Origin of the sequence: Saccharopolyspora montiporae, assembly GCF_015209505.1 — a bacterium.
In the GTDB taxonomy this organism is placed as follows: Bacteria; Actinomycetota; Actinomycetes; order Mycobacteriales; family Pseudonocardiaceae; genus Saccharopolyspora; species Saccharopolyspora montiporae.
This window is the reverse complement of sequence record NZ_JADEYC010000007.1, coordinates 56,346-113,182: the sequence shown is the minus strand read 5'-3', so window position 1 is coordinate 113,182 and position 56,837 is coordinate 56,346. Positions and strand designations below refer to the sequence as shown.

At 72.1% G+C, this 56,837-nt stretch carries 51 protein-coding genes and 1 pseudogene (1 of these 52 only partly in view); 30 read left to right on the top strand and 22 right to left on the bottom strand.

Annotated elements, in window-relative coordinates:
• A protein-coding gene (locus tag IQ251_RS04210) for a LysR family transcriptional regulator (protein WP_193927095.1) crosses the window boundary here: on the bottom strand, positions 1-280 show its beginning. The gene continues 614 nt to the left of window position 1, outside the view; the window shows 280 of its 894 coding nt (coding positions 1-280); its start codon is at positions 278-280; its stop codon lies beyond the left edge, outside the window.
• Between the two features lie 74 nt (positions 281-354).
• Here IQ251_RS04210 and IQ251_RS04205 point away from each other — a divergent pair, with 74 nt between their 5' ends.
• Positions 355-1,323: a DMT family transporter gene (locus IQ251_RS04205; protein ID WP_370591193.1), complete on the top strand. Its 969-nt coding sequence runs from the start codon at positions 355-357 to the stop codon at positions 1,321-1,323.
• A gap of 27 nt (positions 1,324-1,350) precedes the next feature.
• On the opposite strand, the gene IQ251_RS04200 is transcribed toward IQ251_RS04205, so the two are convergent.
• On the bottom strand, positions 1,351-1,953 hold the full coding sequence (locus IQ251_RS04200; protein ID WP_193927094.1) for a class I SAM-dependent methyltransferase: 603 nt from the start codon (positions 1,951-1,953) through the stop codon (positions 1,351-1,353).
• A 131-nt stretch (positions 1,954-2,084) separates the two neighbouring features.
• Entirely contained in the window at positions 2,085-2,447 is a 363-nt protein-coding gene (locus IQ251_RS04195; RefSeq protein WP_193927093.1) for an ArsR/SmtB family transcription factor, read from the bottom strand.
• A 92-nt stretch (positions 2,448-2,539) separates the two neighbouring features.
• On the opposite strand from IQ251_RS04195, the gene IQ251_RS04190 reads away from it, so the two are divergent.
• The gene (locus IQ251_RS04190; RefSeq protein WP_193927092.1) at positions 2,540-4,525 is read left to right on the top strand and encodes a heavy metal translocating P-type ATPase; all 1,986 of its coding nucleotides are present in this window, start codon (positions 2,540-2,542) and stop codon (positions 4,523-4,525) included.
• 13 nt (positions 4,526-4,538) lie between these two features.
• Here the strand turns inward: IQ251_RS04190 and IQ251_RS04185 are convergent, their stop codons facing one another.
• On the bottom strand, positions 4,539-5,150 hold the full coding sequence (locus IQ251_RS04185) for a dihydrofolate reductase family protein (protein ID WP_193927091.1): 612 nt from the start codon (positions 5,148-5,150) through the stop codon (positions 4,539-4,541).
• A gap of 113 nt (positions 5,151-5,263) precedes the next feature.
• Here IQ251_RS04185 and IQ251_RS04180 point away from each other — a divergent pair, with 113 nt between their 5' ends.
• Complete coding sequence (locus tag IQ251_RS04180) at positions 5,264-5,440, top strand: hypothetical protein (protein WP_193927090.1); 177 nt, start codon at positions 5,264-5,266, stop codon at positions 5,438-5,440.
• Positions 5,441-5,596: 156 nt separating this feature from the next.
• Positions 5,597-5,764: a 50S ribosomal protein L32 gene (gene rpmF, locus IQ251_RS04175; RefSeq protein ID WP_193927089.1), complete on the top strand. Its 168-nt coding sequence runs from the start codon at positions 5,597-5,599 to the stop codon at positions 5,762-5,764.
• Between the two features lie 61 nt (positions 5,765-5,825).
• Here the strand turns inward: rpmF and IQ251_RS04170 are convergent, their stop codons facing one another.
• Entirely contained in the window at positions 5,826-6,668 is an 843-nt protein-coding gene (locus IQ251_RS04170) for a LysR family transcriptional regulator (RefSeq protein ID WP_193927088.1), read from the bottom strand.
• Between the two features lie 69 nt (positions 6,669-6,737).
• Between IQ251_RS04170 and IQ251_RS04165 the strand changes: the two genes are divergently transcribed.
• From IQ251_RS04165 to IQ251_RS04155, 3 genes are all read left to right on the top strand, one after another.
• Positions 6,738-7,688 carry an EamA family transporter gene (locus IQ251_RS04165; RefSeq protein ID WP_193927087.1) on the top strand — a complete coding sequence of 317 codons (951 nt, stop codon included), beginning with the start codon at positions 6,738-6,740 and terminating at the stop codon, positions 7,686-7,688.
• Positions 7,689-7,806: 118 nt separating this feature from the next.
• Complete coding sequence (locus IQ251_RS04160; RefSeq protein WP_193927086.1) at positions 7,807-8,469, top strand: DUF4383 domain-containing protein; 663 nt, start codon at positions 7,807-7,809, stop codon at positions 8,467-8,469.
• A 313-nt stretch (positions 8,470-8,782) separates the two neighbouring features.
• On the top strand, positions 8,783-9,292 hold the full coding sequence (locus IQ251_RS04155) for a GNAT family N-acetyltransferase (RefSeq protein WP_193927085.1): 510 nt from the start codon (positions 8,783-8,785) through the stop codon (positions 9,290-9,292).
• A 10-nt stretch (positions 9,293-9,302) separates the two neighbouring features.
• Here IQ251_RS04155 and IQ251_RS04150 read toward each other — a convergent pair whose 3' ends face one another.
• The gene (locus IQ251_RS04150) at positions 9,303-9,497 is read right to left on the bottom strand and encodes a hypothetical protein (RefSeq protein ID WP_193927084.1); all 195 of its coding nucleotides are present in this window, start codon (positions 9,495-9,497) and stop codon (positions 9,303-9,305) included.
• A 40-nt stretch (positions 9,498-9,537) separates the two neighbouring features.
• Complete coding sequence (locus IQ251_RS04145) at positions 9,538-10,137, bottom strand: TetR family transcriptional regulator (RefSeq protein ID WP_193927083.1); 600 nt, start codon at positions 10,135-10,137, stop codon at positions 9,538-9,540.
• Between the two features lie 117 nt (positions 10,138-10,254).
• Here IQ251_RS04145 and IQ251_RS04140 point away from each other — a divergent pair, with 117 nt between their 5' ends.
• Positions 10,255-10,992, top strand: a complete 738-nt coding sequence (locus tag IQ251_RS04140; protein ID WP_193927082.1) for a class I SAM-dependent methyltransferase — start codon at positions 10,255-10,257, stop codon at positions 10,990-10,992.
• Between the two features lie 368 nt (positions 10,993-11,360).
• On the top strand, positions 11,361-12,188 hold the full coding sequence (locus IQ251_RS04135; RefSeq protein ID WP_193927279.1) for an MIP/aquaporin family protein: 828 nt from the start codon (positions 11,361-11,363) through the stop codon (positions 12,186-12,188).
• Between the two features lie 74 nt (positions 12,189-12,262).
• Here IQ251_RS04135 and IQ251_RS04130 read toward each other — a convergent pair whose 3' ends face one another.
• Complete coding sequence (locus tag IQ251_RS04130) at positions 12,263-13,411, bottom strand: glycerol dehydrogenase (protein WP_193927081.1); 1,149 nt, start codon at positions 13,409-13,411, stop codon at positions 12,263-12,265.
• A 277-nt stretch (positions 13,412-13,688) separates the two neighbouring features.
• Between IQ251_RS04130 and IQ251_RS04125 the strand changes: the two genes are divergently transcribed.
• From IQ251_RS04125 to IQ251_RS04115, 3 genes are all read left to right on the top strand, one after another.
• The gene (locus IQ251_RS04125; RefSeq protein ID WP_193927080.1) at positions 13,689-14,900 is read left to right on the top strand and encodes a GNAT family N-acetyltransferase; all 1,212 of its coding nucleotides are present in this window, start codon (positions 13,689-13,691) and stop codon (positions 14,898-14,900) included.
• A 526-nt stretch (positions 14,901-15,426) separates the two neighbouring features.
• Entirely contained in the window at positions 15,427-15,570 is a 144-nt protein-coding gene (locus IQ251_RS04120; RefSeq protein ID WP_193927079.1) for a hypothetical protein, read from the top strand.
• A 113-nt stretch (positions 15,571-15,683) separates the two neighbouring features.
• A complete protein-coding gene (locus IQ251_RS04115) occupies positions 15,684-17,177 on the top strand; it encodes an MDR family MFS transporter (RefSeq protein ID WP_193927078.1) in 1,494 nt (497 codons plus the stop codon).
• A gap of 49 nt (positions 17,178-17,226) precedes the next feature.
• Here IQ251_RS04115 and IQ251_RS04110 read toward each other — a convergent pair whose 3' ends face one another.
• A complete protein-coding gene (locus tag IQ251_RS04110; protein ID WP_193927077.1) occupies positions 17,227-18,756 on the bottom strand; it encodes an MFS transporter in 1,530 nt (509 codons plus the stop codon).
• On the bottom strand, positions 18,753-19,307 hold the full coding sequence (locus IQ251_RS04105) for a TetR/AcrR family transcriptional regulator (RefSeq protein WP_193927076.1): 555 nt from the start codon (positions 19,305-19,307) through the stop codon (positions 18,753-18,755). Before IQ251_RS04105 ends, IQ251_RS04110 begins: the two co-directional genes overlap by 4 nt.
• A gap of 168 nt (positions 19,308-19,475) precedes the next feature.
• Between IQ251_RS04105 and IQ251_RS04100 the strand changes: the two genes are divergently transcribed.
• The 4 genes and pseudogenes from IQ251_RS04100 to IQ251_RS04085 all read left to right on the top strand — a co-directional run bounded on the left by IQ251_RS04100 (position 19,476) and on the right by IQ251_RS04085 (position 24,859).
• Entirely contained in the window at positions 19,476-20,297 is an 822-nt protein-coding gene (locus IQ251_RS04100) for a hydroxypyruvate isomerase family protein (RefSeq protein ID WP_193927075.1), read from the top strand.
• Positions 20,298-20,307: 10 nt separating this feature from the next.
• Positions 20,308-21,213: pseudogene (locus tag IQ251_RS04095) on the top strand (NAD(P)-dependent oxidoreductase); the annotation flags it as partial.
• Between the two features lie 40 nt (positions 21,214-21,253).
• Complete coding sequence (gene gcl, locus IQ251_RS04090; protein WP_193927073.1) at positions 21,254-23,029, top strand: glyoxylate carboligase; 1,776 nt, start codon at positions 21,254-21,256, stop codon at positions 23,027-23,029.
• Positions 23,030-23,251: 222 nt separating this feature from the next.
• Positions 23,252-24,859 carry a GMC oxidoreductase gene (locus IQ251_RS04085; RefSeq protein WP_193927072.1) on the top strand — a complete coding sequence of 536 codons (1,608 nt, stop codon included), beginning with the start codon at positions 23,252-23,254 and terminating at the stop codon, positions 24,857-24,859.
• A gap of 59 nt (positions 24,860-24,918) precedes the next feature.
• On the opposite strand, the gene IQ251_RS04080 is transcribed toward IQ251_RS04085, so the two are convergent.
• Positions 24,919-25,737, bottom strand: a complete 819-nt coding sequence (locus IQ251_RS04080; RefSeq protein WP_193927071.1) for a bifunctional allantoicase/(S)-ureidoglycine aminohydrolase — start codon at positions 25,735-25,737, stop codon at positions 24,919-24,921.
• A 332-nt stretch (positions 25,738-26,069) separates the two neighbouring features.
• On the opposite strand from IQ251_RS04080, the gene IQ251_RS04075 reads away from it, so the two are divergent.
• On the top strand, positions 26,070-26,843 hold the full coding sequence (locus IQ251_RS04075; protein ID WP_193927070.1) for a dienelactone hydrolase family protein: 774 nt from the start codon (positions 26,070-26,072) through the stop codon (positions 26,841-26,843).
• A gap of 13 nt (positions 26,844-26,856) precedes the next feature.
• On the opposite strand, the gene fahA is transcribed toward IQ251_RS04075, so the two are convergent.
• The 6 genes from fahA to IQ251_RS04045 form a co-directional block, all read right to left on the bottom strand.
• Positions 26,857-28,041 (bottom strand): fumarylacetoacetase, encoded by a 1,185-nt coding sequence (gene fahA / locus IQ251_RS04070; RefSeq protein ID WP_193927069.1) that lies wholly within the window; start codon positions 28,039-28,041, stop codon positions 26,857-26,859.
• Positions 28,038-28,895, bottom strand: coding sequence for a hypothetical protein (locus IQ251_RS04065; protein ID WP_193927068.1), 858 nt, complete (start codon positions 28,893-28,895; stop codon positions 28,038-28,040). The genes fahA and IQ251_RS04065 overlap by 4 nt, the downstream gene beginning before the upstream one ends.
• The gene (locus IQ251_RS04060; protein ID WP_193927067.1) at positions 28,888-30,090 is read right to left on the bottom strand and encodes a homogentisate 1,2-dioxygenase; all 1,203 of its coding nucleotides are present in this window, start codon (positions 30,088-30,090) and stop codon (positions 28,888-28,890) included. The genes IQ251_RS04065 and IQ251_RS04060 overlap by 8 nt, the downstream gene beginning before the upstream one ends.
• Before the next feature lie 30 nt (positions 30,091-30,120).
• Complete coding sequence (locus tag IQ251_RS04055) at positions 30,121-32,028, bottom strand: FAD-dependent monooxygenase (RefSeq protein ID WP_193927066.1); 1,908 nt, start codon at positions 32,026-32,028, stop codon at positions 30,121-30,123.
• On the bottom strand, positions 32,025-33,326 hold the full coding sequence (locus tag IQ251_RS04050) for an MFS transporter (protein ID WP_193927065.1): 1,302 nt from the start codon (positions 33,324-33,326) through the stop codon (positions 32,025-32,027). Before IQ251_RS04050 ends, IQ251_RS04055 begins: the two co-directional genes overlap by 4 nt.
• 88 nt (positions 33,327-33,414) lie before the next feature.
• Positions 33,415-34,368 carry a LysR family transcriptional regulator gene (locus IQ251_RS04045; protein ID WP_193927064.1) on the bottom strand — a complete coding sequence of 318 codons (954 nt, stop codon included), beginning with the start codon at positions 34,366-34,368 and terminating at the stop codon, positions 33,415-33,417.
• A gap of 74 nt (positions 34,369-34,442) precedes the next feature.
• On the opposite strand from IQ251_RS04045, the gene IQ251_RS04040 reads away from it, so the two are divergent.
• The 4 genes from IQ251_RS04040 (at position 34,443) to IQ251_RS04025 (ending at position 39,659) form a co-directional block, all read left to right on the top strand.
• A complete protein-coding gene (locus IQ251_RS04040) occupies positions 34,443-35,102 on the top strand; it encodes a class I SAM-dependent methyltransferase (RefSeq protein ID WP_193927063.1) in 660 nt (219 codons plus the stop codon).
• Between the two features lie 425 nt (positions 35,103-35,527).
• Positions 35,528-36,229 carry a PIG-L deacetylase family protein gene (locus tag IQ251_RS04035; RefSeq protein WP_228046096.1) on the top strand — a complete coding sequence of 234 codons (702 nt, stop codon included), beginning with the start codon at positions 35,528-35,530 and terminating at the stop codon, positions 36,227-36,229.
• Between the two features lie 32 nt (positions 36,230-36,261).
• The gene (locus IQ251_RS04030) at positions 36,262-38,304 is read left to right on the top strand and encodes a heavy metal translocating P-type ATPase (RefSeq protein ID WP_193927062.1); all 2,043 of its coding nucleotides are present in this window, start codon (positions 36,262-36,264) and stop codon (positions 38,302-38,304) included.
• Between the two features lie 134 nt (positions 38,305-38,438).
• Entirely contained in the window at positions 38,439-39,659 is a 1,221-nt protein-coding gene (locus tag IQ251_RS04025; RefSeq protein WP_193927061.1) for a cytochrome P450, read from the top strand.
• Positions 39,660-39,699: 40 nt separating this feature from the next.
• Here IQ251_RS04025 and IQ251_RS04020 read toward each other — a convergent pair whose 3' ends face one another.
• Both IQ251_RS04020 and IQ251_RS04015 read right to left on the bottom strand, forming a co-directional pair.
• Positions 39,700-40,287, bottom strand: a complete 588-nt coding sequence (locus IQ251_RS04020; RefSeq protein ID WP_370591191.1) for a TetR/AcrR family transcriptional regulator — start codon at positions 40,285-40,287, stop codon at positions 39,700-39,702.
• Positions 40,288-40,338: 51 nt separating this feature from the next.
• Positions 40,339-40,983, bottom strand: a complete 645-nt coding sequence (locus IQ251_RS04015) for a TetR/AcrR family transcriptional regulator (RefSeq protein WP_193927060.1) — start codon at positions 40,981-40,983, stop codon at positions 40,339-40,341.
• Between the two features lie 330 nt (positions 40,984-41,313).
• On the opposite strand from IQ251_RS04015, the gene IQ251_RS04010 reads away from it, so the two are divergent.
• Positions 41,314-43,125 carry a flavin-containing monooxygenase gene (locus IQ251_RS04010; RefSeq protein WP_193927059.1) on the top strand — a complete coding sequence of 604 codons (1,812 nt, stop codon included), beginning with the start codon at positions 41,314-41,316 and terminating at the stop codon, positions 43,123-43,125.
• Between the two features lie 18 nt (positions 43,126-43,143).
• Positions 43,144-44,751 carry an NHL repeat-containing protein gene (locus IQ251_RS04005; RefSeq protein ID WP_193927058.1) on the top strand — a complete coding sequence of 536 codons (1,608 nt, stop codon included), beginning with the start codon at positions 43,144-43,146 and terminating at the stop codon, positions 44,749-44,751.
• Between the two features lie 45 nt (positions 44,752-44,796).
• On the opposite strand, the gene IQ251_RS04000 is transcribed toward IQ251_RS04005, so the two are convergent.
• A complete protein-coding gene (locus IQ251_RS04000) occupies positions 44,797-45,732 on the bottom strand; it encodes a dioxygenase family protein (protein WP_193927057.1) in 936 nt (311 codons plus the stop codon).
• Positions 45,733-45,941: 209 nt separating this feature from the next.
• The gene (locus IQ251_RS03995; RefSeq protein WP_193927056.1) at positions 45,942-46,343 is read right to left on the bottom strand and encodes a hypothetical protein; all 402 of its coding nucleotides are present in this window, start codon (positions 46,341-46,343) and stop codon (positions 45,942-45,944) included.
• Positions 46,344-46,707: 364 nt separating this feature from the next.
• Here IQ251_RS03995 and IQ251_RS03990 point away from each other — a divergent pair, with 364 nt between their 5' ends.
• Positions 46,708-46,941, top strand: coding sequence for a hypothetical protein (locus tag IQ251_RS03990; RefSeq protein ID WP_193927055.1), 234 nt, complete (start codon positions 46,708-46,710; stop codon positions 46,939-46,941).
• Between the two features lie 124 nt (positions 46,942-47,065).
• Complete coding sequence (locus tag IQ251_RS03985; protein ID WP_193927054.1) at positions 47,066-48,292, top strand: cytochrome P450; 1,227 nt, start codon at positions 47,066-47,068, stop codon at positions 48,290-48,292.
• A gap of 107 nt (positions 48,293-48,399) precedes the next feature.
• Here IQ251_RS03985 and acnA read toward each other — a convergent pair whose 3' ends face one another.
• Positions 48,400-51,216, bottom strand: coding sequence for an aconitate hydratase AcnA (gene acnA, locus IQ251_RS03980; protein WP_193927053.1), 2,817 nt, complete (start codon positions 51,214-51,216; stop codon positions 48,400-48,402).
• A 257-nt stretch (positions 51,217-51,473) separates the two neighbouring features.
• On the opposite strand from acnA, the gene IQ251_RS03975 reads away from it, so the two are divergent.
• The 5 genes from IQ251_RS03975 to IQ251_RS03955 all read left to right on the top strand — a co-directional run bounded on the left by IQ251_RS03975 (position 51,474) and on the right by IQ251_RS03955 (position 56,820).
• Positions 51,474-52,403 carry an EamA family transporter gene (locus tag IQ251_RS03975; protein ID WP_370591190.1) on the top strand — a complete coding sequence of 310 codons (930 nt, stop codon included), beginning with the start codon at positions 51,474-51,476 and terminating at the stop codon, positions 52,401-52,403.
• A 201-nt stretch (positions 52,404-52,604) separates the two neighbouring features.
• Entirely contained in the window at positions 52,605-53,462 is an 858-nt protein-coding gene (locus tag IQ251_RS03970) for an SIR2 family NAD-dependent protein deacylase (RefSeq protein WP_193927051.1), read from the top strand.
• 163 nt (positions 53,463-53,625) lie between these two features.
• Positions 53,626-54,813 (top strand): NlpC/P60 family protein, encoded by a 1,188-nt coding sequence (locus IQ251_RS03965; protein ID WP_193927050.1) that lies wholly within the window; start codon positions 53,626-53,628, stop codon positions 54,811-54,813.
• 43 nt (positions 54,814-54,856) lie between these two features.
• Positions 54,857-55,429, top strand: a complete 573-nt coding sequence (mobA, locus tag IQ251_RS03960) for a molybdenum cofactor guanylyltransferase (RefSeq protein ID WP_370591189.1) — start codon at positions 54,857-54,859, stop codon at positions 55,427-55,429.
• A 290-nt stretch (positions 55,430-55,719) separates the two neighbouring features.
• Positions 55,720-56,820 carry an AAA family ATPase gene (locus IQ251_RS03955; RefSeq protein WP_370591188.1) on the top strand — a complete coding sequence of 367 codons (1,101 nt, stop codon included), beginning with the start codon at positions 55,720-55,722 and terminating at the stop codon, positions 56,818-56,820.
• The last annotated feature ends 17 nt before the right edge of the window (positions 56,821-56,837 follow it).

Sequence of the window (56,837 nt, the reverse complement as noted above, 5' to 3'; positions counted from 1 at the left end):
GCGGACCGACGATGCGGTCCTGGATGTTGGCCAGATCGCGTTCGGCGTCGTTGATCGCGGCCGTCACGGAGTGTGCCGTGGCGGCCAGCACCTGCCCGGCGTTGGTGAGTCGGATTCCGCGGCCGTCCGGTTCGACGAGCGCGCTGCCGGTCTCGCGTTCCAGCTTGCGGAGGTGCTGGGAGACCGCCGGGCGGGTGAGGTGCAGCGCGTCGGCCGCCGCGGTGATCGAGGAGTGCTCGGCCACGGCTGCGAACACGCGGAGGCGCTCCCAGGTCAACATGTAAGTGAAACTATCAGCACCCCGTAAAAAAACGTCAATGGTGCTTTCCTGTTTCGGGTGGGACGGTGCAATGCGTGCCCACCTCGCCGTTGCAGGACAAGCTTCCCGGTACGCCAACCCCCGGTACGCCAACCCCCGGTACGCCCGCGCCCGGCGCACCGCCCGGGCTCGTGGTCATCGCCGCCGCCTGCTGCCTGTCGCTAACGGGGGTGCTGGTCAAGCTCGCCGCGGTCGACGCGGGCACCGTCGCCTTCCTGCGCTGCGCCATCGCGCTGCTCGCGCTGGGCCCGCTGGCGGTGCGCGAGTGCCGTCGGCACGGGATGCTGCCGCGGCCGCTGCTGGGGTGGGCCGTACTGGCCGGTGTGTTCCTGGGACTGGACTACGCGATGTACACGGCGGCCATCCTCGACGCCGGAGCAGGGGTGGCGACCGTGCTGAACAACGTGCAGGTGATCGTGTTCCCCGTCCTGGCGCGCGTGCTCAGCGCGACCCCGATCCGGCCGCGGTTCCTGCTCGCCTGCCCGATCATGCTCGCCGGCATGGCGCTGGTCGGCGGCGCGTTCGCGCACGACCCGCAGGTCACCCACCAGCTGCGCGGGACGGTCCTCGGCCTGCTGTCCGGCGCCGCCTACGCGGGATACCTGCACCTCAACCGGCAGTCCGGTCGGCACAGCCCCCGGCACCTGGTGACCCCGGTCTGCGCGGCGACCGGCTCGGCCGCGCTCGTCATCGGGCTGCTGGCGCCGGCCACCACCGGCATCGACCTGACGCTGCCCGGGAGCGCCTGGTTGTGGATCACGCTGCTGGCGCTGATCGGCCAGGTCGCGCCGTTCCTGCTGCTGGCCTCGGCCATCCCGCGGACGGCGCCGAACACCGCGGCGACGCTCCTGCTGCTGCAGCCGGTGCTGGCCGTGGTCTTCGGGATGCTCATCGTGGCCGAGGCGCCCGCGCCCAGCCAGCTCCTCGGCTGCCTGGTGGTGGTACTCGCGGTGTGGTTCGCCAACCACAGCCCCCGTTCCGCACCGGTCGGGCAGTCGGGGTGAGCGCGGTGCGGGTGCACGGGACGGAGCTCAGGCGCGCAGCAACGCCACCAGGAAGTCCGATTCCGGGGTGAACGGCCGCAGGTCCCAGGTGCCGAGCAGCTGGTCCGCGGTGAGCCCGACGGCGGCGACGTCGTCGAGGAACTCGTCGAACGCGTACCCGCGGCCTGCGCCGAACCCCGCCGCGATCCGCCCGCCGGGCGCCAGGTGGGCGCGCAGCCGGTCCAGCACCTGCCTGCGCGTGCCCGGCGCCAGGAACGGCAGCACGTTGCCCGCGGAGACGATCACGTCGAACGGTTCGATGACCGAGCGGGCCGGCAGGTCCAGCTCCGCCAGGTCGCCGACCAGCCAGGTCGGCCCCGGGTGGTCTTCCTCGGCGGCGGCGATGAGCACCGGATCGGCGTCGACGCCGACGACCTCGTGCCCCGCTTCCGCCAGCGCACCGCCGACCCGCCCGGGACCGCAGCCCGCGTCGAGGATGCGCGAGTGGCGGGCGGCCATGGCATCCACGAGGCGCGCTTCCCCGGCCAGGTCCTCGCCCTGGCGAGCCATGGAGCGGAACCGCTCGACGTACCAGGTGGAGTGCCCCGGGTCCGCGGTGACCTTCTGCATCCAGATGCTCTGCTCAGCCATGCCCCGATTGTCCCCGAACCCGCGGCCGGGTCCGACCGGGCCTGAGCGGCCGGTTACCGCCGCAGCGGGTTCCCGGGCCGCAGCGGGCTTTTCGGCGGGACCTCGCCGCGGGCGGCGCCGCTGCGGTGTGCTCAGCCGGTCTCGGAGGTCCGGTCGGCGATGCCGAGCCGGAGGTGCTCGCTGTGGTAGATCGCCTCGTCGAGCAGCTGCGCCACGTGGTCGTCGTAGAGGCTGTAGACGATGGTGCGCCCGGACCTGGTTCCGGTGACCAGACCGAGGTTCCGCAGCAGTCGGAGCTGGTGCGACACGGCCGACTGCTCCATTCCGACCGCCTCGGCCAGCGAGGTGACCTGCATCGGGTCGTGCCGCAGTTCGGTGAGGATGCGGAGCCGGCTGGGCGTGGCCAGGGCCTGCAGGGTCGATGCGACCTGCGTGGCGGCGGCCTCGTCCAGCCGTCCGACCGGTCTGTCCCGCCCGTGCACCCCGTGTCCCATGCGCAGCAGTCTAACGTCCGGCAAACACATGAAGACATGTTCAATCGTTCCTGCTACCGTGTGCGGCCGATTCCGTCTTCCTGGAGGTCGCAGTGGTTGCGCCAGAGACACCGGCCCCTCCGCAGCAGTCGCCGCCGCGCGGACCGGGCGCCGGTTCGCCGCGCACGCGCCGCACACCGCTGTTCGCGCTGCCCGAAGCGCGCTGGGCGGCCGCCGCGGTCGTGCTGTTCGCGCTCGGTGCGCTCCTGCAGGTGACCGGGGTGCCCGCGTGGACGTGGTGGGGCGCGTACCTGGTGTGCTACCTGGCGGGCGGCTGGCAGCCCGCGCTGGCGGGCCTGCAGGCGCTGCGAGACCGGACCCTCGACGTCGACCTGCTCATGGTCGTGGCCGCGCTCGGTGCGGCCTCGATCGGGCAGATCACCGACGGCGCACTGCTCATCATCATCTTCGCGACCTCCGGAGCGCTGGAATCGTTCGCCACCGCCCGCACCGAGGACTCGGTCCGCGGCCTGCTCGACCTCGCCCCGGAGTCGGCCACCCGGCTGCGCCCGGACGGGGCGGAGGAGCGCGTCGCCGTGGCCGAACTGGCCCCCGGGGACACCGTGCTCGTGCGCCCCGGCGAGCAGATCGGTGCCGACGGGGTCGTCGTGCGCGGGTCCAGCGAGGTCGACCAGGCCACGATCACCGGCGAACCGCTGCCCGCCGACAAGACCGGCGGTGACGAGGTGTTCGCGGGCACGCTCAACGGCACCGGCGCGCTGCAGATCCGGGTCGCCCAGCGCGCCGAGGGCACCGTGGTCGCCCGCATCGGGGCCCTCGTGGACCGGGCCACGCGCACCAAGGCCCGCACCCAGCTGTTCATCGACCGGATCGAGCAGCGCTACTCGATCGGCGTGGTCGTGGCGACCCTGGCGGTCTTCGCCGTGCCGCTGGCGCTGGGGGAGTCGCTGCAGGACTCGCTGCTGCGCGCGATGGTGCTGATGATCGTGGCGTCGCCGTGCGCGGTGGTGCTGGCCACGATGCCGCCCCTGCTGGCCGCGATCGCCAACGCCGGGCGGCACGGGGTGCTGGTGAAATCCGCTGTCGCCGTCGAGCAACTGGCCGGCACGAGCCGGGTCGTGTTCGACAAGACCGGCACGTTGACCGCGGGCACCCCGGAACTGGTCCGGATCAGCACCGTCGAGGGCGGGCCGATGTCCGCGGACCGGGTGCTGGCGCTGGCCGCGGCGGCCGAGCACGCCAGCGAACACCCGTTGGCGACGGCCGTCGTGCAGGCCGCCGCGCGCCGCGGGATCACCTACCCCGCGGCCACCGAGTTCACCGCGCAGCCGGGGCGGGGCGTGCGGGCCCGCGTCGACGGCCACCGCATCGCGGTCGGCTCCCCCGCGGTGCACGCGCCCGGTCCCCTCGGTGCGGCCGTGGCGGACCTGCAGGCCGAAGGCTGTAGCGCCGTGGTCGTGCTCCGCGACGGCGAACCGGTCGGCGCCCTGGGTATCGCGGACCGGGTGCGCCCGGAAGCCGCCGCGACCACCGCCGCCGTCGCGCACCGGACCGGCGGGAGCCCGATCCTGCTCACCGGGGACGATGCGGCCGCCGCGACCCGCGTCGCCGAGCGGGTCGGCATCCGCGACGTGCGGGCGGGTCTCCTGCCGGAGGACAAGGCCGAGGTCGTGGGGCGGCTGCAGGCGTCGGGAGCGTCGGTGACCGCGGTCGGCGACGGCATCAACGACGCACCGGCCCTGGCCGCCGCGGACGCGGGCGTGGCCATGGGCGGCACCCGCTCGGACCTGACCCTGCAGACCGCCGATGCCGTCATCGTGCGCGACGACCTCACGACCGTGCCGACGGTGATCGCCCTCGCGCGGCGCGCGCACCGCACCGTCGTGGCCAACCTCGTCCTCGCGGGCACCTGCATCGCGGTCCTCGTGCTCTGGGACCTGGTCGGCACCCTGCCGCTCCCGCTGGCGGTCGCCGGGCACGAGGGCTCCACGATCCTCGTCGCGCTCAACGGGCTGCGGCTGCTGCGCGGTGCCGCCTGGCGTCGAGCGGGCCGGGAAGCCCGAACCGGCAGCCGCTGAGGTCCGGGCCGTCCTACGCGCCGACGGTGCCGTACTCGGGGCGTCCCGTCGGGCGGTAGGTGTGGACGGCCACCCCGGAACCGGTCGTGCGGGCCTCCAACAGGCTGAGACCGGTTGCCACACCCCGCTCCGGGAACAGTCTGCGGCCCTGCCCGACCACCACCGGGAAGATCAGCAGCCGGTACTCGTCGACGAGGTCGTTCTCGTGCAGCGTGCGCACGAGCTCTCCGCTGCCGTGGACCTGCAGTTCCCGGCCCGGGAGGTTCTTCAGCGCGCCCACCTCGTCCACCAGGTCACCGCCCAGCACGGTCGTCGGGATCCACGAGCCCTCGCTGATCGTGCGCGAGGCGACGTACTTGGGCAGTGCGTTGAGCCGCGCGGCCACGGTGTCGCCGGGATCGGTCACCTGCGGCCACCAGCCGGCGAAGATCTCGTAGGTGTGCCGCCCGAGCAAGAACGCATCGGCCTGCCCGAACGCCGCCTGCACGTACTGCCCGGTCTCCTCGTCGAAGTGCGGGACCACCCAGCCGCCGCGCTCGAACCCGCCGCTGCGGTCCTCGTCCGGGCCGCCCGGACCCTGCACGACCCCGTCCGCGGACAGGAACATCATCACTGTCAGCTTCATCCCCGTCGCCTCCTCGTTCCTCGGTGCACCCGTGCTGACTCGCGCCGGGCGCGCAGGTCACCGCGGTGCCGCGGCCGCACGCCCGGGTACCCGCTGCGGGCGGTGCGCAGCGCATGGCACCGCGGTCGGCGGGCGGGCATGGGCTGGCCGGGTTCGAGGTCGCGGTCGGCGGTGCCGGCGACGTGGATCCGGATGCCTACCGGTGGGACTGGGCGACCTGGTGGCTGGTCCAGTTCCCCGAGGTCAGCACCGGCGATGAGGTCGCGGCGGCCATCGACCGGTCTGGCTGACCCGTCTTCGCGCTCGTTGCCGGGTGTTTCGGCACCTGCGACGGCGGCAGCTCCCGCGGGAACCGCGTGCGGTACGGTCTACTGTCGATAATGAAAACCATTGTCGAACTGCGGCCGTCCGCGCCGCGGTTCGCCGGTAGGCGGAGGTGACCACCGATGGCCGTACCCAAGCGCAAGAAGTCCCGCAGCCGGACGCGGACCCGTCGCGCGGAGTGGGCGGGCGCGCTCACCGCCCCCGCGCTCGTGGACGTGACCACACCCGACGGCCGCGCGCTGCGCGTGCCCCGGCGACTGGTCGCGGCGGCGCGCCGCGGTCTGCTCTGAGCCGCGGCCGGTCCGACCGGCCACTCGCGCGCACATCCCGTGCGGGCACCGGGATCGCCGATCACAGCTCGCCGAGCAGCGCCACCGCGGCGCGCGTCATCGGGTGCGGGTCGTGCCGGTGCCAGATCAGCCGGACCGGAACCGGCTCGGCGTCGCGCACCCGCCGGTAGGCGATCCCGTCCCTGCGGTACTGGGTGGTCGTGGCCTGCGGGGTCACCCCCAGGTACTGCCCGGTGGCGATCGCAGCGAGCCAGTCGTCGATGTCGGCGGTGTAGTCGACGCCGGGGCGCCGTCCCTCCGGCCACAGGTCCAGCGTGGTGGTGCCGGTGCGCCGGTCCACGACGACCGTCCGGCTGCGGATGTCCTCCAGCGGGATGCTGCGCCGCCGCGCCCAGGGATCGTCCGACGCCATGGCCACGTACCGGGATTCGTGCGCGACGGTCGCGTGCGCGTAGCGATGCAGGTCGACCGGGGTGCGCACCACCGCGAGATCGCAGGTGCCCTCGGCCAGGCCGCCGGTCGGGGTGTTGTTGCGCACCAGGATGAGCTCGACACCGGGATGGCGTTCGTGCCAGCGGCGCTGGAATTCCGCGGTGTGCCCGCCCAGCGCCGCCCAGGCGTGGCCGAGGCGTAGCCGGGTGTGCCCGGTCGTGGCCTCCCGCACGAGGTTGTCCGCCTCGGCCAGCAGGTTGCGCGCGCGGGAGAGCACCTGCACGCCCGCGGTCGTCGGTGCCACGGCGCGGCTGGTGCGGTGCAGCAGCCGCACGCCCAGCAGCCGTTCCAGCGACCGCAGCCCGCGGGAGACCGACGCTTGCGAGGTCCCGAGCTCGACCGCTGCGTCGGTGAAGCTGCCGGTGTCCACGACGGCGACGAGCAGGCGGAGGTGCCGTAGTTCGAGATCCATGCGCATAGCGTATCGATGCGGCGCCGCATGCATTTTGCGTATGGGCGGTGCGCAGCGATCCTCGTGCTCATGGCCACTTCGGATGCGCTCCCGTCGCCGACCGCACCGCGCAGTCGGCCGTCTCGTCGATCCAGCACGGCGACCGGGGTCGGGCTCCTGCTCGGCACCGGGCTGGCCAACCAGAGCGGTGCGGCCACGGCGTCGCTGGCCTTCCCGGTGCTCGGGCCCGTCGGGGTCGTGGCCCTGCGGCAATGCACGGCCGGGCTGGTGCTCCTGGTGGCCGGGCGGCCGGGGCTCCGCGCGCTCACCGGAGCCCAGTGGCGCACCGTGCTGGGCAGTGCCGCGGTGTTCGGCGGCATGAACCTGAGCCTGTACGCGGCCGTCGAGCGGATCGGACTCGGACTCGCGGTCACGCTGGAGTTCCTCGGCCCGCTGGCGGTGGCCCTGGCCTCGTCGCGGCGGCGCCTCGACGCCGGATGCGCGGTCGCCGCGGCCGCTGCCGTGTTGGTGCTGACCCGCCCGCAACCGAGCAGCGACCACCTCGGCATCGGCCTCGCGTTGCTGGCCGCGTGCTGCTGGGCCGGGCACATCCTGTTCAGCAGGGAATTGGGCCGCCGCGTCCCCGGAACGCAGGGTTCGATCGCGGCGGCCGCGGTGTCCGCGCTGGTCTGCCTGCCGGTCGCGGTGCTCGTGCTGGCGTTGCAGCGCCCGTCGATCAGCGTGTTGGCCTGCGCCCTGGCCGCCGGGGTGCTGTCCTCGGCGGTGCCGCTGCTGGCCGATCTCCTCGCGCTGCGCCGCGTTCCCGCCGGCCTGTTCGGCGTGTTCATGAGCGTCAACCCCGTGTACGCGGCGGTGATCGGCACGCTGTTCCTCGGGGAACGGCTGGATGGTCCGGGCTGGGCGGCGATCGCGGTCATCGTCACCGCCAACGCCGCGACCGCCGTGGCCACGCATCGGCGCGAAGCCGCCGGCCCCGCTGATCCGGTCGGACGCCGGGCGGCGAATCACGCGCCGCGGTAGAGATTTTCGGCCGGATGGGATCCGGTCGCGGTCGCGATGTTTGCCCGTTCGACGCACCGGGGACCACAGGGGCCGGGCCGGAAAGGCGCGCCACCGCTGGGATCCAGGAGTTGTGCAGATGACCTCGGCCGTCCGCGATCACCGGGTGCACCGGGTGCACCGCTTCGGCGCCGCGGCGCTCGGTGTCGTGCTGTGGATCTTCGCCGCGATCGGGTTCGCGGGCGCTCCGCAGTTGTTCGGCGAACAGGGTGCGACCGCGCTGGGCATGTCGACCAGCGGGGCGCTGTCGGCGATCTCGGTGCTGGCCGGGGCGGTGCTGGTGGGCACGGCCTGGCGGGGCGATCCCACGGCGTCCACGGCGGCCGCGCTGCTGGGGGTGCTGTTCACCGCCTCCGGCCTGGCGCACCTCGCGGTCCTGGGCACCGGGTGGAACCTGCTCGGATTCCGGATGCCGAACGTCGTGTTCAGCCTTAGCGTGGGCATCGCCCTGGGTGTCCTGGGCACCTACGGTCGGATCGCCGGCGGACTTCCCCCGGACAACCCCTTCCGCAGGGCGCGGCCGCTGCGCCGCGCCAGACCCAGCCCGGAGCAGCAAACCGGTGCCGGACACGGCGGCTCCCGCGAGCAGGAGCTCGTCGATGCGGAACTGGCGATGGGGGAGGGGCATCCGACCCCGCGGCAGGAAGCACTCGTCAAGGAGCAGCTGGCCGAGCACCAGCGTCGAGAACATCTCCGCGCCTGGCAGCGTTCCGGGCGCGACGAGCGAGGTGAGCGTGCATGAGAATCCGCCGGACCGGTCCGAAGCGGGCCCCTGGTACCACGACATCCAACAGGCAGCACTCGGCGTGCACCGCCGTCCACGGAGCCGGGATCGTGCTCCCGATCGGGCTGTGCGGGAGCACCTACCACTCGGGTCCCGCGGTGCCGGCACCGCGGACCGGTCCGGATATGCGTTCCGTGCGCTGAACGCCACCGGCGCGACGTCCCCGCTCCCGGGCGGGGGCGTTTCGCATGCCGGTCGGCGTGCGGGATCCGGCCGGCGGGGGCGGTGCTAGCGTGCCGGGCGACCACCGAGCAGAAACGGGAACACCGCCATGAGCCCTTGGAACACCCGGCCGGAGACGCCCGATGATCGCGCCGCCATCCGCGAGGTGTTGCTCGCCGCGTTCCCGACGGCGGAGGAAGCCGACCTGGTGGAGGCGCTGCGCGCCGATCCCGACGCGTGGATCGAGGGGCTGTCCCAGGTCGCCGAGACCGCGGACGGCGGCATCGTCGGGCACGCCCTGCTGACCCGGTGCCGCATCGACGAGCAGCCCGCGCTGGCGCTGGCCCCGTGCTCGGTGCTGCCGGCGCACCAGCGCCGCGGTGCCGGTTCGGCGGCCACCCGGGCAGCGTTGGCGGCGGCACGCGTTCTTCCGGAGAACACCGTGGTCGTGCTCGGGCACGCCGAGTACTACCCGCGGTTCGGGTTCGTACCGGCGTCGCGGTTGGGCATCCGCGCCGGTTTCGAGGTGCCCGACGAAGCGCTCATGGCGCTGGCGCTGGATCCGCAGCGCCCGGTGGCCACCGGCACCATCCGGTACCCGGCGGCGTTCGGGGTCTGAGCCCGCGAGGTTAGGCCGGCCCGTCCGGTCGAGCGCTGGTTCGGCGGTACCGGCGGAGCCGCAGGTAGACGATGCCCGCCGCCACACCCACCGCTCCGCCGAGGAGCGGGTGGTCGAGCAGCTCGCCGATGACCGTTCCGCCGAGCACACCCAGCAGGACGGGAAGGGGCTGGCTGCGCCGGAATCGTCTGTTCGTGCTGATCACCCGGGCATCGTGCCAGACCGCACCCCCTCGGCGGGGGTGTTTACCTGTTCTCGTCGGCGAGTAGCTGGTCCGGGAGCAAGGTATCCAGGTTGTCCGCGGCCAGCGCGGCCAGGTCCGGCTCGCCCGCGCGGTCCCGCCAGATCTCGGCGGCTACCCGGAACGACGTGGTCGCAGCAGCCGCGGCCAGCCGCACCCGGGGCTCGTCCCGCTCCCGGCCCGACCGGTCGGCGAGGAACCCGCCGAGCAGCAGTTCGAACTCGCCGAGCAGGTTCAGGAACGGTCCGGCCAGCGCGGGCACTTCGGTCAGCAGGCGCACCCGCTGGAGCTGGCCGGCGCGGTCCTCGGTGAACAGGGCTCCGGCTCGGGTGAACACCGCCCGCACCGCGTCGCGGTAGGGCTCGTCCGCCGGGCGCTGCGCCAGTTCGTCGACGGCCAGTGCGTAGGCCCGCCGGGAGCGGCTGAGCACGACGTCCTCCTTGGACGTGAAGTAGCGGAAGAACGTGCGGCGGGACACCAGCACCGCTTCGCAGATCGCTTCGATCGGCGTCGCCTCGTACCCGCGCTCGGTGAACAGGCGGATCGCGACGTGCTCGATCGCCTCCCGTGTGTGCTCCTTCTTGCGTTCCCGCAGACCGTCCACGGCTGTACCTCCGTCCGTTCCGGCCCTCGAATGCTACTGCATTGACAAATGGCACGGTGTGTCATTTTCTGGGGAGGTGTCCGCGCGACGATCGCGCCATGCTGAAGGAGGAGACCGATGACAACCGAGTTCACCGCCGAGGACATCGACTTCGAGTCCGTCTACCGGGGCGAGTCACCGCTGCCGGATTCCGCCATCACCTTCGACCGGGCTCCGTGGGACATCGGGGAGCCGCAGCCGGCCGTGGTGGCCGCGGCCGAATCCGGCCAGCTGGCCGGGTCCGTGCTCGACGCCGGGTGCGGTACCGGCGACAACGCGATCTTCCTCGCCGGGCGGGGGGTCTCGGTGCTCGGCGTGGACGGCGCCGCCACCGCTGTGGACACCGCCCGGGACCGCGCCGCGCAAGCCGGTGTGGAGGTGGAGTTCCGGCACACCGATGTGACCACGATGGACGGTGTCGACCGGCGCAGCGAGACGGTGCTGGACAGCGCGCTGTACCACTGCCTGACCGGGGAGCAGCGCTCCGCCTACGCCGCTGCGCTGCACGCGGTCACGGCTCCGGGGGCGCAACTGCACCTGTTCTGCTTCGCCGATGTGGACGACGCCGGGTTCCGGCTGCCCCCGTCGATGACCGTCAGCCGCGCGGACCTGCGCGCGCACCTGGCCGAGCACTGGAACATCACCGGGATCGAAGCCACCGACTACACCACGGTGCTCACCCGCGAACTCGTGGAGCGCGCGGGACCGCAGAACCTGCGCGATGCGGGCATGGTCATCGACCTGCCCGCGCTGCGCACCGATGAGCGGGGCAGGATCCTCGGCCGGGTCTGGCACCTGCGGGCCGAACGCCGCTGAGCCTACGCGGATCCGGCTCGGCCGGGCGAACGACCCGATCAACGCGGCGTTTTCGGCGCATCCCTTCGTCCTGCGCCCACCGGCACGGTCATGCACCGGTGACCCCGCTCGTGCACCACCAGTTCGAAACCGCTTGTGGCGCACCGGGCAGCGCGCGCGACACCGCCCGGAGCCCTACACTTCCGGTGACTCCGCGCGGTGCCGATGCGCGCACCGCGCGGGAATCCGCCGAACGCCGTCGGAGACGCGGTCGCCGCCCGGCCAGTCCGGGGCCTCGTCCAGCAGCCTCCGACCGATCGGATCGGGGAGGGGCGGTGGCTGAACACGGAAGCGCTCGCCGCGGCTATCGGACGGGCCTCGGCGGGGAGATGATCGCCGAGTTCCTCGGAACGTTCGTGCTGATCCTGTTCGGGTGCGCCTCGGTCGCGGTGGCGATCGTCGGGCTGTCCGGATCGGGCAGGCAGGTCGACGACTTCGGTCCGGCGAACTGGCTCATCATCATCCTCGGCTGGGGATTCGCCGTCACGTTCGGTGTGTACGTCGCGGGCGGCATCAGCGGTGCGCACATCAACCCGGCGGTGAGCCTGGCCTTCGCGGTGCGCCGGATCTTCCCGTGGCGCAAGGTCGCGCCGTACTGGCTGGCCCAGACGGTCGGCGCGTTCCTGGCCGCGGGACTGGTGTACTCGGTCTACGTCTGGGCGATCGACGCCTACAACGCCAAGGAAGGCCTGCCGCGCAGCGAATCCCTGGACACGTACGCGATATTCGCGACGTTCCCCGCGGAGTACTTCGCCGGCTCCTGGTGGGGACCGCTGCTCGACCAGATCGTGGGAACCGCGGTGCTGGTGCTGCTGATCTGCGCGCTCATCGACACGCGCAACACGGCCCCGTCCAGCAACATGGGCCCGTTCCTGATCGGCATGGTCGTCACCACCATCGGTCTCACGTTCGGCACCAACGCCGGATACGCGATCAATCCCGCCCGCGACTTCGGGCCGCGGTTGTGGACCTATCTGACCGGCTGGGGTGACATCGCGTTCCCGGGCAGCTACGAACAGTTCAGCTGGTACTTCTGGATCCCGATCGTCGGCCCGCTCGTCGGCGGGGTGATCGGTGCACTGGTCTACGACCTGCTCATCGCGCCGGTCGTCAACGCACGAGCGGAGATCGGGCCGGCAACACCGACCGACGAATGAGCCGCCATCCGGGCGGATCCGATGCCGTCCCGATGCAGCGACGACACGGCTCGGGACGGGTTCGCGCGGGCGGGTCAGTGCCCGGCGGGCGGGCGCGGGTCGGGCAGGCCGGCCTGCGCGCGCACGTGCCGCCCGACGAGCTCCACAGCGCGCAGCGCGCGGACCACGTCGTCGGCCCCGACGCGGAACCGCATGTTGTGGATCGTCTCCGCGGGATCGGTCGCGGCCTCGGCGACCGAGCGCAGCGCCTGGTCCTGCCCGGCCAGACCGGCCTCGGTCAGCGTGGTCGGCAACCCCAGCTGCGCGGTGAACCGCGCGAACTCGGCTACCTCCGCATCGGGCGTGCCCTCCAGCACGAGTTGGGCGATCGACCCGATGTTGACCTTCTGCCCGTGGCTGAGCCCGTGCGTCTGCGGGACGGCGGTGAGCCCGTCGTGGATCGCGTGCGCGGCGGCGAGCCCACCGGACTCGAACCCGAGTCCGGACAGCAGCGTGTTGGCTTCCACCACCGCCTCGACATCCGGGGTGACCAGATCGTGCGCGACCGCGCGCACCGCGGCGGGCGCGGATTCCCAGAGGATGTCCCAGGACAGCTTCGCCAGTGCCGTGCCCGCCTTGGTGGGCGAACCGCCGGCCATCGTGGTGCCGTTGCCGCCCACGACCGAACGCGCCTCGATCCAGGTGGCCAGCGCGTCCCCGACCCCGGAGACGAGGAAGCCCACCGGGGCGCCGGCGACCAGCCCGGTGTCCACGACGACCAGGTCCGGATTGCGCTCATAGAACCGGTATGCCTCGAACGAGCCCTCCGCCGTGTACACGACGGACAGTGCCGAGGTGGGCGCGTCGGTGGAGGCCACCGTGGGCACGGCGACGACCGGCAGCCCGAGGTCGTCACCGGCCGCCTTGGCCGTGTCGATCGGGGCGCCGCCGCCCACACCCACGACGACGTCCAGCCCCTTCTCGCGCAGCACCGAGGCCACCCGACTGCTCTCCGCCGCGGTCGGCGTACCGCCGAACCGCTCGAAAACCACCGGAACACCGGCCGCGTCGAACGACGAGCGCACGGTCGGCTCGACGATCTCGCGCACCACGTCGTCGGCGAGCAGCAGCGGGTTCGCGCCCAGCTTCTCGATCCTCTCGCCGAGGCGGGTCAGCACCCCGTTGCCCTGCACGTACCGACCCGGTGAGATCAGTGCACGCAGCGCCGACGACTCCGCGGCCATGGCAGGCACCTCCCGGTCACGGGGCCGGATCCGTCCGGTTGCTGTCCCGAGGACTGTCCGCGCCGGGCGGCGGGTAAACCCGCGACGCCCGCACCCGCGGCGCGCGCCGACCGATGTGAGGCACGCGATGCCGGGGGCGAGGCACGGGTGGGAGGACGACGACCAGGGACGAAGCGGTCGCGGCAGCGTCGAACGGTCGAATCGGAGTAACCAGGTGATCGAGTGCACGTCCGGACGGCATGGACGAAACGCACCGCCGATCCACATCATCATGCGCATGGCAAACCCCCAGGTCCGCGCGCTCGACGAGTCCTCCTTCCGCGCGGCGAACACGCTGTTCCTGCGCACCCTGCACGCGCCGCCGCCCACCGACCCGCAGTGGGAACGCGCCTCGCAGGTCCACCTGCCCGGCCGCGTGCTGGGCGGATACCTCGACGGGGAGGAACTCGTCGGCACCGCGCGGTCCATGCCGGTCGAGCTGTCCGTGCCTGGTGGCCACCTGCCGGCAGCAGCCGTCACGGGCATCGGGGTTCGTGCCGACAAGACCCGGCAGGGGTTGATGACCGAGCTGCTGGGCCGCCAGTTCGCCGGCGCGCGGGCCGCTGGTGAGCCGGTCGCGATCCTGCACGCCTCCGAAGCGGTCATCTACGAGCGGTTCGGCTACGGGCTGGCCAGCCGCAGCAGGCGGATCCGGCTGGAACCCGGGCGCGCGGCCATCCGCTCCGACGCGCCGTCCGGCGGCAGCGTCGAGATCCTGGACAGCGCCGCCGGGGCCGAACTCCTGCCCGAGGTGTACCGCAGTTTCGGTCTGCACCGGCCCGGGATGATCTCCCGATCGGACGCGTGGTGGGGCCTGGGGCTCATGCCGCCGCCGGCCGGTGAGCGCGTGGTGCTCGTGCACCGCGACGGATCCGGCGTCGCCGACGGTTTCGCGCACTACCTGCCCGCTAAGCGGGACTACCGGTTCGACGACGCGCACGTGACGCTGCGCATCGGCGACTTCCAAGCTCGGACCGCGGCGGCCGCCGCAGATCTGTGGCGCTTCCTGCTGGAGACGGACCTCGCCGACACCGTGGTGGCCGCCAACCGGCCGGTGGACGAACCCCTGGAATGGTGGCTGACCGACCGCCGCCGGGTGCACGTCGAATCGCTCGACGACGACCTCTGGGTGCGGCTGGTCGACGTGCACAGCGCGCTCAACGCCCGGACTTTCGGCGAGGGCGAGCCGGTGGTGGTGGCCGTGTCCGACGCGCACATCCCGGACAACCGGGGCTGCTACCGGATCGGACCCGACGGGGCCGAGCGCACCGATGCGCAGCCGGACCTGAGCCTGGACGTGTCCACGCTCGGCGCGATCTACCTCGGTGATCACCCGGTATCGCGCATGGTGGACGCGGGCCGGGTCCAGGTGCGCGACCCGGCCGCGGTCCCGCGGTTCGGCCGCCTGTTCGCGCAGGAACAGCTGCCCTGGTGCGGCACCGGGTTCTGATCCGCCGGGTCACGGTAGACGAGCCGGCGCAGCACGGCGTCGACGGCATGGTCCAGCGGTGCGGAGCCCGAAGGTCGCGCCTGGAACCCGGGCGGCTGGTGGAACAGGAGCATCGGGGCGTGCAACAGCGCGATGAGCAGCAGCATGAACCCGCGCGCGAGCACGCGCTGTCCGGCTGACATCCCGCTGGACGCGGTCGGTTTCGGCGCGTCGACCGACATGGTTCCCAGCGCATCCTGTGCTCCGCGGAGAATAGTGGGTGGGGCCAACCGGTTTTCCGCCCTCCGGAGAACCTCGCCGCGTGTAGCAGGAACGGTCGTCGCCGGCGTGCGGAATCGGAACCGCGTGAGCAGCGCCACCGGAAGTGGCCCGATCGTGCGGGGCGCGGTACCGTCGTCGGTTGTCGTCGTGCAGCCGGGAACGCTGCGCTGCCCGCGCGGTCGCGCGATCGCCGCCGGGGCCGCGCGCGCATCTCGGCGCGGTCCGGTCGCACCCGCCCGGGCTGCTGGGAACCAGGAGGTCCGCGGTGGAGGTGCGTGATCCGGACATCGACGCTACCGCCGCGCTCCGCGTCCGGTGCGGCGTGAGCACCGCGGCCGCCGGCTCCGCGGCCCTCGCGCGCAGCAGCTCGCTGCGGGCGGCACCGCCGATCGGCCGGTTCCACGGCTGAGCCGGATCGCCGGCCGCGCGATTCCCGAAAGTCCTCCCGCCGCTCGTTTGCCGGCCCTTCGGCCGGGGTGAGCGGGCGGGCTCGTCCGACCCACGTGTGAGGTGTGCCCGACCATGACCGAATCCGCCAGACCCGCTGCGGCGGGAGCGGACAACGCCCCCGCGCCGCCGCGCGCAGGCGTGCTGATCGCCGTGCTGGTCGTCTCGGCGTTCGTGATGATCCTCAACGAGACGATCCTGAGCGTGGCGCTGCGCGACCTCAGCGTCGACCTCGGCGTGCCGACCACCACGGTGCAGTGGTTGACCAGCGGATTCCTGCTGACCATGGCGGTGATCATCCCGATCACTGGGTTCCTGCTGGAGCGGTTCACCCCGCGCCAGGTGTTCCTGGCGTCGCTGACCCTGTTCGGCACCGGGACGCTCATCAGCGGCCTCGCCCCGGGGTTCGCGGTGCTGCTGGCCGGACGCGTGGTGCAGGCCTGCGGGACGGCCGTGATGATCCCGCTGCTGATGACCTCGGTGATGCGGCTGGTTCCCGCCACCAAGCGCGGCGCCACGATGGGCACGATCAGCATCGTGATCGCGGTCGCGCCAGCCGTGGGACCGACGGTCGGCGGCGCGATCCTGTCCTCGCTGGGGTGGCGCTGGATGTTCTGGCTGGTGCTGCCGCTGGCGGTGCTGGCGCTGGTGATCGGCGCGGTGTGGATGCGGTTGGACAGCGAAACCCGCCGCGTGCCGCTGGATCTGCTGTCGGTGCTGCTGTCCGCGGTCGGTTTCGGCGGTGTGCTCTACGGCTTGTCCAGCATCGGCGAGTCCGCGGACGGCCAGAGCGCCCAGGCCTGGATCTCGGTCGTCGTCGGTGTGTTGTCGCTGGCGGCCTTCGCCGTGCGGCAGGTGCGGCTGCAGCGCGATGACCGCGCGCTGCTGGACCTGCGTCCGTTGACGGTGCGCTCGTTCGTGGTCGCGCTGATCCTGACCGCGCTGCTGTTCATGTGCCTGCTCGGCGCGTCCTCGATCCTGCTGCCGCTGTACCTGCAGACGGTGCTCGGCACCACCACGTTCGTCAGCGGGCTGGCCGTGCTGCCCGGTGGTCTGCTGCTCGGGCTGCTGGGACGTCCGGTGGGGCGGCTGTTCGACCGGTTCGGCGCCCGGCCCCTGGTGATCCCCGGTGCCGGTGCCATGGCCGTGTCGCTGTGCCTGTTCGCGACGCTGGGCGAGGACTCGTCGGTGGGCGCGGTCGTCGGCATCCACGTGCTGCTCATGGGCGGGCTGGCGCTGATGATGACCCCGCTGATGACCGAGTCGTTGAGCTCGCTGCCGGACCACCTGTACTCGCACGGCAGCGCCATCCTGGCGACGCTGCAGCAGGTCGCGGGTGCGTTCGGCACGGCGGTGTTCGTCACCGCGGCTTCGCTGGGCACCGCCGATCCGTCTGGCGCCCCCGACGCGTCCGGGCTGAGCATCGCGTTCCTCGTCGCGGCCGGGATCGGTGTGCTGGCGTTCGGCACGTCGCTGTTCATGCGCCGGCGTCCGCAGCAGGACGCGGTCGGTGCGACCGGATCCGGCGCGGACGAGGCGGCCGGGGAGCCGACGCGCACCGCGGGCTGATCCGCCCGCAGCGCTGACCGAGGGGGAGGGCGGAGTGCCCTCCCCCTCGTCATGTCCGGGTCGCGTCCGCGGTGTCCGCGGTGTCTGCGGAGTCCGCGGTCGTCGGACGCGGGGCGCGGCGCTGGTGCAGGGCGCTGAACGCGGCCGCGGCGAGCAGCACCAGCACGGCGACGAGCAGCGTGGCCCGGTAGGCGTTGTCGAACGCGGTCCCCGCCTCGCGCAGCAGGATCCCCGCCTGCTCGGCGGGCAGCTGCTCGGCCAGCAGCCGTGCCCGGTCCATGCTGTCGGCGGCACCGGCCGGTAAGCCGTCCGGAACGGCGAACGTGCCGGTGTACACGGCCGTGATCAGGCTGCCCAGCACCGCCACCCCGCAGAGGCTGCCGAACTCGTAGGAGACCTCTTCCACCGAGGAGGCCATGCCCGCGCGGTGGGCCGGAGCGTTGCCCACGATCGCCGCCGAGGCAGCGGTCATCGCGGCACCCGCCCCCGCGCCCGCCAGGGCGAGGAACACGACCGTCCACAGCAGAGCCGCCGAGCTGACCAGCAGGACCCCGAGCGAGGCCACGGCCGCGACCAGCAGGCCGAGCACGATCACCGGGCGCGTGCCGGTGCGGTGCAGCACGGCGCCCGCACCGATGCCCACCGGCATCGCCCCGACGGCCATCGACGCCGCCACCAATCCCGCCTGCAGCGGACTCATCTCCAGCACCAGCTGCAGCCGCTGGGTCAGCACCAGTTCCGCGCCCGCGGTCACGAACGTCGCCATGCCCGCCGCGAGCACCCCGATGAGGATCAGCGGATTGCGGAACAGCCCGAAGTCGATGAGCGGATGGGGCTGCGCGCGCTGCCTGCGCACGAACGTCCAGAAGCCGCCCGCCGCCGCCAGCAGTGCCAGCCCGGTGCCGAACGCGGACGGTGCCGGGCTCGTGACATCCTTGATCGCGTACACCAGGCCGACCAGTCCGACCATGACCTGCAGCGATCCCACCAGATCCCACGGCTTGCCGGGATCGCCGGTGCTGCGCGGAGCCACGGACAGCGCCAGCAGCAGCGCGGCCAGCACGATGGGCACGTTGATGAGGAAGACCGAGCCCCACCAGAAGTGCTCCAGCAGCAGGCCGCCCACGACCGGCCCCAGTGCCGCACCGACCATGGCGATGGTGCCCCACACCCCGATCGCGATACCGCGTTCGCGCTCGTCGGTGAACGTGATGCGGATGAGCGACAGGGTCGCGGGCATCATGGCCGCGGCGCCCACCGCGAGGAAGGCGCGCGCACCGATGAGCACTCCGGCGGCCGGGGCGTATGCGGCCAGCAGCGAGGCCGCGCCGAACAGCACCAGTCCGATCAGGTACATCCGGCGGTGCCCGACGCGATCGCCCAGCGTGCCGGCGCCGAGCAGCAGCCCGGCCATGACCAGCGGGTAGGCGTTGATGATCCACAGCTTCTGCGTGGCGGTCGTCTGCAGATCGTGGGCCAGTGTGGGCAGCGCCGTGTAGAGCACCGTCATGTCGATCGAGATCAGCAGTAGTCCTGCGGAGACGGCCACCAGCACCAGCCAGCGTTGCACCTCGCTCACTTCTCCCTCCGTCGTGCCCGGCCGGTGGCCAGGGCGGTGATCCGGTCGCGCAGCACCTCGCGGGTGCCGTCGTCCAGTGGTGTCGGGCTGGTGGCCTGGTGCAGCCAGAGCCCGTCGGCGGCCATCCGGGCCAGGAACAGGTCCACCGCAGCGGAATCGGCCGCATCGGCCTCCGGCGCCCAGCGCCGCAGCAGCTGCTCCCAGACCTCGCTGTAGGCGGGGTGCGCCGCCGCGTGGACCATGAAGATCAGCTCCGCCGGTCGGGAGCGTCCGCGCGTTCCCTCCTGGACGTAGGCGGTGCTGCGCTCGGTGGCGGTGGCCTCGGCCCAGGGCTTGCCGAGTTCGGCGAGCAGGTCCTGCTCCCAGATCTCGACGAGGTGCTGGTGGATGGCCAGCATCAGATCGTCGCGGTTGCGGAAGTGGTAGAGCAGGCCGGCCCGGGTCACGCCCGCTTCGCCCGCGGCGGAATCCAGCGTCAGCGCGGTGATGCCGTCGCGCTCGGCGACGCGGATCGCCGCGTCGAGGATCTGCGTTCGGGAGCTCGGTCGCATGCCCGCACTGTACCTACAGGATTGTCAAGAAACTCCGGCCGCCGGCATGCCGTTCCGCGGTTTCAACAAACTGTTGACATATGCGGGTGACCGGTGTCACTATCACTGTATTCCGATCAACGAAACTATGATTCCGACATGCGAAAGTAACTGGAGGAAGCCGAGGACATGCGCCACGCACTGCCCTACGCGGTGAACTGCTCGCTGCTGTTCACCGAGCTGCCCCTGCTGGAACGCCCGGCTGCGGCGAAGGCGGCCGGATTCGACGCGGTCGAGTTCTGGTGGCCGTTCGACACCGCCGTGCCCGAGCAGCGCGCGGCGGACGCCTTCGTGCAAGCCGTCCGGGACGCGGGCGTCCGGCTCACCGGGCTGAACTTCTTCGCCGGGGACATGCCCGCAGGCGACCGCGGCCTGGTGTCCTGGCCCGCCCGCTCCGGGGAGTTCCGGGACAACATCGACGTCACGATCGGCATCGGTGACCAGCTCGGCTGCCGGGCGTTCAACGCGCTCTACGGCAACCGCCTCGACGGCGTCGACCCCGCCGAGCAGGACGAACTCGCCGCCGACAACCTGGCCCGCGCCGCGCGGTCCGCCTACCGCATCGGCGGGACCGTGCTCCTGGAGCCGGTCAGCGGCCCGCAGCCCTACCCGCTGCGCACCGCCGCCGACGCGCTCGCCGTCCTCGACCGGGTGGAAGCGGCCTCCGGGCTGACCAATCTCGGGCTGCTGGCCGACCTGTACCACCTCGCGGTCAACGGCGACGACGTCGACGCGGTGCTCGCCGAGCACGCCCCGCGCATCGCGCACGTGCAGATCGCCGACCATCCCGGGCGCGGCGAACCGGGCAGCGGATCGCTCCCGCTGGCCCAGCAGCTGGCCGCCCTGGAGCGCAGCGGCTACCGCGGGCACGTCGGCCTGGAGTACAAACCCACCGGAACCACCGCGGACAGCTTCGCCTGGCTGCCGGACGCGGACCGGGCCGCGGGCTGACCAGCGCAACCACCGAGGAGGAACTCGACACATGACCTCGATCGCTTTCATCGGCCTGGGCGTGATGGGCAGCCCGATGGCCGCGCACCTCGCCACCGCCGGCCACGACGTCACCGGTTACAACCGCTCACCGGGCAAGGACGAGCCGCTGCGCAGCGCGGGCGGGAGTGCGGCCGATTCGGTGGCCGCGGCCGTGACCGGCGCCGAGATCGTCTGCACCATGCTGCCGGACACCCCGGACGTCGACCAGGTGCTGACCGGTCCGGGCGGCGTGTTCGCCCACGCCAAGCCGAACGCGTTGATCATCGACTTCTCCACCATCCGCCCGGACAGCACGCAGGAGTTCGCCGAACAGGCCGCGCAGCGCGGATTCCGGTACCTGGACGCACCGGTGTCCGGGGGACAGGCCGGGGCGGCGGGTGCGGCACTGTCCATCATGGTCGGAGGCGCCGCCGAAGATTTCGCCGCAGCGGGCGAGATTTTCGACCACGTCGGCAAGACCGTCGTGCACGTGGGGCCCACCGGGGCCGGGCAGACGGTCAAGGCTGCCAACCAGCTCGTGGTGGCCGCCAACATCCAGGCGCTGTCCGAAGCGGTCGTGTTCCTCGACGCCTACGGGGTCTCGCTGCCGGAGGCGCTCGACGTGCTCGGCGGCGGGCTGGCCGGTTCGAAGGTGCTCGACCAGAAGCGGGAGAACCTGCTGTCCGGCACGTTCGACCCCGGATTCCGCATCGACCTGCACCACAAGGACCTGGGCATCGTCTCCGCCGCCGCGCGCGAAGCCGGCGTGGTCACCCCGGTCGGCGCGCTGGTCGCGCAGCTGATGGCCGCCGCACGTGCGTGCGGCGACGGCGGGCTGGACCACTCCGGCCTGCTGCGCGGTGTGCAGCGGCTCTCCGGGCGCACCGACACCTGACCACCGAAAACCCCGCCACAGCAGAACGAGGAAGAACGACATGACGCGAATGCGCACCGTCGACGCCGCGGCGCTGATCCTGGAGAAGGAGGGCGCCACCCAGACCTTCGGCCTGCCCGGCGCCGCGATCAACCCGTTCTACAACGCCCTGGAACAGCACGGCGCCATCGGCCACGTGCTCGCCAGGCACGTCGAAGCGGCCTCGCACATGGCCGAGGGCTACACCCGCGCCGCCGCGGGCAACATCGGCGTCTGCGTCGGGACCTCCGGTCCGGCGGGCACCGACATGATCACCGGCCTGTACTCCGCAGCGGCCGACTCGATCCCCATCCTGGCCATCACCGGCCAGGCCCCGGTGGCCAAACTGCACAAGGAGGACTTCCAGGCCGTCGACATCGAATCGATCGCCCGGCCGGTGACCAAGTGGGCGGTCACCGTGCTGGAGCCGGCCCAGGTGCCGGGCGCGTTCCAGAAGGCGTTCCAGCTGATGCGCTCCGGCAGGCCCGGCCCGGTGCTGCTGGACCTGCCCATCGACGTGCAGCAGGCCGAGATCGAATTCGACGTCGAGACCTACGAGCCGCTGCCGGTCACCCCGCCCGCGGCCACCCGCGCCCAGGCCGAGCACGCGCTGCGGATGCTCTGCCGGGCGCGGCGGCCGCTCATCGTCGCCGGCGGCGGGGTCATCAACGCCGACGCCTCCCCACTGCTCGTGGAACTCGCCGAGCTGCTCGGGGTCCCGGTCGTGCCGACCCTGATGGGCTGGGGATCCATCCCGGACGACCACCCGCTGATGGCCGGAATGGTCGGGCTGCAAACCGCGCACCGCTACGGCAACGCCACCATGCTGGAGTCCGACTTCGTGCTCGGCATCGGCAACCGCTGGGCCAACCGGCACACCGGCGGTGTCGAGACCTACGTGCAGGGGCGAACATTCGTGCACGTGGACATCGAACCGACCCAGATCGGTCGGGTTTTCGCGCCGGACTACGGCATCGTTTCCGATGCCCGAGCGGCGCTGGAGCGGTTCGTCGAGGTGGCGCGGGAGTGGCGGGACCGGGACGTGCTGCCGGACCGCGGTGCGTGGGCCGAGTCCTGCGGGCAGCGCAAGGCGACCCTGCACCGGCGGACCGACTTCGACGCGGTGCCGATCAAGCCGCAGCGCGTCTACCAGGAGATGAACCGCGCTTTCGGGTCCGACGCGCGCTACGTCTCCACCATCGGGCTCTCGCAGATCCAGGCCGCGCAGCTGCTGCACGTCTACCGGCCGCGGCACTGGATCAACGCGGGCCAGGCCGGACCGCTGGGCTGGACCGTGCCCGCCGCGATCGGGGTGGCCACCGCCGACCCGGACGCCACCGTGGTCGCGATCTCCGGCGACTACGACTTCCAGTTCCTCGTCGAAGAGCTCGCGGTCGGCGCGCAGTTCAACATCGGATTCATCCACGTGCTGGTGAACAACGCCTACCTGGGCCTCATCCGGCAGGCGCAGCGGGGTTTCGACATGGACTACTGCGTGCAGCTGTCCTTCGACAACCGCAATTCGCCGGAGACCGGCGGCTACGGCGTCGATCACGTCAAGGTCGCCGAGGGATTGGGCTGTACGGCGCTGCGGGTGACCGATCCGGGCGGCATCTTCGACGCGCTGGAGGAGGCCAAGAAGCTGGTGGCCGAGCACCGGGTCCCGGTGGTGGTCGAGGTGGTCCTGGAGCGGGTGACGAACGTGTCGATGGGCACCGAGATCGACGCGGTCACCGAGTTCGAGGAGCTGTCCGCCGGGCCCGACGGTCGGTCGACGGCGATCGCGGGACCGGGCTGAGCGCACGGCGCGGTGGCCGTCCGGCGGGATGCTCCGCGGTGGGACGCCCGCTTCCCGATCCGCGGGATCGGGAAGCGGGCAATGATCGGATATTGTGATATGTCGGGCGCGGCGGGGTTGCGCGGAAGATGCTGGTGTGCCGGACTTGGACTGCTCCGTAAGAGTGAAACGCTCTCATCTTTTGTTGGCGTGTCGCGATTCGTGAACGCATGATCACCCGTTATGAGCAACACTCACTCCCGCAGGCGGTTCCTGGGCCTGGCGGCCATGCAGACGGCCGCCGCTGTCGGCCTGACCACCATCGCCACCCAACCCGCTGCGGCGGCGCACCGCCGGCAACGCGACTTCGTCCCCGCCCTCGTGATCGGCTCCGGATACGGGTCGGCAGCCACCGCGCTGCGCCTCGGCGAAGCCGGGATTCGCACGCAGGTGCTGGAAATGGGACGTCTGTGGGACACGGCGGGCGCCGACGGCAAGATCTTCTGCTCGATGCTGCAACCGGACCACCGCTCGACGTGGTTTCAGGACCGCACCGAAGCGCCGCTGTCCTCGGTGTTGTGGGCCGACGTGATCAACCGGGACATCGAACCGTACGCCGGGGTGCTCGACCGGGTGCGCCACGGCGACATGTCGGTCTACGTCGGTCGCGGTGTCGGCGGCGGATCCCTGGTCAACGGCGGCATGGCGGTGACGCCCCAGCGCGACTACTTCGAGGAGATCCTGCCGTCGGTCGACGCGGGCCGGATGTACGGCAAGTACTTCCCGCTGGCCAACCGGATGCTCGGGGTCAACACCCCCGATCCCGAATGGCTCGAGACCTGCGATTCCTACCAGTACGCGCGCGTGTCCCGCGGCCACGCCCACGACGCGGGCCTGCACACCACGGTGGTGCCCAACGTCTACGACTTCGACTACATGCGCCGCGAGGAAGCCGGCGAGGTGCCGCAGTCCGCGCTGGCCTCCGAGGTGATCTACGGCAACAACCACGGCAAACGCAGCCTCGACCGAAGCTATCTGCCCGAAGCCATCGGCACCGGGAACGTGACCGTGCACGCCCTGCACCGCGTGCGGACGTTCCGGCAGGAGCAGGACGGGACCTACGTCGTCACCGTCGAGCAGATCGACGAACTCGGCAACGTGCTCGGGACCCGGGAGATCGGTTGCCGGTGGCTGTTCCTCGGCGCGGGCAGCCTGGGCACCACCGAACTGCTCGTGCGGGCGCGCGACACCGGGGTGCTGCCGCGGCTCGGCGCGGCGGTCGGCGAGGGCTGGGGCACGAACGGCAACGTGATGCTGGGCCGTGCGCTCGCCGAGCCGACCGGTCAGATCCAGTCGGGGATGCCGGCGCTGGGCATCAACAACTGGCGAGACCCGAAGTACCCGGTCTTCGCCGAGATCGCGCCGGTGCCGGCCGGTCTCGACCTGCTGATGACCTTGTACCTGGCCATCACCCGCAACCCCGAGCGCGGTCGGTTCCGCTACCTGCCGGAGAACGACTCGGTGCGGCTGGACTGGGACATCGACCAGGGCGCGCCGTCGGTGGAGGCCGCGGACGCGGTGTTCCGCCGGATCAACCGGGCAGCCGGGACCGAGCTGCGGAACGACCTGTTCGGCGACGACCGGGCGTTCGAGAACCGGTTCACCTACCACCCGCTCGGCGGCTGCGTGCTGGGCGAGGCGACCGACCTGCACGGCCGGGTGCGCGGTTACCGCAACCTGTACGTCACCGACGGCTCGCTGATCCCGGGCTCGACAGGGGTGAACCCGTTCGTCACCATCACCGCGCTGGCCGAGCGCAACATCGAACGGGTGCTGGCCGAGGACTTCTGAGCCGGACTCGGGTCGCCGCGGGGGAGGGGGTCCGTCCCGCCGCCCCCGCTGGGCACCCGTCAGGTCAGCGTGATCTGGCGGTTGACGTCCTTGTACAGCAGGTAGCGGAACTTGCCCGGACCGCCCGCGTAACAGGCCTGCGGGCAGAAGGCGCGCAGCCACAGGAAGTCGCCCTCCTGCACCTCCACCCAGTCGCCGTTGAGCCGGTACACGGCCTTGCCCTCCAGCACGTAGAGGCCGTGTTCCATCACGTGCGTCTCGGCGAACGGGATGACCGCGCCCGGCTCGAAGGTGACGATGTTGACGTGCATGTCGTGCGCGAGGTCGTCCGGGTCGACGAACCGGGTCGTGGACCAGGTTCCGCCGGTGCCGGGCATGGGAGTGGGTTCGATGTCCTGCTCCTGGACCGCGAACGCCTCGGGCACGTACCCGTCGAGCGGTTCGTACGCCTTGCGGACCCACTGGAAGGTCGCGGTGCGCTCCCCGTCATTGGCGACCGACCAGTCGGCGCCGGCCGGCAGGTAAGCGTAGCCGCCCGGGGTCAACTCGTGGTGGGCGCCGCCGATGGTCACCCGCAGGTCGCCGGTGAGCACGAACAGCACCGATTCGACGCCGCGCTCCGGTTCCGGCCGGGTGCTCCCGCCGCCGGGGGCGACCTCGACGGCGTACTGTGCGAACGTCGTGGCGAAGCCCGGGATCGGCTTGGCCAGGATCCAGGACCGGGTGCCGTGCCAACCGGGGAGGTTGCTGGTCACGATATCGCGCAGCACGCCGCGCGGGATGACCGTGTAGGCCTCGGTCACCACGGCGCGGTCGGTCAGCAGGGCGGTCTGCGGGGGGAGTCCCCCTTCGGGAGCGAAGTAGCTCGGCTGGTTCAACTCGGACCCTTCTCCTCGGCGCTCGTCCGGGCGCGGCGGCGACCCGCAGCCATTCAACAAAGTGTTGAACGCAACGACGAGGGTAGGCAGTTGCCGCCGCCGGCGGAAGACATTCCCTCGGAAAGCCCCGCGGTGCGAGCCCGGAGTGTTGCAGCTCACCACCCGCCGCGCAGGGCCGGCGCAGCCGCCGCGTGCGGAAAGAAGCCGCTCCGGCGGGTTTCCGGCGCCAGCCTCCGCGCCGCCCACTGATCCGCGCGGGTGGTGGCGCCGCGTACGGTCGGGTTCCCGCGCGGATGCGCGGCCGGTTCCGTGTCGAGCGAGGAGCAGCGCCCATGACTGCCGTGCAGGCGACCACCGTGCACACCCCCACCGCGGACGGTGCGGCCGACGCGTACTTCACCCATCCGTCCGACGGCCGCCCGCACCCCGCGGTGCTGCTGTACATGGACGCCTTCGGAGTGCGCCCGCAACTGACCGCCATGGCCGATCGGCTCGCCGCGAACGGCTACACCGTGCTGGTGCCGAACGTCTTCTACCGGGAAGCGGCAGCGCCCGTGGTGGAGCTGCCGGAGATCATCGACCCGCAGTCGCGCCCGGAGATCTTCGAGAAGATCGGGCCGATGATGCAGGCGCTGACCCCCGAGCTCGCGATGCGCGACGCCGGGGCCTACCTGGACTGGCTGCAGGCCCGCCCGGAAGCGGCCGGCGGGCCGGTCGGACTGACCGGGTACTGCCTGGGCGCCGGTCTGGCGCTGCGCACCGCGGGCACCTACCCGCACCGCGTGGCCGCTGCCGCGGGCTTCCACGGTGCGCAGCTGGCCACCGACGCGCCGGACAGCCCGCACCGGCTCGCGGAGCACATCACCGCCGAGCTCTACTTCGGGCACGCCGACCAGGACCACGCGCTGCCCGAGGAGCAGATCCAGCTGCTGGACTCGACGCTGACCGAGGCGGGCGTCCGGTTCCGCGCCGAGGTCTACCGCGGCGCCCCGCACGGCTACACCCAGGCCGACACCGCCGCGCACGACGAGCAGGCCACCGAACGGCACTGGTCGGAGCTGCTCGACCTGTTCGAGCGGGCGCTGCGCCCGGCCGTGCGGGACTGACCCGCGGCCGCGCTCACACCCCGGTGTCGCGCGGCGGCACGATCCGCCCGGTCACCTCGCCGAAACCGATCCGACCGCCGTCGACCGCGGGGGCCGAGGCCGTGATCGCCACCTCGTCGCCGTCCTCCAGGAACGTGCGCTGCTGGCCGGCGACCTCCAGCGGCTGCTGGCCGCCCCAGGTGACCTCGATGAACGCGCCGCGCTGCTCGCGCTGCGGACCGGAGATCGTGCCGGAGGCGTAGAGGTCCCCGGTGCGGCACGCGGCCCCGTTCGCGGTCAGGTGCGCCAGCATCTGCGCCGGGGACCAGTACATGTCCCGGTACGGCGGGCGCGAGACGACCTGGCCGTTCCAGGACACCTCCAGCGCGATGTCCAGGCCCCACTGTTCGGTCTCGCGCAGGTAGGGCAGCACCGCCGGGTCCTGTTCGGGACCGGGGATCCGTGCGGCCTGCAGCGCCTGCAGCGGCACCACCCAGGCCGAGGTGGACGTGGCGAAGCTCTTGCCCAGGTGCGGGCCCAGCGGCTGGTACTCCCAGCCCTGGATGTCCCGCGCCGACCAGTCGTTGACCAGTACCGCGCCGAAGACGTGCTCGGCGAAGTCCGCGGTGCGCACCGGATCGCCGAGCGCCGAGCCGGTGCCGACGATGAACCCGAGTTCGGCCTCGATGTCCAGCCGCCGCGTCGGCCCGAAGGTCGGTGCGGATTCGTCCGGGGCCTTGCGCTGCCCGCAGGGGCGGACGATGTCCGTCCCGGAGGCCACCACCGTGCCCGCGCGACCGTGGTAGCCGACCGGGAGGTGCTTCCAGTTCGGCAGCAGCGGCTCGGAATCCGGGCGCAGGATCCGGCCCAGGTTCGATGCGTGCTGCTCGGAGGCGTAGAAGTCGACGTAGTCGGCGACCTCGATCGGCAGGTGCATGGTGACCGCGGCCGCGGGATGCACCGCGTGGTCCGGGATCTCGCCGGTCACCAGATCGGCCACCCGCGCCCGGACCTCGTCCCAGCGCGCCCGGCCCTGGGCCAGGAATGCGTTCAGCGACGGCCGGGCGAACACCTCGTCGCCGAGCGCGGCCGCGAGGTCGACGACCGAGTCGCCCGCGCGCACGCCCACCCGCGGTGCGGTCCCGGGCGTGGAGAACACGCCGTAGGGCAGGTTGCTGAGCCCGAACGGCGAGTCGTCCGGGATGGTGATCGTGGTCAAGCTGTGCCTCCTCGTCCGTTCGCCAGCTCGGCGGGGATCAGGTCCAGTTCTGCGAGTTCGGTCAGCGGATCGGCGATGCTGCAGGTGCCGAAGGAGGTGAAACTCCGCCGCACACCGGCGATCTGCTCCGCATCCAGCGCGCGCAGCTTCGCGGCCAGTCGGGGCCCTTCCCGGTCGGCCAGCAGACCGGCCACGGCCTCGTGCTCGGCGCCATCCAGGGCCGCGCGGGTGGCCAGCAGCAGGTTGACGAACCCGTGCTGCTGGAAACCGGTGTCCGGGTCGGTGTTGCGCACCGCGTGGTGCAGCCCGGCGGTGGCCTTGAACGACACCTGCTCGTCCACCGCCGCCCGGACCGCACCGGCCAGTTCGTCCTCGTCGGGGTAGAGCTCGGCGCGCACCCCGCCGGTGCGGAACTTCGCGTGGTGCCCGTCGGCGGCGCACCCGCGCAGCACCGGGTCGCGGCGCTCGTCCCGCGGCACCTCGACCGATACGGCCACATCCGGCGCGGTCACCCCGGCGAGCTCGGCGAAGAACGTCGCCGGGTCGCCGGGCACGGCCACCTCCGCGGCCACGACCTCCACGGGCATCCGCGTCGCGGCGCGCAGTCCTTCGGCCAGCTGCTGCGGGCCGTGCGGGGCGGTCAGCGCCAGCTGCAGGCCGTCATCGGCGGTCAGCAGCGCCTCCAGCTCGGCCAGCGCCGGGACGGAGAGCACCAGCGGTCCGACCAGGTCCCGGTAGATCGCGCTCCGGTGCCGGCGGTGCCCGGCGACCGCCGCGGGCAGCGGGGCGAGTCCGGGCGGGAACACTGCCGCGTCGTCGCACAACCCGCGGGCGAAGGCGGGCAGGTCAGCCATCTGCGGGCCCCCGTCCCGCCCACGTCCAGGCGTATCCGGTGTCCTCGCAGGCCAGTCCGCCCTCACCGAGTTCCAGCGGGCGGAAGGTGTCGACCATGACGGCCAGTTCGTCGAACCGCTCGGCGCCGATGCTCTTCTCCGTGGCGCCGGGCTGCGGGCCGTGCGAGTGCCCGCCGGGGTGCACCGAGATCGACCCCTGCCCGATGCCGGATCCCTTGCGCGCCTCGTAGTCGCCGCCGCAGTAGAACATGATCTCGTCGCTGTCCACATTGGAGTGGTAATAGGGCACCGGGATGGACAGCGGGTGGTAGTCCACCTTGCGCGGGACGAAGTTGCAGATGACGAAGTTGCCGCCCTCGAAAGCCTGGTGCGCGGGCGGCGGTTGGTGGATCCGCCCGGTGATCGGCTCGAAGTCGTGGATGCTGAAGGTGAACGGGTACAGGCAGCCGTCCCAGCCCACCACGTCGAACGGGTGCTCCGGGTAGACCATGATCGTGCCCGCGATCGCCGATCCGGCGCGGTGCTTGACGCGCACCTCGACATCGGTCCCCTCGGCCAGCAGCGGCTCGCCGGGACCGTGCAGGTCGCGCTCGCAGTACGGCGAGTGTTCCAGCAGCTGGCCGTAGCGGGACAGGTAGCGCTTCGGCGGAGCGATGTGGCTGTTCGCCTCGATCGCGTACACCCGCAGCGGCTCCTCACCGCTCGGGCGCCAGCGGTGCGTGGTCGACATCGGCAGGAACACGTAGTCGCCGGGGCCGGCCTGCAGGCTGCCGAACACCGTGTCCACCGTCGCACGGCCGGATTCGACGTAGACCATCTCGTCGCCGACGGCGTTGCGGTACAGCGGGGAGTCCGCGGTGGACACCGCATAGCTGATCCGCACGTCGGCGTTGCCGAGCACCAGCCTGCGCCCGGTCACCACGTCGGTCTGCGTCCAGGTGCTCGGCGGGAACAACTCGTGCAGCTTGAGGTGCCGCGGCTTGAGCGGGTGGTTGGGCGCGGTGGTCTGGTCGGGCAGCTCCCAGACCCGCGAGTCCACGATCGCCGACGGGATGTTGCGGTGGTAGAGCAGCGAGGAATCCGCGGAGAAGCCCTCCTCGCCCATCAGTTCCTCGTAGTACAGGTTTCCGTCCGGGGTGCGGTGCTGGGTGTGCCGCTTGGGCGGCACGCTGCCGACGCTGCGGTAGTAGGCCACGACCGGCTCCTTTCTCGATCCTCGATGCGGTCAGGACACCGGGGCGGCCGGTGCCGGAGCTGCCGGTTCCGGGGTGGCCGCCTCGGCGGTGGTGCAGGCGCGCTGGAACTCCTCCGGACCGGCCGCGCGACCCAGCAGCAGGGCCAGCCGGGTCAGCAGCCCCTCGCGGTCGGACTCGGCCGCCCCGTCCAGGGCCCGGGACAACGTCAGCCAGGTGCGTTCCAGCGCGGTTTCCTCGACGGTGCCGGACTCCGCGCGCGGGCCGGCGGGCGCGGTTCCGACGGGCAGGTGCTCGGCGACCTCACGCAACCGCCGCGGGCCGGGCAGGCGCGCCAGCAGCAGCCCGTCCGGGCGGATCACGAGCACCTCGCCCGGTCGGGCGTGCAGCGCCGCGGCCAGCGCACCGTCGTCCACGACGGGCACCGCGCCGGGCGGCACCCGTCCGCCGACCGCGAGCGCGCGCACCTCGTCCGGTGCGAGCACCTCGGCGAGGCGTTCGCGTTCGGCCGCCAACGCGTGCGCTGCGGCGTCGTCGAGCCCGAACGCCAGCAGCGACCAGCCGGAACCCCGGGCCGTGCCCAACGACCGCTCGACCTCGCCGGAGCTCGTCCGCACTCGGATGCGCCGGTCCTGCAACGGGGCGCCCGGTTGCCCATCACCGGCGGTCGGTACCGCGGGCCAGGTCAGCGGCGAACCGTGCGCATGGGTGGCGCTGGACTGCCGCGGATCGACGAGCGCGGAGAACTCAGCGTCCTCGCCGGCCAGCGCGAGCACCGCATCGCGGGTGGTGCGGTAGCCGTGCCCGCCCGGGGACATGATCAGCGTGGACTTGGCCGCGTTGTCCACGTTGTGCTGCCAGGCCGCGCGCCGCTCCTGCGAGTACGCGCCGAGCAGTTCGGTCGAGGCGTTCCCGGCCAGCACCGCGGCCAGCTGCCAGGTCAGCGTCTCGGCGTCCTCCAGCCCGGAGTTCAGGCCGCGCACCCCGAAGATGGGCACCAGGTGCGCTGCGTCCCCGGCGAACACCGTCCGCTGGTGCACGAACTCGTCCAGCGCCAGCGCGTGCGCGCGGTAGAACCCGTGCCACTCCAGCGTCCAGGGCGTGTCGTCGTCCAGCCACGCCAGGTGCCGGGTGATCCGCGCGCGGATGCGCTCCTCGGTGGTCTCCACCGCGGGATCGTCGGCCGCGTCGAGCTGGTAGTCGATGCGCCAGATATCGCCGGGCTGGCGGTGCATGATGATCGTCGAGCCCGGATTGCTCGGCGCGTCGAACCACACCATGCGTTCGGTGGGCAGCCCGGAGGGCCAGTGGATGTCCGCGATCACGTAGCTGCCCTGGTAGCTCGTGCCGGACATCCGCAACCCGCTCAGCGCGCGCAGTTGGCTGCGGCCGCCGTCGGCGGCCACCACCCAGCGCGCCCGCAGGTGACGGATCCCCTCCGCGGTGTCCACGTCCAACCGCACGTCCTCGCTGGTCTGCGCGCACCCGGACACCTCGGTGCGCCAGTGCAACGTCACCAGCGGATGTTCCTGCAGCGCGTCGACCATGACCTGCTCCAGCTCGGACTGGGACAGGTTGACCATCGGCGCGCGCACCGCGTCCGGGCTGTGCGGCATCTCGAAGCGCAGCACCGGGCGGTCGCGGTAGAAGCTGCGCCCGCCGACCCAGGGCAGCGCCACCTGCTCCAGCCGCTCGGCCAGGCCGAGCCGTTCGGCGATCTCCATGCTGTGCCGGGACAGGCAGATCGCCCGGGACCCGAAGGACACCTGGTCTGCGGCCTCCAGCACGGTCACCGGGATGCCGCGCCGCGCCAGACCCAGCGCCACCGCCATGCCGACCGGTCCCGCACCGGCGACCACCACCGGCAGCGGCTCGTCCTGCGCGGTCATCGAGACGACCTGCGCGGCCGGGTATTTCCGCGGGAGGTGGTAGTTGCTCATCCGTCGGCCCCCTTGCGGGTCTCGGGCAGCAGCATGATCGCCACGAGGCTGATCAGCGCCAGCAGGACGAAGTATCCGGTCACGGCCCACGACGTGCCGAACGCGGCCAGCAACGAGGTCGCCGCGATCGGGGCGAACCCGCCGCCGAGGATCGAACCGATCTGGTAGCCCAGCGACGCGCCGCTGTAGCGCAGCCGCGCGGGGAACAACTCGGCGAACAGCGCCGACTGCGGACCGGCGGTGCAGCCCAGCGCCGCCCCGAGCACCAGCATGGCCAGCAGCATCAGCACCGGGGAACCGGTGTCCAGCAACGGGAAGAACAGCGCCGAGACGACCAGCAGCACGACCGAAGCGCGCACGTAGACCCGCCGGCGGCCGACCAGGTCGGAAAGCCAAGCGCTGAACGCCATCCCGGCCATCCACACCGGACAGGCGGCGATGAGCAGCCACAGCATCGCCGGCCTGCTGAACCCGAGCTGCTCGGTGCCGTAGGTGAGCACCCAGACCATGAACACGTAGGCGATGCCGTTGGTGGCCACGAAGGTGCCCGCCGCCAGCAGCACGGTGCGCCACTGCCTGCGCAGCACCTGCACGATCGGCATCCGCTCGACCTCGGCGGAATCCTTGACCTCGGCGAAGTCCGGGCTTTCCAGCACGCCCATCCGGATCCACAGCGCCACCAAGACCAGCACCGCGCTGACCAGGAACGGCACCCGCCAGCCCCAGGACTGGAACTGCTCATCGGTCAGCAACTGGGTGATCAGCAGGAACGCCAGGTTCGCGCCGAGCACGCCCGCCGGGACGCCCAGCTGCGGCGCCGCGCCGTACAGGCCGCGTTTGCCGGGGGCCGCCGATTCGGTGGCGATCAGCGCCGCACCGCCCCATTCGCCGCCGACCCCGATGCCCTGCGCGAACCGCAGCAGCACCAGCAGCACCGGTGCGGCGACGCCGATCGTGGCGTAGGTGGGCAGCAGGCCGATGCCGACCGTGGCCAGGCCCATCATGGTCAACGACAGCACGAGCATCGACTTGCGCCCGATGCGGTCGCCGAAATGGCCCATCACCACCCCGCCGAAGGGGCGGGCCAGGAAGCCCACTGCGAACGTGGTGAACGCGGCCAGCGTGCTGGCCAGCGATGAACTGGCCGGGAAGAACTGCGGCCCGATGACCAGGGCCGCGGCCGTCCCGTAGATGAAGAAGTCGTACCACTCGATGGCGGTGCCGACGAAGCTGGACAGCACCGCCCTGCGGGCCTGCTTCGGTGGCACGGCGGATCTGTGGACGTCGGTGGCCGTCATAGCTCCACTCGCTTTCCGGTCGGCGCGAGCCGCGCTGCTCGCGTCGCGGCTGATCCTGTCCAGCGAGCGGGGTCGGGGAAAAGCGGGACTATCGGGGGTGGTTCCCCGGAAAATCCGCGGAATCCTCCGGCTCGGACGTCGCGAACCGGATGAATGCCCGCGCAGCCCGGCTGAGCATGGAGCCGCGGTGCCAGGCCACGACCACCCCGACCGGGTCCGGCCGCGGATCGTGCAACTCCTTGACGACCACCGGCAGCCCTTCGTAGGTGACCTCCGGTGCCGGGCGCTGCACGAGCAGCGTCCAGCCGAGATCGCGGCCCACGAAGGCGCGCGCGGTCTCGTAGTTCTGCGTCCGGTAGGCCACCCGCGGTTCGAACCCGGCCTGCCGGCAGACCTCCAGCGCGTGGTACGAGCTGGGCGGCGCGTCGAGCAGGATCATCGGGTCCTCGGCGAGCTCGGCCAGCCGCACCGGCCCGTCGGCCCCGGTCAGCGGGTGCTCCGGGCCGACCAGGACGTGCGGGCGGCGGGTGCCCAGCACGGCGGTCCGCCACTCGTCGGGCAGGTCCAGCGCGTAGGCGATGACCAGGTCGACCTCGCCGTCGACGAGCTGCTTGCGCAGCCGGTTCTGCGTGTCCTCGTGCAGCTCGACCCGGGTCTGCGGGTAGCGCACGGTGTAGGAGCGCAGCAGCGAGGGCAGCACCGTGGGGCCCAGCGAGGTGTAGCAGCCGAGCGCCAGCGGACCGGACACCCCACCGCCCGGCCCGCCCGCATCGGCCTGCAGTTCGGTGGCCTGGTGCAGCAGCGCCCGCGCCCGGATCAGCACGGTCTCCCCGGTGGGCGTCAACCGCACGCCGTGCGCCCGGCGCCGCACGGTCAGCTGCACGTTCAGCGCCCGCTCCAGGTCGGTGACCGCCGCGGCCAGTGCCGAGTGCGATGCGTGCAGCCGCTCCGCTGCGGCGCTGATCGTGCCGGTCTCGGCCACCGCCACGAACGCCGCCAACTGCCGCATCGTGTAGCGCGGCACGCTCTCCCCGTTGGACATGCGCTGACCGTAACGCCGCCCGGATGGTCCCCGATCCCGGCGACACCGCACCGGGGTTGCTCTAGGCTGCCCCGGTGAGCGAACCGGACCCCGCGGAGCGCACCCGGCGCTCCTACGACGCCGCGGCCGAGGACTACGCCGCGTGGATCGGTGCGGAGCTGGCGGCGAAACCGCTGGACCGCGCCCTGCTGGGCGGATTCGCCGAGCTGGTGCGCAGCGCCAAAACCGGCCCGGTCGCCGACATCGGGTGCGGGACCGGGCGGATCAGCGCCCACCTGGCCGGGCTGGGCCTGCCGGTGTTCGGCATCGATCTCGCCCCGCGCATGGTCGCGCTCGCACGCCGTGCCCATCCCGAGCTGCGCTTCGAGGTGGGCACGATGACCGACCTCGCGCTGGACGACGCCGGTCTGGCCGGGATCGTGGCCTGGTACTCGACCATCCACGTCCCGGACGAGCAGCTGCCGCGGGCGTTCGCCGAATTCGCCCGCACCCTCGCGCCGGGTGGCTATCTGCAGCTCGGGTTCCAGGCCGGGGAGGGCGTCGTGCACTACGAGTCCTTCGGCGAGCACGCGGTCGCGCTGGACTTCCACCGGCGCCACCCGGAGGACGTGGTCGCGATGCTGCGGCGGGCGGGCCTGCAGCCGTGCGCGCGCACCGTCCGGGAAGCCGATGTCGGCGGCGATTTCCCGGAGCGCACCCCGCAAGCCTTCGTGCTGGCCCGCAAACCGGGATGATCGGGCGGTCCGCTCAGCTCGCACCACCCGGCGGGTCCAGTGCCGTTGCGGAGGAAGCCCAGCTGGGCGGCGTTGTCGGCGACCGGGTTGTTCTGCGCGCGGTCATCCAACGCTGATCGGCGAGCTCGGATAGGTCCGCAGTGGACTCGTCCAGGAGTGCGGAGTCGGCCGCAACGACGAGCACCGTCGGATCGTCCGGCGGGTGGGACTGATGGCGGTGCCGGCGATCTCGGCGACCCTCGTGGACACCCGGCCGTTCTCCGGGAAGGGTGCGCTGGTGCTCGACTCGCCCGGCAGCGGCAAGGCCGGTTCCACCGGCAGCTGCTGGGGTACACCGCGAGCATCGTCGCGTTCGGGCCGGTGCCGGCGTGGTGCCCGCCTCGCTGTGGCCTCCCGCCCGGCGCGCGGGGAAGCGAGGTGGCGCGATGAGCGGTGCGGAACCGGAACTGCGGGCCATGCCCGAGGATTGGCGCACAGCGGTGTGCGTCGTGGCGCACCCGGACGACGTGGAGTACGGGCCGGCCGCGGCCGTCGCGCGCTGGACCGGGCAGGGCAAGGCGGTGAGCTACCTGCTGCTCACCAGCGGGGAACAGGGCATCGAAGGCATGCCCGCTGCGCAGGCCGGGCCGCTGCGCGAGCAGGAGGAACGTGCGGGCGCGCAGCGCACCGGCGTGCACGACCTCGCCTTCCTGCGCTACCCGGACGGTGCGCTGGTCGACACGGCCGAGCTGCGCGCGAACATCGCCCGCGAGCTGCACCGCCGCGATCCGGAACTGGTCGTGCTGCTCAACCACCACGCGCAGTGGGCCTTCGGCGGTGCGAACTCCGACGACCACCGCGCCGCGGGGCAGGCCGCGCTGGGCGCACTGCGCGCGGAACCGCTCCCGTCGCTGCGCTGGGTCGCGGTCGCGGACGCACCCGGCATCGACCATGCGGTCGACGTCACGCAACAGCTGGAGACCGGTCTGGCGGCGCTGCGCGAGCACCGCGCCTACCTCGACGCGCTCGGCGGCGAGCAGTGGTCGGTGGACCACGTGGTCGGCAACGCCCGCCGGGCGGGTGAGCTATTGGGCACGCAGTACGCGGTCGCCTTCGAGCTGGTCACCGACCTCGCCGCGGCCGGATAGTCGGCGGCGGCCGGCTCGCGGACAATCCCGGGATGAGCACTTCCGATCGCGCCTCCGCGACGGACGCGGACGAGCACAGTGGCAACGGCGAGCACGGGCACCACGACCACGGGGACCACGTCGCCGCGTTCCGGCGCCTGTTCTGGCTGATGCTCGTTCTCGCGGTGCCGGTCGTGCTGCTCTCGGACATGTTCGCGATGATCATCGGCTATCGGCTGCCGGACGCGCCCGGGATCGGCTGGGTCTCGCCGGTGCTGGGCACGGTCATGTACGCCTGGGGCGGCCGGCCGTTCCTGACCGGCGCCGCCGGCGAGATCCGGTCCCGCAAGCCCGGGATGATGCTGCTGGTCGCGCTGGCGATCACGGTGGCCTTCCTCGCCTCGTGGGCCGCCGTGCTCGGCCTGGCCGACCACCAGCTCGACTTCTGGTGGGAACTGGCGCTGCTCATCGTCATCATGCTGCTGGGGCACTGGATCGAGATGCGCTCGCTGGCGCGCACGACCTCGGCGCTCGACTCGCTGGCGGCGCTGCTGCCCGATCAGGCCGAACGGGTCGAGGACGATGCGCTCGTCGCGGTGCCCCCGGACCGGCTGCAGGTCGGCGACGTGGTCGTGGTGCGGCCCGGCGGCAGCATCCCGGCCGACGGGTGCGTGCTGGACGGGGCCGCCGACATCGACGAATCCATGGTCACCGGGGAATCCCGCGCCGTGCCGCGCGGGATCGGCGAGCAGGTCACCGCGGGCACGGTGGCCACCGATTCGGGACTGCGCATCGAGGTGACCGCCACCGGGCAGGACACCGCGCTGGCCGGGATCCAGCGGCTGGTGTCCCAGGCGCAGAACTCGTCGTCGCGGGCGCAGCGCATCGCCGACACCGCGGCGGCGTGGTTGTTCTGGTTCGCCCTGGGCGCCGCGGTGCTCACCGCCGCGGTCTGGACGCTGCTGGGCCTGCCCGACGTCTCGGTGGTGCGCACGATCACGGTGCTGGTGATCGCCTGCCCGCACGCGCTGGGCCTGGCGATCCCGCTGGTCGTGTCCATCGCCACCGAACGCGCCGCCCGCGGCGGTGTCCTCGTCAAGGACCGGCTGGCCCTGGAGACGATGCGCCGGATCGACGTCGTGCTCTTCGACAAGACCGGGACCCTCACGCGCGGCGCCCCCGGCCTCGCCGCGGTGCACGCGGTCGCCGGAACCGACGAGGACACTGTGCTGCGCTTGGCCGCCGCGGCCGAGTCCGGCAGCGAGCACCCGCTGGCCCGGGCGGTCCTGCAAGCGTGCGCGGACCGCGGACTGGCCGTGCCGGCCGCCACCGGGTTCGGTTCCGAACCCGGGACCGGTGTGCGCGCGCAGGTCGAGGGCGGCGAGGTCCGGGTGGGCGGTCCGCGGCTGCTGGCGCAGCTCGGTGCCGCCGAAGTTCCGGTCGCCGCGCAGTGGCGGGAGCACGGCGCGACCACGTTGCACGTGCTGCGGGACGGGCAGGTGCTCGGCGCGCTGGAGCTCACCGACGAGATCCGTCCGGAGTCGCGGCAGGCCGTGACCGCGCTGCACCGCCGCGGGATCCGGGTCGCGATGATCACCGGCGACGCCGAGGCGGTGGCGCGCTCGGTGGCCGGTCAGCTGGGCATCGACCGCACGTTCGCCCAGGTGCGCCCGGAGGACAAATCCGCCCGGGTCCGGGATCTGCAGCGCGAGGGCGACCGGGTGGCCATGGTCGGCGACGGTGTCAACGACGCGCCCGCGCTGGCCCGGGCCGACGTCGGCATCGCGATCGGGGCGGGCACCGATGTGGCCATCGCGTCGGCGGGCGTCATCCTCGCCAGCGACGATCCGCGCTCGGTGCTGTCGGTGATCGAGCTGTCCGAGGCGGGCTACCGCAAGATGAAGCAGAACCTCTGGTGGGCGGCCGGGTACAACCTCGTGTCCGTACCGCTGGCGGCCGGGGTGCTGGCCGGGATCGGTTTCGTACTCCCGATGTCGGTCGGTGCGGTGCTCATGTCGCTGTCCACCGTCGTCGTGGCGCTCAACGCCCAGCTGCTGCGCCGGATGGACCTGCGCCCGGGGCCCGCGTCCGCCTGACGGATGCCGGCGCTCGGCCGCGATGTGTAGGCTGCACGTGGTGGTTTGCCGACACCTGTAGGGGAACGGGCCACCTTGCCGAGCCCGGGCGGTGCGGACCGCTCCGGCATCGCACTGCCGAACAGGAGGACGGAATGCACTCCGACGACCAGGTCCTGGCCTACCCCCTGCAGCCGGCCGGACCGCTGGATCCGCCCGCCGAGTGGGAGCAGCTGCGGCAGACGTGCCCGGTGGCCGAGGTCGAGCTGCCCACCGGTGACCGCGCGAAGCTGCTCACCCGGCACGGCGACGTCCGCGACCTGCTGGCCGACCCGCGCTTCGCCCGCCCCACCAGCCAGGACCCCGGCGCGGCCCGTGTCGCCCCGGAAGGCACCGGAGGTGTTGCGGCAGAAGGCGGTTCGTCCATGGCGATCGCCGCGAAGGGCGAGGAGCACCAGCGGTGGCGGCGCACCGTGGGCAAGTGGTTCACCGCCCGGCGCATGGCCGCGCTGCGCCCGGGCATGGCCGGCATCGCCGAGGACCTCATCGCCGATATGGTCGCCGGCGGCGCCCCGGCCGACCTCAAGGCCGCGCTCGGGTTCCCGCTGCCCGTCTACGTCATCTGCGACATCCTCGGCGTCCCCGCCGCCGACCGCGACCGGTTCGCGCACTGGTCGGACACCTTCCTGAGCGTGACCCGCTTCTCCCGCGAGGAGATCCAGCGCGCGCACGCCGAGTTCACCGACTACATGGCCGCGCACGTCGCCGACAAGCGGGCCGATCCGGGCGACGACCTGCTCGGCGCGCTGATCCTGGACGGCGGGCCGGAGCACGGCGGGCTCTCCGACGAGGAGATCCGCGCCACCGGGATGTCGCTGCTGGTGGCCGGGCACGAGACGACCGCCAACATGATCGGCAAGATGGTCTCCCTGCTGCTGGCCGACCGCGACCGGTGGCAGCGGCTGGTCGCCGACCCGTCGCTGGTGCGCACTGCGGTGGAGGAAGCGCTGCGCTTCGACGCCAACCTCGGGTTCGGGCTGCGGCGCTACCTCAGCGAGGACGTGCAACTCGGCGACGACGTCCTGCCCGGCGGGAGCACCGTCATCTGCAGCATGCCCGCCGCCAACCGGGACGGGGAGGTCTTCGCCGGCGCCGAGGAGATGGACCTCGGCCGCAGCCCCAACCCGCACCTGACCTTCGGGGCCGGGCCGCACTCCTGCCTGGGTCAGGCGCTGGCGCGCACCGAACTGCAGGTGGCGCTGGAGGTCCTGCTGCGCGAACTCCCGTCGCTGGAACTGGCCGTGCCCAGCGCGGAGTTGGAACGCGTGGAAGGGCTTCTGGTCGGCGGCCTGCGCGAGGTGCCGGTGCGGTGGTGACGCGCGTGCGCCGCCGGGCGCACCCGGGGCCGCACGCGCGTCACCGGTCGCCGGGTTCCGCCGACGCGGCGGCCAGCAGGTGCGGCCAGATCGCGGTGCTGAGCTCCTCCGGGCTGCCCGGGCAGCCGCCGCGCAGCCAGTCGATGATCGTGGCCAGCAGAGCCCCGGCGATGAACGGCGGTACCGGTGCCGCGGAGTCACCGGTGCCGCCGCGTTCGGCCAGGCCCGCGCGCGTGCTCGTGGTCATCCGGGTCAGCAGGTAATTCATCACCCGGGCGCTGCCGTCGTCGCCGAGCAGCGCGGTGTACAGCCGCGCGTGCTCGGCGACGTGGCGAAACACGCCGGTCAGCGCCGCGTGTGCCACATCGGCGGAGGGGCCGCCGCCGGCGGAGAGCTCACGCACCCCGGAGATCAGCTGGTCGAACATCTCGGTGCAGGCCGCGGCGGCGAGATCGGGCACGTCGGTGTAGTGCTCGTAGAACGTCGACCGGTGCACGTCGGCGCTGCCCGCGACATCGGAGACGGAGATCTGGTTGAGGTCGTGCTCGGTGATGAGCTGCAGCAGCGCGTTTTCCAGCGCCGAACGGGTGCGCCGGGTGCGGCGGTCCATCGATCGCGGAGCGGACACCGGAGCAGTCTAGTACCCGGCTCGTCCGCGTCCGCACCCGAAGCTTGCGGGTCAGCGGTCGGGGTCGCTGGCCGGGGCCGTCCAGATCGCGGTGATCGCGTCGATGAGCCCGGCCGAGGCGTGCGTCCAGCTCTCCCGCGGCGTCGGCGTGCCGTCGCTGATCGCGCGTTCGCGTTCCGCGGTCATGTGCACCAGCAGCTGGCGGGTCATATCGCCGCGCTCGGCGCGCACCTCGGGAGGCAGCGAGGGCAGCAGGCGGTTGAGCTGCTCCATCGCTTCCAGCAGTGACGGCGAGGTGATCGATTCCTCGGTGAGGATCCGGCGCAGCGCCGGATCGGTCATGATCTGGGCGTTGAACCGCGCGAACCAGGTCGGTGATCCGAGGTCGGCCAGGTGCTCGGCGGTCGGGTGCACCATGCATGCCACCCAGTCGCGCATCGCGGTCGATCCGGCGGTCTCGGCGACCATCCGTGCGCGGATCTGCTCGATCTCCGCGGCATGCTTGCGGGCGATGGCGCGGACGAGGTCCTGCTTGGTGCCGAAGTGGTAGCCCACCGCGGCGGTGTTGCCCTGCCCGGCGGCCTCGCCGATCTGGCGGTTGGACACGGCGTAGACGCCGTGCTCGGCGAACAGCCGCTCGGCCGTGGTCAGGATGCGTTCCTGCGTCGCGCCGGATCGAACCGTGTGTCTCGTCATCGTTCACCACCCGTTGGCACTGGTGGCGCCGTTCGCGCGCCGGGCAGGCAGCACTGCGGCGGGGCGCCGGACCGTCAGTCTCATACAACCACAACGCCGGTGTGCTCCGGAGCTTCCCGGGCGCTTCCGGGAGCTCGGCCACATCGCCGGCGACCTGGACGGGTGGGGGTGGGCATCCCGCTGCGGGGTGGCTCGCTGACCGTCCGCAACAAGAAGAACGTTGCGCGGTGACCGGTTCGTGGCGAGTTATTCAATCGTTTGATTTAATCGACGGCGCGGTGTTCGCTCACGAGCGCCGGATCCCGAACTGCCGGTGAGAAAGGTGTGCGGATGGACGACGTCGATACGGGGCCGGAACTGCTCGGGCCCGAGGAGCTCGGGTTCGACCCGCAGGTCCTGCGGGACCGCTACCGGGCCGAACGCGACCGGCGGCTGCGCCCGGACGGGGCCACGCAGTACATCGCCCCGACCGGTGACTTCGGCTACTACGTCGACGACCCCTACGTCACCACCGGACGCGACCGCGCACCGCTGACCGACGACGTCGACGTGCTCGTGGTCGGGGCCGGGTTCGGCGGGCTGCTCGCCGGAGCGCGGCTGCGCCTGGCCGGCGTCGACTCCATCCGCGTGGTGGAGAAGGCCGGCGACGTCGGCGGAACCTGGTACTGGAACCGCTACCCCGGGGTGCGCTGCGATATCGAGTCCTACATCTACCTCCCACTGCTGGAGGAGGTGGGCTCGGTCCCGGAGGAGAAGTACGCGCGCGGCGACGACATCCGCAAGCACGCGCAGGCCATCGCCGAGACCTTCGGCCTGTACCGCGACGCCTGCTTCCAGACCGAGGTCACCGGGATGGATTGGGACGAGCCCGCGCAGCGGTGGCGGGTGACCACCGACCAGGGCGACGCCATGACCGCCCGGTACGTCATCTTCTCCGCGGGCCCGTTCAGCAGGCCGAAACTGCCCGGCATCCCCGGTATCGACGACTTCCGCGGGCACACCTTCCACACCAGCCGCTGGGACTACGCCTACACCGGCGGCGACCAGACCGGCGGGATGCACCGGCTGGCGGACAAGCGGGTGGCCGTGATCGGCACCGGCGCCACCGCCATCCAGTGCGTTCCCGCGCTGGCCCAGGACGCCGCGCACCTCTACGTCTTCCAGCGCACACCGTCGGCCGTGGACGAACGCGGCAACCGGCCCACCGATCCGGACTGGCTGCGCAGCCTCGAACCCGGTTGGCACCGCGCGCGCCGGGACAACTTCCTGGCCGTCGTCGACGGGCAGACCACCGCCGACGACTCGGTCGTCGATCGATGGGCCGATCCCACCCGCCACCTCCGCGACCTGCTCCGCGAACTCGGCGATCCGTCGCTGAGCGAGCAGCAGCGCTTCCGGGCCCGCGAGCTCGCCGACTTCCGCAAGATGAACCAGATCCGCGACCGCGTGGACGCCGTCGTCGAGGACCCGGACACGGCCGAGGCGCTCAAGCCCTGGTACCGCTACGACTGCAAGCGACCCACGTTCAGCGATGAGTACCTGCCCGCGTTCAACCGCCCCAACGTCAGCCTGGTCGACACCGGCGGTCGGGGAGTGGAGCGCATCACCGAGCACAGCCTGGTCAGCGGCGGGACCGAGTACGAGGTCGACTGCATCATCTTCGCGACCGGGTTCGAGGTGGGTCGCACGCACCCGGCCTTCGCCGGGCCGCGGGTGCACGGCCGGGACGGCCGGCCCATCGCCGAGCACTTCCGCGGCGGGGCCCGCACCCTGCACGGGTTCACCAGCCACGGCTTCCCGAACTTGTTCTGCATGGGCCCGTCGCAGAACGGGGTGGCGGTCAACTTCGCGCACGTGCTCGACGACCAGGCCGCGCACATCGCCGAGGTCATCGCGGCCGCCGAGAAGCACGGTAGCGGATGCGTGGAACCCACCGCGGAGGCCGAACAGGCGTGGGTCGACCGCATCCGGCGCGAAGCCCCGGAAATGACGGTGCTGGCCGAGTGCACGCCCGGCTACCTGAACAACGAGGGCCGCCCGCCGGCCCGCCGCGAGACCTACGCGGGCAACGCCCTCGACTTCGCCGAGCTGCTGCGCCGGTGGCGCGCCGGTGACGGCCTGTCCGACGTGCTCGCCGACTGACCAGCCCAGGAGAACCCGATGACCACCAGTCGTTTCCACACTCCCGGGCAGGGACAGCCCAGCAGCCCGCGGTGGAACCTGCGGCGGCTCAATGACACCAACCCGCTGTGGGGATCCAACGGAACGGCCTTCGGCCCGGACGGGCGCCTGTACGTGGCCCAGTTCCTGGCCGGGCAGATCAGCGCCGTCGACATCGCCACCGGCGACGTCGAGATCGTGGTGCCGCTGGACAGCCCGGTGCAGACGCCCGACGACCTGGCCTTCGCCGGTGACGGCACCATGTACATCGCCGACATCGCGCCGAGCCGGGTCTGGCGGCGCAGCACCGCGGGCGAGTACGCGCTGCTGACCGAGACGGTGCGCCAGCCCAACGGCATCACCTGCGTCGGCGACCGGCTGTTCGTCAACGAGATGCGCCCCGGCGGCCGGTTGTTCGAGGTCTTCCCGGACGGCAGCGAGCCCAAGCTGCTCACCGGCGGCCTCGCGCTGGGCAACGCGATGCAGCTCGGCCCGGACGGCAAGCTCTACTACCCGCACATGATGGACCGGCAAGTCTGGCGGATCCCGCCGGAGGGCGGGCAGCCGGAGCTGGTCGCCGAGGACCTCGACGCGCCGGTCGCGGTGCGCTTCGACCGGGGCGGGGAGCTGCGGGTGCTGTCCTGCGGCCCGCACGGCGTGATCACCCGCATCGACCAGGACAGTGGGGAGCGCTCGCTCATCCGCACCGGGCTGGCCGGCCTGGACAACGCCGCCTTCGACGCCGAGAACCGCATGTACGTGTCCAGTTTCGCGCACGGCGGCATCACCGAGGTGCACGAGGACGGACGGACCCGGGACATCGTGCGGCGAGGGATGAACGGCCCGTTCGGCGTCACCGCCGACCGGAGCGGCACCGTGTTCGCCACCGACCACTTCAGCCTGGTCAGCACCGGCGACTCCGGTGAGGTCACCCCGGTGGACGTGGCCACGGCCTCGCTGCCGACCTACGTGCGCACCGTGGCCGCCGACGGCGACGTGCTGCAGCTGACCACCGCGCGCGGTGAGGTGTACACCTACGACCCGCGGCAGAAGAGCTCGCGGGTGCGGGCGCGCGGACTCGGCGAACCGGCCGGGATCGCGGTCGCGCCGGACGGCCGGGTGGTGGTGGCCGTGCCCGGTTCCGGGCAGGTCCTCGCGTTCGACGAGGACGATGCGGTGACCGTGCTGGCCGAGGACCTGCCCGCGCCGGTCGGCGTGGCGGTGACCGCCGACGGGACGTGCTACACCACCGATGAGCGGCTCGGCAGCCTGCTGCGGTTGGACGCGGACGGCCCGGTCGCGGTCTGCGACGGCCTGCTGGCCCCGCAGGGCCTGGCGGCCACCGGCGGTGCGCTCTACGTCGTGGAGACCGGCCGCCGGCGGCTGCTCCGCGTGCACCCGCAGGACGGCGCGGTCGAGGTCGAGGCGGAGGAGCTGGCGGTGGGACTGCCCCCGGGCATCGAGCGGGACGAGCCGGTGGTCACCGACGGGTTCATCGGGCGCCCGCGCTCGTTCGCCGACCTGTCGGCCGGCCCGGACGGCGGGCTGCTGGTGGCCGCCAACGGCGAGGGATCGGTGCTGCGCCTGGAACCCCGCGGCACGGCCTGACGACCGGCCCGCCGGACCGCACGTGCGCGGTCCGGCGGGCCGGGGTCACCGGCCGTCGTCGGAAGTGGCCGCCGGGGGCGGTGCTTGCTCACGCTGCACGATGATCGGGAAGTCGGCGTGGCGGAACGGGTTGCGCAGACCTGCTTCCTCCGCGCGGTCCGGATCGTCGACCTCGGCGAATTCGCGGATGAGGCTGCGTTTGACGCCGAAGACCGCGTCGGAGTCCAGGTAGGGCGATCCGGCCACGAACAGGTGGGTGGTCAGCGTCCGGACTCCGGGGGCGCTCACCTCGAAGTGCACGTGCGCGGCCCGGTACGGGTGCCGGTCGGACGCGTGCAGCAGCCGACCCACCGGGCCGTCGGTCGGGATCGGGTAGTAGCACGGGACCACGCTGCGGAACCAGAACCGCCCCGACTCGTCGGTGCTGAACAGGCCGCGTAGGTTGCGCTCCGGCACCTCCCCGGGGCGCTGCACGTCGTAGAACCCGTCCGCGTCGGCCTGCCAGACATCGACCTGCGCGCCGGCGACCGGGTCGCCGCGGTCGTCCAGGACCCGACCGGTGATCAGGCACGGCTCACCGGAACCCACCTCGTCGATGTCGTCGCCGAGCTCACGTCGCGGCGAGGCGAGCAGGTGGAATGGACCTTCCACAGTGGACTCGGTGAGGGTGTCGCCCGACCGGTTGTTGAGCGTCTCCACCAGCATCGACACACCGAGCACGTCGGAGAGCAGGATGAACTCCTGACGAGTGCCGCTGCACGCCTGCCCGGTCTCGGTCAGGAAGTCGATGGCGTGTTGCCATTCGGCAGTGGTCAGGCCCACCTCCTCGACGAAGGCGTGCGCGTGCTCGACGAGCGCCGTCATGATCTCGCGCAGCCGCGGATCCGGCGTCGCGGCGAAGCTGCCGGCCACGATCTCGGCCGAGTGCTGCTCGTCGAACAACGCCGAGCTGGGTGCGTCGTCGTCGCGAGTGCCGGCCATGTGTGCGCCTCCTCGGAGCTTTGCGGCCCTCCGGAGTGCGCTGGCCGTGCGGGGGAGCGGGTCCGGCCCGGAGGGTGTGCGCGGTGCGCGAGCAACGCTACCGGGTGCGGCGGGTGCCGCACATGGCCCGGTGGGCCCCGTCCTGCCCGGTCGGGCCCGGAGGGTCCCGGCGGCCGGGACCCTCCGGGCGGTGCGGGCGCGGCTGGTGGTCAGACCTTGGGCGTCACCGCCCCGGTCGCCGAGGACGGCGCGTAGTCGCCGCCACCGGAGAAGCGCGCTTCGACACCGGTCAGCAGCTGGACGGTGTCCAGACCCAACGGCAGCGCTTCGGAGATGACGACGCCGCCGTCCGCGGAGGTCACTCCGGAGGCCAGGAACGTGCTGCCGTCCCGGGTGAAGAACTCCACCTTCTCCCCGGCGATCGGCGTGCCCTGGTCGTCGACCAGGTTGGCGTAGCCGGAGAAGTTGCGGGCGAGCAGGTTGATCTCACCGCTGACATTGGTGGCTTCGGTGGCCGGCTGCTGCTGTTGCGCCTGCGCGGCCGGTGCTACCGGTTCGGCCGCGGCCGCCGGCAGCGCTGCCGCGCCGCAGGCGAACAGTGCGGACGCCACGACGGTCACTGCTTGAGTCGCTGTGCGGGAAATAATCGGGATCCCCTCCTCCTGCGGGTGGCTGCGGTGCGCGGGAAGCGCTCCGCGAGGTCATGGTGCCTCTGCATCCCTGGATCGCCTAGCAGTTTCCGGGAAAACAGCGGTCAATTCACTGAATAATCGTCGAAACAGCTTTCCGCGCAATGATTTTCCGCGAACTGGAATATGCATCGCGGTATGCCGCGGGGTCGGGTCGCGGATGTGCCGCGGGTCGCAGACGAGGTCGCACCGGGCCCGAGCGAGGCCCAGACTAAGTCAGTCGTTTGACTTAATCCGGCGGGCTCGGTTAACTGGATCCCACAGCCCGGACCCGACAGGAGGCCCCGTGAGCAGCAGCCCGGCCGAGCGCGCGCTGACCTATCCGCTGACCGGCGACGCGGCCCTGGACCCTCCGCAGGAATGCCCGCCGACCTCAAGGCCGCGCTCGGTTTCCCGCTCGGTGCTCGACGTGCTGCTGCGCAGGCTGCCCGCGCTGGACCTGGCCGTGCCCGTGGCGCAGCTGCGGCCGCTCACCGGCCGGTTCGCGAGTGGTCTGCGCGAGCTGCCGGTGCGCTGGTGAGCACGAACCGGCCGCTGAACGGCGAGAACCACCGCAGGGCACGGGAACCGGACTCCTGCGCCGCTGGAACCGAACGAGTGCGGGCACGCCCGCAGCCCACCACCGAAGCGCGATGGGAGCGCCGATGACGAGCACGGTCAACACTGCAGGCCTGTCCCCCGACGAGCTGCCCGAGTACCCGATGGCGCGGGACGCCCGCTGCCCGTTCGACCCGCCCCCGGATCTGCAGGCCACCCGGGAGCAGGGACCGCTGACCACGGTGCGCCTCTGGGACGGCAGCACGCCCTGGCTGGTCACCCGCTACGAGCAGCAGCGGCGGCTGCTGGCCGATCCGCGGGTCAGCGCGGACCCGATGCGGCCGGGCTATCCCAGTCCCGCGCCGGTGGACGGATCGTCGAAGCTGAGCTTCATCCTGATGGACGATCCCGAGCACGCGCGCCAGCGCAGGATGGTGGCCGCACCGTTCACGATCAAGCGGACCGAAGCGCTGCGCCCGGCCGTGCAGCAGATCGTCGACGACCGCATCGACGAGATGCTGGCCGGGCCCAAACCCGTGGACCTGGTGCAGGAGTTCGCCCTGCCGGTGCCGTCGCTGGTCATCTGCGAGCTGCTCGGCGTGCCCTACTCCGACCACGAGTTCTTCCAGGCCAACAGCAACATCATGATCAACCGGGACTCCACCGTCGAGCAGCGCGCGGAGGCCAAGGGGCAGCTGTCCGGGTACCTGCACGACCTGCTCCAGCACAAGATGGCGGATCCGGGCCAGGACCTGTTGTCCGGGCTGACCGCGCGGATCGACTCCGGCGAGCTCAGCCGCGAGGACGCCGCGCAGATGGGAGTTCTGCTGCTCATCGCCGGGCACGAGACCACCGCGAACATGATCGCGCTCGGCACCCTGGCGCTGTTGCAACACCCGGAGCAGCTGACCGCGCTGCGCGAGACCGACGATCCCGCGCTGGTGTCGTCGGCCGTGGAAGAGCTGTTGCGCTACCTGCACATCACGCACAGCGGGAGGCGCCGGGTGGCCGCCGAGGACATCGACTTCGACGGAACGCTGATCCGCGCCGGGGACGGGCTGATCATGCCCAACGACATCGGAAACCGCGATCCGGACGTGTTCGACGATCCTGACCGGCTCGACATCCGCCGCAATCCCCGCAACCACGTGGCTTTCGGTTTCGGCAATCATCAGTGCCTGGGCCAGCCGCTGGCCCGGCTGGAACTGCAGGTGGTGTACGGGACGCTGTACAAGCGGATCCCGGAGCTGCGGTTGGCCACCGATCTGGATTCGATTCCGTTCAAGCACGACGGGTCGGTCTACGGCGTTTACGAGTTGCCCGTGACCTGGTGATCGCGGCGTCCGGGCGGACGGACCCGGGGGTGGGGAAAGAGAACGGGGCCGGTGCGCTTGTGGCGCACCGGCCCCGTTCGTTGTGCCCCGCCGGGTCGGGCGGGAGGTCAGGAGCGGATCATCTTGCGCAGCACGTACTGCAGGATGCCGCCGTTGCGGTAGTAGTCCGCCTCACCGGGGGTGTCGATACGCACGTCGGCATCGAACTCCACAGTGGACCCGTCGGCCTTGCGCGCGGTGACCTTGACCGTGTCCGGGGTCGCACCGTCGTTGAGCGCGGTGATGCCGGCGATGTCGAAGGTCTCCGTGCCGTCCAGGCCCAGCGAGTGGGCCGTGGAACCGGACGGGAACTGCAGCGGGACCACGCCCATACCGATGAGGTTCGAGCGGTGGATGCGCTCGAAGGACTCGGCGATGACCGCCTGCACACCCAGCAACCGGGTGCCCTTGGCCGCCCAGTCGCGCGAGGAACCGGAGCCGTACTCCTTGCCGCCGAGCACCACCAGCGGGGTGCCCTGCGCGGCGTAGTTCTGCGCGGCGTCGTAGATGAACGCCTGCGGAGCGCCCTCCTGGGTGAAGTCCCGGGTGTAGCCGCCCTGCACGTCGTCCAGCAGCAGGTTGCGCAGCCGGATGTTGGCGAAGGTGCCCCGGATCATCACCTCGTGGTTGCCGCGGCGGGAACCGTAGGAGTTGAAGTCCTTGCGCTCGATGCCGTGCTCGCTGAGGTAGCGGCCGGCGGGGGAGTCGGGCTTGATGGCACCGGCCGGCGAGATGTGGTCGGTGGTGACCGAGTCGCCCAGCAGCGCCAGCACCCGCGCCCCGGAGATGTCCGAAACCGGGTTGGGCTCCATGCCCATGCCCTCGAAGTACGGGGGCTTGCGCACGTAGGTGGAGTCCGGGTCCCACTCGAAGGTCTGGCCCTCCGGCGTGGGCAGCGATCGCCAGCGCTCGTCACCGGCGAACACGTCGGCGTAGTCCTTGGTGAACATCTCCTGGTTGATCGAGGAGTCGATGACGTCCTGGATCTCCTGCGGCGCGGGCCAGATGTCGCGCAGGAAGACCGGCTGGCCCTCGGCGTCGGTGCCCAGCGGGTCGGACTCGAAGTCGAAGTCCATGGTCCCGGCCAGGGCGTAGGCGATGACCAGCGGCGGCGAGGCCAGGTAGTTCATCTTGACGTCCGGGTTGATCCGGCCCTCGAAGTTGCGGTTGCCGGACAGCACCGACACCGCCGACAGGTCGGCGTCCTGGATCGCCGAGGAGATCTCCTCGGGCAGCGGACCCGAGTTGCCGATGCAGGTGGTGCAGCCGTAGCCGACCAGGTGGAAGCCGAGCTTCTCCAGGTACGGCCACAGACCGGCCTTCTCGTAGTAGTCGGTGACCACCTGCGAGCCGGGCGCCATGGAGGTCTTCACCCACGGCTTGCGGGTCAGGCCCTTGTCCACGGCGTTGCGGGCCAGCAGGGCCGCGCCGAGCATCACCGACGGGTTCGAGGTGTTGGTGCAGGAGGTGATCGAGGCGATCACGACCGCGCCGTGATCGAGCTCGAACTCGCCCAGCTCGGTGGAGGAGACCTTGGTCGGCTTGGAGCTGCGCCCCGCGGAGCCGTTGGCGGCCGAGTGGACCTGCGGCGCGGTGACCGGGGTCACCGACGGCGCGTCGCTGGCCGGGAAGGATTCCTTGCTGGCCTCGTCGACCGCGGCGTCCTCGGACGCCTCGGGGCTGGCCACGTAGTCGGTCAGCGACCCGCGGAACGAGGGCTTGGCCTCGGACAGCGCGATGCGGTCCTGCGGGCGCTTTGGCCCGGCGATGGACGGGACCACGGTGGACAGGTCGAGTTCGAGGTACTCGGAGTACACCGGCTCGTGCGCCGGGTCGTGCCAGAGCCCCTGCTCCTTGGCGTAGGACTCGGTCAGCGCCAACTGCTCCTCGGAACGCCCGGTGAGCTTGAGGTAGCGCATGGTCTCGTCGTCGATCGGGAAGATCGCGGCGGTGGAGCCGAACTCGGGGCTCATGTTGCCGATCGTGGCGCGGTTGGCCAGCGGCACCGAGGCGACGCCGGAGCCGTAGAACTCGACGAACTTGCCGACCGCACCGTGCTTGCGCAGCATCTCGGTGATGGTCAGCACCACGTCGGTGGCGGTGGCGCCGGGCGGGATCTCGCCGGTGAGCTTGAAGCCGACCACGCGGGGGATCAGCATCGAGACGGGCTGGCCGAGCATCGCGGCCTCGGCCTCGATGCCGCCGACGCCCCACCCGAGCACGCCCAGGCCGTTGACCATGGTGGTGTGCGAGTCGGTGCCCACGCAGGTGTCCGGGTAGGCCTGGCCGTTGCGGGCCATGACGGTGCGGGCCAGGTGCTCGATGTTGACCTGGTGCACGATGCCGGTGCCGGGCGGGACGACCTTGAACTCGTCGAAGGCGGTCTGGCCCCAGCGCAGGAACTGGTAGCGCTCCTTGTTGCGGCCGTACTCGAATTCGACGTTGCGCTCGAAGGCGTCCGGCTTGCCGAACACGTCGATGACCACCGAGTGGTCGATGACCAGCTCGGCCGGGGCCAGCGGGTTGACCTTGGCGGTCTCGCCGCCGAGTTCGGACACCGCCTCGCGCATGGTGGCGAGGTCGACCACGCAGGGGACTCCGGTGAAGTCCTGCATGATCACTCGCGCGGGGGTGAACTGGATCTCGGTGTCCGGATCCGAGGTGGGATCCCAGTCGGCCAGCGCGCGCACGTGGTCGGCGGTGATGTTCGCGCCGTCCTCGGTCCGCAGCAGGTTTTCCAGGAGGATCTTGAGGCTGTAGGGCAGCCGCTGCGCCCCGTCGACCGCGCTGAGCCGGAAGACCTCGTAGGAGGCGTCACCGACGTTCAGCGTGCCGCGGGCACCGAAGCTGTCCTTGCTCGCAGGTGCAGTCACGTTCAACTCCATCTCGCGACGGGCGCAAGTCCGGGAACGATGCGAGTCTCGCGCACGTCGGCCGAGCGTGCGCGCAACCCGCTCTCGGCGATAACAGTACGCTTGTCCTGTAAATGCCCTCAACTGAGGGTGGGCAAAGTCGCGATCACGTGTACCGCAGCGTGCAATTCCGCGATTTTTCCCGGACGCGGCGTCCGGGCGGGAGTGATCTGGCACGCCTGTACCGGAATCGGATTCCGCCGGTCCGGCCAGCGTGGTTCGATGGCGCGGTGCTCATCCGGACCGACAGCGCCAGGACCACCGGCATCGCCTTCGCCATCGCATCGGCGTTCTGCTTCGGCGGTTCCGGACCGTTCGCGAAACCCCTGATCAGCGCCGGACTCACCCCGCTGCAGGTCGCCTGGCTGCGCCTGGCGGGCGGTGCGCTGCTCATGCTGCCGTTCGCCCTGCGGCACACCGCGGTCCTGCGCCGCGCCCCGCGGCTGCTGCTCGGCTACGGGCTGTTCGCCATCGCCGGGGTGCAGGTGTTCTACTTCGCCGCCATCGCCGCGATCCCGGTCGGCGTGGCACTGCTCATCGAGTTCCTGGGCCCGGTCCTGGTGCTCGGCTGGATCCGCTTCGTGCGACGCCGCCCGGTGAGCCGCTCGGCCGCGATCGGCGTGGCGGTGGCCGTGGCCGGGCTGGTCTGCGTCGTGCAGCTGTGGTCCGGGCTCGGCTTCGACCCGCTCGGTCTGCTGCTGGCCCTCGGCGCGGCCGGCTGCCAGGCCGCCTACTTCCTGCTCTCGGACAGCGAGGCCGACGTGGACCCGTTCGCGCTGGCCGGGTATGGACTGCTGCTCGGCGCCGCGGTGGTCACCGTGCTCGCCCGGCCCTGGCGGATGGACTGGGCCCTGCTGGCCGGGCAGGTCGACCTGGCCGGCCACGGCGTGCCCGCGCTGCTGGCCGTCGGCTGGATCGTCGTGCTCAGCACCGTGGCCGCCTACCTGACCGGCATCATCGCGGTGCGCAGGCTGTCCCCGCCGGTCGCCGGAGCCGTCGCGTTCCTGGAACCGGTCGTGGCCACCGTGCTGGCCTGGGCGCTGCTCGGCGAGCACCTCGGCCCGGTGGAGCTGCTCGGCGGCGCGCTGATCCTCGCCGGCGCCTACATCGCCCAACGCTCCGCCCCCGCCAACCGCACCGCCGAACCCGTGGCGACCTGACGCCCCGGCGCATCACGGCAGGTCAACTTCCGGGATTTTTGCCCGATGGGCAGCACCGGCGCCGGCGCACCGCAACGCCTGCACGAAACCCGGCAGCACAGCCGTCCCCGTCGCACCGCACCCGGGCGCGCACGTGGCACGGTGGGAGCAGTGCAGTGGCAGCGTCGCCGAGGGCGGTGCCCGGTGACGTACGGAGGCGCCATGACCGAGGATCACGAGCGGGACGCAGCCCAGCGGCCCGACGACGAGCAGCAGCAGCTGCAGCGCGCCGCGCAGCTGTTCGCCGGAGCGCAGCGGATCACCGCGCTGACCGGAGCCGGCGTGTCCACCGCCTCCGGCATCCCCGACTTCCGGGGACCGCAGGGCGTGTGGACCAAGGACCCGGCCGCGCAGCGGCTCACCGACATCGACAGCTACCTGGCCGATGCGCAGGTGCGCGAGCAGGCGTGGCGCAGCCGCGCCGACAACCCCGCCTGGCAGGCCGAACCGAACGCCGCGCACGGCGCCTTCACCGACCTCCACCGCCAGGGCCGGCTCCGGGCCGTGCTGACCCAGAACATCGACGAACTGCACCAGCGGGGAGGCCTGGACGCCGACCGCGTGCTGGAGCTGCACGGCACGATGTTCTCCACGGTGTGCCTGGACTGCGGGGCCCCGGGCTCGATGCGCCAGGCCCTGGACCGCGTCGCCGAGGGCGAGGCCGATCCGCCGTGCCGCGCCTGCGGGGGGATCCTGAAGTCGGCCACCGTCTCGTTCGGCCAGTCCCTGGACGCCGACGTGCTCCGCGCCGCCCAGCGCGCGGCGCTGGACTGCGACCTGTTCGTCGCGGCGGGCACGTCGCTGTCGGTCTTCCCGGCAGCCGGGTTCGCCGAGCTCGCGGCCCGCGCCGGTACCGGTCTGGTCATCTGCAACGCCGAGCCGACCCCGTTCGACGACATGGCCGACGCGGTGCTGCGCGACCCGCTGGTGGACGTCCTGCCGCGGTTGGTGGCCGAACCGCAGACGTCGGAGGCCGCGTCGCAGGTGCGCACCTTCGGCGACCCCGCGACCTGGGGCTGACCCGCCCGCTTCCGCGAGCACGGCCGGTGCGGTTGTGACGGCTGCTTCGAATGGTGCGTTCGGGACACCGGTGGCACAGTTCCGGGAGTCCTGACCCATTCGGCCCATCGCTGCTGCTCCGTCCGCGGGTGGCCCGGCGTGGCCGCCGCGGGAGGTGACGGTCGTGCCGCGACCGCAACGGATCTGGCCGCATCGCCGTGCGCTGCCCGCGGTCGCGCTCAGCGCCGCGTTGACCACGGCATTGCCCACGGCGGCGCCGGCCGACGAACTCGACGGGGACGCGACACCGGCCGGAGTCGACCGGTTGGCCGATGAGCTGGCCGAGGCCGAAGCCCGCCTCACGAGCTCGCAGGCCCGCGTCGAGGTGCGGATGGAGGAAGCCAACAAGGCGCGGGTCGACGTCGCGCGCGCCGACCGGGACCACGAGCGCGCCCGCGGCGCGGCCGATGCTGCGGCCGCCGAGGCCTCCGCCGCCGCCGGCAGGGTCGAGCGGCAGCGCGAGCGGTTGGACGAGTTCACCGCGAACACCTACCGGCACGGCCGCACCTTCTCCACCGCCTCGATCATGATCGGCTCGAACAGCCCGCGGGACGCGCTGGACCGGGCGGCGCTGCTGGACGTGCTCAGCGTGACCGAGCACGAGGCGCTGGACGGCATGCGCCAGGCCCGCATCGACCAGGCCGACAAGGACGCGCGCAGCCGCGCCGCGCTGGCCGAAGCCGAGCGCGGGCAGGCGGCGGCCCACCAGGCCGGGCAGGCCGCCGACCGGGCGCACGAGGACGCGTTGGCCGCCCAGCAGGCCGAGGTGGACCGCACCGAGTCGCTGCGCGCGGACAAGCGGCAGCTCGAAGCCCGGCTGGCCGCGATCCGCGGGCACGGATCCGGCTCCGCGCAGGCAGCCGCGGCCGGCACCGGGACTCCCTCGCAGAACCCGGCGGTGGAGTCCGCGGTCGAGCGCGCGCTGTCCCAACTCGGCGTGCCCTACGCCTGGGGCGGTGGCAACGCCTCCGGCCCCACCCGCGGGATCCGGGACGGGGGAGTGGCCGACGCGCACGGCGACTACGGCAAGGTCGGGTTCGACTGCTCGGGCCTGATGATCTACGCCTTCGCCGGCGCCGGTGTGCGGCTCGACCACTCCAGCGGTTACCAGTACGAGGCGGGCCGCAAGGTGCCGCTGTCCCAGATGCAGCGGGGGGACATGCTCTTCTGGCAGGAGGGCGGCACGATCCATCACGTGGCGCTCTACCTCGGTGACGGGCAGATGGTCGAGGCCCCGTACTCGGGCTCGGAAGTGCGCGTGACGGCGGTGCGCTACGGCGGCATGTCGCCGAACGCGGTGCGGCTGTTGTGATCCCGGCCCGCTGCGCCGTTCTGGGGCGGGGACAATGGTCGGTGTGACAGCGGATTTCGCCGCCGTGGTGCTGGCCGGGGGCCGGGCGCGGCGCCTCGGCGGGGTGGACAAGGTGCTGCTGCCGGTCGGCGGGCGCAGCCTGCTGCAGCGGACCCTGGACGTGCTGCGCGGTGCGGTTCCGCTCGTGGTGGTCGGTCCGCAGCGCGAGGTCGACGCCCCGGTGCACTGGACGGGGGAGGAGCCGCCGGGCGGCGGACCGCTGGCCGGGGTGCGCGCAGGGTTGCAGCTGGTCCCGGAGGGGTCGGCGCTCGTGGCCGTGCTGGCCGCCGATCACCCGCACCTGACCGAGGCCACGGTGCCGCGGCTGCGCGCGGCGGTGCTCGCCGCACCGCGAGCCGGTGGTGCCGTGCTCGTCGATGCGGCGGGCGAGCGGCAGTGGCTGCTGGGGGTCTGGCGCGCGGACCGACTGCGCGCGGCGATGCCCGAGCAGGTGCGCGACAGGCCGGTGCGCGGCACGTTCGCGGCCTTGGATCCGGTGGAGGTCGCCCCGGTCGGCGCCGAACCGGCCGATGTGGACACCCCGGAAGACCTGCTGCGCGCCCGAAACCGAGCCTGATCGATACCCCGGCGATGCGTCGGGCAACGCCGCACGGCCGCATATATCAACACCATTCGTTGTTTCAGTACTGAGTGAAATCAATCCACCGGCAACCCCACCCACAACCCGGCAGCGAGCAGAAGTGGCTTCACAGCGGTCACACCAACCGTCCGGTTGAGTGCAGGGTGGAGGATCGCGCCCCGGCGTGAGCTCGGCGTGCGAGCGTGTCAGGATCTTGGTCGGCTTGACCGGCGAAGCGGAGCCGACGGCGCCCCGGGAATCCGGCGGCGAACGACAGGAGGCGGGCAGTGACCGACGCCAGCGGTGCCAACCCAGCGGAGCAGACCAGCACCCCGGCGCGCGACGCGCAGTTGTTGGAGCGCACGGTCTTCGAAGTCAAGCGCGTCATCGTCGGGCAGGACCGGCTCGTGGAACGCCTGCTGGTCGGGCTGCTGGCCAAGGGGCACATCCTGCTGGAAGGCGTACCGGGCGTGGCGAAAACGCTGGCCGTGGAGACCTTCGCCCAGGTCGTCGGGGGCAGCTTCTCCCGCCTGCAGTTCACCCCCGACCTGGTGCCCGCCGACATCCTCGGCACCCGGATCTACCGGCAGGGCAGCGAACGCTTCGACGTCGAACTCGGGCCCGTGCTGGCCAACTTCGTGCTCGCCGACGAGATCAACCGGGCACCGGCCAAGGTCCAGTCCGCGCTGCTGGAGGTCATGGCCGAGCGGCACGTGTCCATCGCGGGGCAGAGCTTCCCGATGCCCGCACCGTTCCTGGTGCTGGCCACGCAGAACCCCATCGAGAACGAGGGCGTGTACCCGCTGCCCGAGGCGCAGCGCGACCGGTTCCTGTTCAAGTTGCCGGTCGAGTACCCCACCGCCGAGGAAGAGCGCGAGATCGTCTACCGGATGGGCGTGTCCGCGCCGGAGCCGGAACCGGTGCTCAGCCCCGAGGCGCTCATCCGGCTGCAGGACGTGGCCGCCACCGTGTTCGTGCACCACGCGCTCATCGACTACGTGGTCCGGCTCGTGGTCGCCACCCGCACGCCCGGCGAGCACGGCCTGTCCGACATCGCCGGCTGGGTCTCCTACGGGGCCTCCCCGCGCGCCAGCCTCGGCGTCGTCGGTTCGGCGCGGGCCCTCGCGCTGGTGCGCGGCCGCGACTACGTGCTGCCGCAGGACGTCGTCGACGTCGTGCCGGACGTGCTGCGCCACCGCCTCGTGCTGTCCTACGACGCGTTGGCCGACGGCATCCCCGTCGACCACATCATCAACCGGGTGCTGCAGACGGTGCCGCTGCCGCAGGTGTCGGCCCGGCCGCAGAACCAGCAGCCGGCGCAGGCCGGGTTCGCCTCGCAGCCACAGCACTCGGTGCCGACCTACCAACCCGGTCCGAACCACCAGTGAGGAGCCAGCGGGTGTCG

Excerpts from the sequence above, each read along its gene's own strand:
- IQ251_RS04200 (WP_193927094.1), bottom strand. The coding sequence starts at position 1,953 with ATGGCTGAGCAGAGCATCTGGATGCAGAAGGTCACCGCGGACCCGGGG.
- IQ251_RS04195 (WP_193927093.1), bottom strand. The coding sequence starts at position 2,447 with ATGGGACACGGGGTGCACGGGCGGGACAGACCGGTCGGACGGCTGGAC.
- IQ251_RS04185 (WP_193927091.1), bottom strand. The coding sequence starts at position 5,150 with ATGAAGCTGACAGTGATGATGTTCCTGTCCGCGGACGGGGTCGTGCAG.
- IQ251_RS04180 (WP_193927090.1), top strand. The coding sequence starts at position 5,264 with ATGGCACCGCGGTCGGCGGGCGGGCATGGGCTGGCCGGGTTCGAGGTC.
- rpmF (WP_193927089.1), top strand. The coding sequence starts at position 5,597 with ATGGCCGTACCCAAGCGCAAGAAGTCCCGCAGCCGGACGCGGACCCGT.
- IQ251_RS04170 (WP_193927088.1), bottom strand. The coding sequence starts at position 6,668 with ATGGATCTCGAACTACGGCACCTCCGCCTGCTCGTCGCCGTCGTGGAC.
- IQ251_RS04165 (WP_193927087.1), top strand. The coding sequence starts at position 6,738 with ATGGCCACTTCGGATGCGCTCCCGTCGCCGACCGCACCGCGCAGTCGG.
- IQ251_RS04160 (WP_193927086.1), top strand. The coding sequence starts at position 7,807 with ATGACCTCGGCCGTCCGCGATCACCGGGTGCACCGGGTGCACCGCTTC.
- IQ251_RS04155 (WP_193927085.1), top strand. The coding sequence starts at position 8,783 with ATGAGCCCTTGGAACACCCGGCCGGAGACGCCCGATGATCGCGCCGCC.
- IQ251_RS04140 (WP_193927082.1), top strand. The coding sequence starts at position 10,255 with ATGACAACCGAGTTCACCGCCGAGGACATCGACTTCGAGTCCGTCTAC.
- IQ251_RS04135 (WP_193927279.1), top strand. The coding sequence starts at position 11,361 with ATGATCGCCGAGTTCCTCGGAACGTTCGTGCTGATCCTGTTCGGGTGC.
- IQ251_RS04130 (WP_193927081.1), bottom strand. The coding sequence starts at position 13,411 with ATGGCCGCGGAGTCGTCGGCGCTGCGTGCACTGATCTCACCGGGTCGG.
- IQ251_RS04125 (WP_193927080.1), top strand. The coding sequence starts at position 13,689 with ATGGCAAACCCCCAGGTCCGCGCGCTCGACGAGTCCTCCTTCCGCGCG.
- IQ251_RS04115 (WP_193927078.1), top strand. The coding sequence starts at position 15,684 with ATGACCGAATCCGCCAGACCCGCTGCGGCGGGAGCGGACAACGCCCCC.
- IQ251_RS04105 (WP_193927076.1), bottom strand. The coding sequence starts at position 19,307 with ATGCGACCGAGCTCCCGAACGCAGATCCTCGACGCGGCGATCCGCGTC.
- IQ251_RS04100 (WP_193927075.1), top strand. The coding sequence starts at position 19,476 with ATGCGCCACGCACTGCCCTACGCGGTGAACTGCTCGCTGCTGTTCACC.
- gcl (WP_193927073.1), top strand. The coding sequence starts at position 21,254 with ATGACGCGAATGCGCACCGTCGACGCCGCGGCGCTGATCCTGGAGAAG.
- IQ251_RS04085 (WP_193927072.1), top strand. The coding sequence starts at position 23,252 with ATGAGCAACACTCACTCCCGCAGGCGGTTCCTGGGCCTGGCGGCCATG.
- IQ251_RS04075 (WP_193927070.1), top strand. The coding sequence starts at position 26,070 with ATGACTGCCGTGCAGGCGACCACCGTGCACACCCCCACCGCGGACGGT.
- IQ251_RS04065 (WP_193927068.1), bottom strand. The coding sequence starts at position 28,895 with ATGGCTGACCTGCCCGCCTTCGCCCGCGGGTTGTGCGACGACGCGGCA.
- IQ251_RS04055 (WP_193927066.1), bottom strand. The coding sequence starts at position 32,028 with ATGAGCAACTACCACCTCCCGCGGAAATACCCGGCCGCGCAGGTCGTC.
- IQ251_RS04050 (WP_193927065.1), bottom strand. The coding sequence starts at position 33,326 with ATGACGGCCACCGACGTCCACAGATCCGCCGTGCCACCGAAGCAGGCC.
- IQ251_RS04045 (WP_193927064.1), bottom strand. The coding sequence starts at position 34,368 with ATGTCCAACGGGGAGAGCGTGCCGCGCTACACGATGCGGCAGTTGGCG.
- IQ251_RS04035 (WP_228046096.1), top strand. The coding sequence starts at position 35,528 with ATGAGCGGTGCGGAACCGGAACTGCGGGCCATGCCCGAGGATTGGCGC.
- IQ251_RS04030 (WP_193927062.1), top strand. The coding sequence starts at position 36,262 with ATGAGCACTTCCGATCGCGCCTCCGCGACGGACGCGGACGAGCACAGT.
- IQ251_RS04025 (WP_193927061.1), top strand. The coding sequence starts at position 38,439 with ATGCACTCCGACGACCAGGTCCTGGCCTACCCCCTGCAGCCGGCCGGA.
- IQ251_RS04015 (WP_193927060.1), bottom strand. The coding sequence starts at position 40,983 with ATGACGAGACACACGGTTCGATCCGGCGCGACGCAGGAACGCATCCTG.
- IQ251_RS04010 (WP_193927059.1), top strand. The coding sequence starts at position 41,314 with ATGGACGACGTCGATACGGGGCCGGAACTGCTCGGGCCCGAGGAGCTC.
- IQ251_RS04005 (WP_193927058.1), top strand. The coding sequence starts at position 43,144 with ATGACCACCAGTCGTTTCCACACTCCCGGGCAGGGACAGCCCAGCAGC.
- IQ251_RS04000 (WP_193927057.1), bottom strand. The coding sequence starts at position 45,732 with ATGGCCGGCACTCGCGACGACGACGCACCCAGCTCGGCGTTGTTCGAC.
- IQ251_RS03985 (WP_193927054.1), top strand. The coding sequence starts at position 47,066 with ATGACGAGCACGGTCAACACTGCAGGCCTGTCCCCCGACGAGCTGCCC.
- acnA (WP_193927053.1), bottom strand. The coding sequence starts at position 51,216 with ATGGAGTTGAACGTGACTGCACCTGCGAGCAAGGACAGCTTCGGTGCC.
- IQ251_RS03970 (WP_193927051.1), top strand. The coding sequence starts at position 52,605 with ATGACCGAGGATCACGAGCGGGACGCAGCCCAGCGGCCCGACGACGAG.